Origin of the sequence: Salegentibacter mishustinae (assembly GCF_002900095.1) — a bacterium.
GTDB lineage: Bacteria > Bacteroidota > Bacteroidia > Flavobacteriales > Flavobacteriaceae > Salegentibacter > Salegentibacter mishustinae.
On sequence record NZ_LLKN01000002.1, the window covers coordinates 519,042 to 576,712 of the forward strand.

The window sequence follows — 57,671 nt, forward strand, 5'->3', positions numbered from 1 at the left end:
CAGGATATTGCACCCAGTGTAAAACTGAAAAAGACCTGGTTACCGGCATTAGGAGCAAACCTGGGATTTTTAATAGGAATTATTGGCGATAAACTTATTCATTAATAAATTGAAATAAAGCACCCGCAAACCTATCTTTGTAAATTATCCTGGAGTAAGTTTCCAAGATATTACAGAACATACAAATCTCGATTATCGAGTAAAAAAACAATCTTTTGGGAAGTATCAAATTAAAAAATATCAAGGTTTTTGCCTATCACGGTTGTCTTGATGAAGAAGGAAAAATAGGTAGCGATTATCGTGTAAACCTTAAAGTTAAAGGCGATCTGTCTCACTCTGCCAAAACAGATGCGCTCGCAGATACCATTGATTATGTACATCTAAACAAAATTGTAAAGGAAGAGATGGCTATTAGGTCTAAACTTCTGGAAACTGTGGCCGAACGTATCCTAAAACGGGTTTTAGATGAAATCATCCTGGTACAAAAGGCAAAAGTTGAAGTATCTAAGATTAATCCGCCTATTGGTGGAAACGTGGCTATGGTTAGCGTTATAAGAAGTAAATCGCGCTAATTTTTAAAATCATAAATTGCTGTAAGTCTTTTATTTTTTAAAGCTAAATTTTTTATTACATTTGCCAACCCCAAAATAGGGCATCGTGGCCGAGTGGCTAGGCAGAGGTCTGCAAAACCTTGTACAGCGGTTCGAATCCGCTCGATGCCTCAAAAAGCTCCTTTATTAAGGGGCTTTTTTTATGCGTAAGATTCAGGATATCTCATTTTAGAAATTGAATGATGCCGTAATTTTCCTGAAAGTTTAGGACGCTATATACATTTAATAGTTTGAAATTTTTGCTTAATTATTAATGGTATCGTTTGGAGTAATCGTTTCTATTTGATCTTTGATTCCATTAACCTGGTTGGGAAAGAGTCCCTGGAAAATAAGCATTCCCCCAAAAACAATGAGTAATATGCTAATCCCCTTTTTCATAAGATAGATTCGGTTTGGGGTAAGTTTTCTGTTCAATTTTTTGGCGAGTAGAATTTTAAAAATATCTAAAACCAGGTATGTTCCTAAAACACTTCCGAAGAAAACCATTATTCGATCTTGTTCCATATCCAGTTTTGGCCCGAACACAATAATTAATCCCAGCCAGAAACCCAATACTCCAATATTGATAAAATTTAGTAGAAAACCTTTTACTGCTAAGCCAAAATAATCGCTTTTGCTGAGCTTTCTTATCTCTGGGGTATCATCGTCCTGTCTAAGTACTTTTTTAGTCTGTACGAAGCTCATAACCCCGTATGTAGCTAAAATCATTCCGCCAAAGAGAAACAAAGCGGGATCGTCTTTAATACGGGAAAGTAATTTTGTGGTACTTAAGTAAGCAATAAAAAGAAATATAATATCTGCCAGGATTACTCCAAGATCGAAAGAAAAAGCAGCTCTAAATCCTTTAATAGCAGCGGTTTCCAGTAGTACAAAGAAAACCGGACCTAATAAAAAAGCTAAAAAAAGACCTAAGGGTAAGGCTGCTAATACATCCTGAAACATACAATTGTATTATTTTACAAATGTAACCTTTTAGTTTTTTCTAATCACTTTACCGCCAAATAGGGTATTTTGGTCTAAAGTTTTAGGATTACCATACACATTTACGGTACCCCCGGCTCTAACCTTTGCTTCTACCCTGCCATTAGCAGTAATATCGGCTATTCCGCCTGCTTTTATGCTAATGGTGGTGTTTGTAGATTTTAGATTTTTAGCGAATAATTTTCCGCCGGTATTGATACTTACTTCCTGATCCTCGGTTTTTCCTTCTACTTCTATTTCGGCACCAGTATTAGTATCTACATAAAGATTATCAAGATTTACATCAGCAAAAATATCGGCTCCTTCAGAAGCATTTAAATGCAGAGATTCCTGCTTAAGTTTAGAATCTACCTTAATAGAAGCATTTTGGCGGGCATCAATTTTATCCAATTTTTTAAACTGAATAGTGATTTGAGTATTATCGTTGTCAAGAATTTCATCAATACTCATCCTCACCTTTAAAATTCCATTATCGACCTTAAATTTTACATCGGTTCTATTTTTCCCGGTCACTATGGCTTTATTCTGATTGGCCTCCTTTAAAATAACATCTAAACCATTATAAACCTTAATTTCATTGAATTCACCCAAATCCTGGGTTAATTCCTGAGCGCTAAGCATTCCCGCACTCATTAAAAACAGTGCAAAAAAATATTTTTTCATCTTTATTTGATTTAAAAAGTTCTTATTCTTCCTTTTTACCAATCAAGGTAAAATCTAAGTGTCTTTTCACTAAATCGGCATTTTTTACTTTTACAATTACTTCATCTCCAAGCTGATAAACCATTTTAGTTTTTCTACCTACAATTGCATAGTTATCGGCATCAAAATCATAATGATCGCCTTTAATATCGCGTAGGCGAATCATTCCTTCACATTTATTCTCTACAATTTCCACAAATATTCCGAAATCTGTTACCCCGGAAATCACCCCTATAAATTCTTTATCCTGGTGATCTTGCATAAATTTCACCTGCATGTATTTAATAGAATCCCTTTCGGCATTAGAAGAAAGGTTCTCCATTTCACTACTGTGATGACATTTCTCTTCGTATTCATCTTCTTTAGCAGAAGGCTGACCGTCTAGATAACGCTGCAATAATCTATGCACCATAACATCTGGATATCTTCTAATTGGCGAAGTAAAATGCGAGTAATAATCGAAAGCTAAACCATAATGCCCAATATTTTCGGTGCCATAATAAGCTTTGCTCATCGTTCTAATAGCAAGCGTATCTACTAAATTCTGTTCCTTTTTTCCCTGTACATCCTGCAATAATTGATTTAAAGATGAAGATACAGTTTTCCTGTTTTTAAGATTTAAACCGTGTCCAAACCTGGAAACAAGACTGTTTAAAGAAACCAATTTTTCTTCATCGGGTTCATCGTGACAACGATAAATAAAAGTTTTCTTTTCGTCTCTTTTTCCTATGAATTCAGCCACTTTTCGGTTAGCTAAAAGCATAAACTCTTCAATAAGTTTATTGGCATCTTTGGCTGTTTTAAAGTAAACACCAACCGGTTCATTTTCTTCATCTAACTGAAACTTAACTTCAACTTTATCAAATGAAATCGCACCCTGACGCATCCTGGTAGCACGCATCTTTTTAGCCATCTTATTCATTGTTAAAACAGCTTCAACAATTTCATCTTTTACCGTATAAGCCTTATCCTGAATAGAAATCTCTTCTGGAATATCTCCTTTTTCGGTTTCAATTATTTGTTGTGCTTCTTCATAAGCAAATCTGGCGTCAGAATAAGTAACGGTTCTCCCAAACCACTCGTTCACGACTTTTGTGTTCTTATCGATTTCAAAAACTGCCGAAAAAGTATATTTTTCTTCATTAGGCCTTAAAGAACAGGCGTTGTTAGAAAGTACTTCCGGCAACATGGGCACCACCCGATCTACTAAATAAACAGAAGTTGCTCGTTCGTAAGCCTCGTCGTCCAGCACTGTACCGGGTTGCAAATAATGCGAAACATCGGCAATATGAATCCCTACTTCCACGTTTCCATTTTCCAGTTTTTGAAAACTTAAAGCATCATCAAAATCCTTCGCATCTGCAGGGTCTATGGTAAAAGTCAATACATCGCGCATATCGCGACGTTTTTTAATTTCTTCGGGCTGAATTGAAGTATCTATCTGGTTGGCAAAATCTTCAATTTCCTGCGGAAATTCATGTGGTAAACCGTATTGTGCCAGGATAGAATGAATCTCGGTATGATGCTCACCCGGTGTACCAAGAACCTGTATAATTTTACCAAAAGGAGAATCGGCTTTTTCCGGCCACTCTTCTAATTCAACAACTACTTTATCGCCATCTTTTGCTTCTCCCATTTTGTTCTTCTGAACAAAAATATCGGTATACATTTTTGGATCTCCAATAACCACAAAACCAAAATCTTTCTGCATATCAAGAACCCCTACAAATTCGGTTCTTTTTCTATTTAAAATTTTAGTTACTTCTCCTTCAGATTTTTTATTGCGTTTTCGGTTATAAATATAAATTTCTACTTCGTCTCCATTAAATGCAGTATTTAGATCTCTTGGTGAGATAAAAACATCGTCTTCTAATTCGTCTACCATCGCATAAGCATAACCTTTGGTGGTCATATCTATCACTGCCCGGTAATAATCGTTGCTTTTAACTATTTTAAATTTTCCACGGCCCTCTTCTTCAATTTGCTTTTTTGCAGCTAACTGGGCTAATTTTTTAATAATATTATTTCTACTATTAGCATCATTAACGCCAAGCTTAGCGGCAATTTGCTTATGATTAAAGGTTTTACCGGCGTCCTTTCTAAGGATATCTAAAATACTTTTGGAAAGATTACTCTGGTGTTGGGATTTATTTTTATTCTTTTTACTCATTTCAATATTTAAAGTATAAAATTACGGCTTCTGCATTACATGAAGCCTATTTGCGATTAAAGTTTTGTTAAGCGCCCTGAAAATTATCTGCTTATAAAATATTTTCACATTTACTTAACATAATTTCAATACTGGGTGAAAACCCTTGTTTTTTGTCTCCCAGGAATTAAGAAAACCTCAAATTCTTAATTTTTTCTTAATTTTAATTTAAGGTTTGTCGCAACCTTTATTTCCATCTTTGTAAGACTTAATAATCTGAGTACTATGGATAAGGCCAAAAAAATATCGCTTCTTTTTTTTCTTATTTTCCTTTTTGGATTAATAGGTTTTATCGCATCTATAAACTCTTCTTTAAATAAGAAAAGCCAGGTAAATGTAAAATCTGCACAGCTATATATGGATCATACGCTAAGTTATTCAGAAGAAACCATTTACTATTTAAATTAACTTAAAATACTGGATTTCAGTAAATTATTCTTCTATTTTTTTTATTTAAAGATCTATAATTCCGAATTTATTCATTATCAGAGTTTTAGTTTTTTCAGGATTTCTATTCATATATCTAAACCTCAAAATTCAATTTTAAAAGATATCAGTCAATGTTATTAACACTATATATAATTATCTTTTTTTCTTCTTTTTATAAAAATTAAAACTGATGGTTATTATAGCGTGTTAATTTGTAGAACAATTTTTTTAAGCTTTTCTTGGTTTTTAAGTTAGCCTAGTTTGATAACAACTTATTAACATACTTCTAAAGTTCTAAAAGACTGGAAATCTTACTATTTTAATATTTACTTAACAAAAGTTGATAACCGAATCTTAATATCTAATCGGGATAAATGAAAATGAATTTAGTGTTCACAACCTGTTTTTATATGCTGATAACTTCTCAAAAAATAGCGAACTTATAATTTGATTTATTCGAAGATATTTTGCTATTGAAATTTAAATCGAATACCGCAAATAAGTTTCTCAGTTTCTCATCAATGCTTATCCACAATGCTATGTCAATACTAAAGCCTTGATTTATAAGCTTATTTAAAAAGTAATTAACAATTGAAAATAGCAATGTTACTAAGTGGTTTTTTTACCTTTGCTGCAGCTAAAAACTTAAATATGAAAATTGCAATAGGAAACGATCACGCCGGTACCGGATACAAGAAAAAGGTTGTTGATTACCTGAAAAACAAAGGTATAGAAGTTATTAACTATGGTACTAACAGTGATGATAGTGTAGATTATCCAGATTTTGTGCATCCCGTAGCCGATGATGTTGAAAACCAAAAAGTAGATTTTGGAATTATCATTTGTGGCAGTGGTAATGGTGCAAATATGACCGCTAATAAACACCAGGGTGTACGTTCTGCTTTGTGCTGGACGGGTGAGATCACTAAACTAGCCAGAGAACACAACAATGCTAATGTATTGAGTATTCCTGCTCGTTTTGTTTCAGAACATCAGGCAGTAGATATGGTCAAAATTTTTCTTGAAACTTCTTTTGAAGGTGGAAGACATCAAAAGCGAGTAGATAAGATTCCGGTTGAAAATTAGAGATATTATCAATGTATATAAAAGACTGTTTAAAACATTTTAAACAGTCTTTTCTTTTATTATTTCGGAATAAATATTATTAGAAAAATATGGAGATTCTTATTAAAGATTTCAATGAACTTAGTATTGAAGAGCTTTACCAGGTATTACAACTTCGCTCTGAAGTTTTTGTAGTAGAACAGGACTGTGTTTACCAGGATATAGATGGTAAAGATCAAAATGCATTACACATTTTGGGTGTTAAGGATGGAAAAGTAATTGCCTACACTCGCTGTTTTGATAAAGGATTCTATTTTGATGAAGCCGCTATTGGGCGGGTTGTGGTTAAAGAATCTGAACGTAAAAATGCCTATGGCCATCTTATTCTAAAAGCTTCTGTAGAAGCCATTAAAGAGCGTTTTAAAACCGATAATATCAAACTTTCTGCGCAGCAATATTTAACCAATTTCTACGAAAGCCACGGTTTTATGCAAATGGGCGAAGGCTATCTGGAAGATGGAATACCGCATATTGCAATGATTAAATAATAAAGTACTGAATTTTATTTTCGAAGCATTTAAAATGCAGGATATACTACCTCAAAATTTCTGAATAACGCTGGCTGTTGTTTAAAATGGATTTAGCCTCTAAAATTTCAGGATTGTTTTCAACATAATACTCATACAAGCCTTCTTTATAGAAATAGCGTTTAATAATCTCATCGGTTAAAATGCTTACTATTTCATGTTTCTTTTCGTCTAATTCTTTCTTTTTCTGAGCTTCAATTTCAGTGGAAATACTTTTGTAATGACCTAAAATATCCTGTTCATAACCTTCTTTTGAAGCAATGGCAAGCAGTTCTTCAAGTTCCTGTTCTGTAGCGGTTTTATAGTCGAAATTAGAGGTTTTCAAAAAGGATTTGAAATTGTTGAAATCTGTATCAGTGAACTCAAATGATTCGGGATCTTTCAAGTCATTTTTATAGTAATATTCGGTAGCAAAATTAAAAATAGCATTTTGTGCTAGCAGCGCATTAGTAATGCTGCTGTATTCTGAAGTTTCCAGTTTAACATCGGGAGAAATTCCGCCGCCATCAAAAACGCTACGTCCGTTTCTGGTCTTAAACTCTTTATAATCTTCTACAGCTCTTTTTATAGCTTTCCCGTCTTCATCTCTTTCGGCATAATTTAAAGCCTGTATACACCTTCCGCTTGGCGTATAATAACGGGAAATAGTGATCTTAAGTTGTGTACCGTAAGCGAGCTCTTTTGGTCGTTGTACAAGGCCTTTTCCAAAACTTCTGGCACCTACCACCACTCCTCTATCCAGATCCTGAATAGCACCAGCTACGATCTCGCTGGCCGAAGCACTACGTCCGTTGACTAAAACTACCAGCGGAATTTGCGTATCTATAGGTTCTTTTTGGGTTTGGTAAGCTTTGTTATATTTTTCTATAACCGATTTTGTGGTGGTGATCAATTCGCCTTTTGGCAGGAAAATATTACTCACGTTTATAGCTTCTGTTAATAAACCGCCGGGATTTCCTCTAAGGTCAAGAATAATTTTCTCTGCACCCTGATTTTTTAGATCTTTTAGCGCCCTTATTGTTTCTGAAGAAGCTTTTGCGTTAAATCGGGAAAGCACTATATACCCGGTTTTTTCTTTTAAAAGTTCATAAAATGGAACTGCTTTTAATTGAATAGCACTCCTTGTAAGTTGGGTTGTTTTTATTTCTCCCTGGCGCTTATATTTTAAGTTGATCTGCGAGTCTGGGGAGCCATTTAGTAATTCTCCAACATCATCGGTGTAATCGGCTACTTTTATTCCTTCAATTTCAATAATTTCATCCCCGGCCTTTAATCCGGCTTTATCGGCTGGATAATTTTTATAAGGTTCCATTATAAGTAAGCTATTATCAACAACTTGCACGGTAGCACCAATGCCACTATATTCCCCAGAATTATTGATTCTTGCGGCTTCTACATCCTGTTCGTTCCAGTAATTGGTATAAGGATCTAAATCTGCCAGCATCGCTTTAATAGCGGTATCCATTAAAGCAGCAGGATTGGTTTCTTCAACATAATTCATGTTGATTTCCTTAAAAAGTGTGGTAAAAATTTCAATTTGTTTGGCAATCTCAAAGAAATCAGATTTAAAGCCAAAACTGCTGAATATTAGAGTGGCACCCAGACAAATTACCGCAATTTTTTTGGTGAGTTTCTTTTTCATTTTTCAATATTTTTACTCGATTATCGAGATTAAATCTTCCGAGGTGATTTAAGCCGATTTATAGAAATTCAGCTTATTTATTTTCCGATTCATTAAACTTCTCCATTACCTTTATCATTGCTTTATTTAGGTCTTCCAGGCTAATTTCGTCCCTGGAAATATAAATAAACATCAAGGCATAAGCTTGTGTGAAGTTGCTGGTTACAAGATACTTATTTTTTCTGAAAGCTTCCCGCATCAAACGTTTAATACGGTTGCGGTCCACAGCAGTTTTCACCAGTTTTTTAGGAACAGAAACTCCGGTTTTAAAATGCTTGATTTCAGGATTGGTAATGGGAAGATAGATGAGTTTTAGCGGATATTTTTTAACCGATTTTCCTTCCTGAAATAATATATCTATGAGCTTTTTGCTCTTTAATTTTTCGTCTTTTCCAAAACTTTCATCCATACTTCAAAAGTAAGCATAGTTTTAAGTTCTCTATTAATAATTGAAAATTTAAACAAGAATAAATAGTTCAAAAATCCTTTAATGATTTTGTACTAATTTCAGTTCCTCGCTTTATTTTAAAGAGGAGGTGGCCGCAGGATGGAGGGGTGTTTTTTAAAAATTCTTTTTATTATTAAGTAACTAATATGAGGGAACCACCCCTTTCTTCAGCAGAAGCTGAAGTCATTCCCCTCCTTAAAAAGTAGGGGAACTTTTTGAAAGCTATAAATAAAAAACCTCACAGGTTTTATATACCTGTGAGGTCTAAATATTGAACTTTAAATGTTGAAAAACTACTCCTGTCCTTCTTCTTCTGAAGGTTCTTCGGCAGTATAAAGATTGTTATCTCTTTTTACATCTGCCATGAGTTGAGATTCGTCTATTTCTATACTTTCTATCTCGCTAAGTGGTTTATCTATGTTTAATTCGTAAGTTGGATAGGCCCAGGCCCAATCTTTTGCTACGGTCCAGTTCTCGTGTTCTGCCGGCTTTTCCCAACGCATCATTTGTAATGGAATATAGATCATTTCTTCTTCCCCATTGCTGTAACGCACAGTGATATCTATAGGCATTGGCATTAGGTTGTGGCTCTCTAAAGTTACTTTAGTCGAATTTTCATCTACTTCGGTTACTTCTTTTATTCCGTAATCTATCTTAGCGGTAGTACGTGTCCAATCGTTTAAATACCAGTCTAATTCTGCTCCAGAAACTTTTTCAGCAACTCTAATAAAGTTGTTTGGGGTAGGATGTTTAAATTTCCATTCATCATAATAACGCTTTAATGTTTTATCAAGATTATCTTTCCCGATAATATATCCTAATTGTGCTAAAAATACAGCTCCTTTAGAATAAGCAGCAGCTCCGTAAGCAGCATTTAAATTATAACGATCGGCCTGAGTGGTTTGTGGTTGCTCAACACCAGAGTTTGCCAATTGCATATATCCGCGGTAAGATCCGGTATGAGGGTTTTCAGCATAAGTTTCCATTACCTGGTTCATTGCAGCGCTGGAAATATAGCTGGTAAATCCTTCGTCCATCCACTCGTGTTTACTTTCGTTAGTGGCCATTAGGTGCTGAAACCAGGCGTGAGCTAATTCGTGTGCAGTTACCCCTACCAGGCTTCCAAAATTACGTTCTCCTGTGATTAAAGTTAGCATCGCGTATTCCATACCGCCATCACCACCTTGTGCCACGGTATATTGATCCCATGGATAAGGGCCGATATTTTCGTTGAAAAACAACAATAGTTCTTCGGTTTTTTCCTGGAGATTTTTCCAGTTTTCCTTTATTTCATCATTGTCTTTATAGAAGAAGTGAAGTACTGTTCCGTCTTCAGCAGTTCTTTTATCGTGAATATATTCAGGATCTGCAGCCCAGGTAAAATCGTGCACTTTTGGTGCTACAAAATGCCAGGTATGCGTATCGCCTTCCGCCTGTACTTCTTCAACAGAATAACCATGTCCAATTTCCTCGGGATTTTGAAGATATCCTGAAGCGGCAACGGTATAATCTTTATCAATGGTAAGTTTTACATCAAAATCGCCCCAAACTCCGTGAAATTCACGACCTATATAAGGCGCTGCGTGCCATCCTTCAAAGTCATATTCTGCCATTTTAGGAAACCACTGGCTCATAGAAAGTGCAACACCTTCTGAGCTGTTTCTTCCCGATCGGCGAATTTGTTCCGGCACCTGGCCTTCAAATTCCATATTAAAAGTAGCTTTTTCGCCAGGTAAAATAGGTTCCTCCAGCTCAACTTCCAACACGGTTCCAACTTCTTCATAAGAAAGTTCATTACCGTTTTGGTCCAGGCTGGATACTCTTAAATATCCCTGTTCTTCTTCGGTTAATTTAGAAATATGGTCTCCTACTCTCCTATCTGGGTCTTTTATGGTTAAGGAACGTACGTCCATTTCGCTTCCCGGTTGAAAAGCGTTAAAATACAAATGATAAAAAACACGGTCTAAAGTATCGGGTGAATTGTTGGTATATACCAATTCCTGCGAACCGGTATATTGAAAATTATCAACATTCATATCTACCTCCATCTTATAGTCTACGTGCTGTTGCCAGTAGCTGGTGTTGTTTTGGGCACTGGCCAGGGAGGTTGCAACAAGGGCCAGACTTAATAATAATTTCTTCATTTAATTGTGGTTTTTATGATCAAAATAATACTCAATAATCGAGGTTTAAATGCTTGTTCCCGAAGCATCGCCTCGAAATTAAAATATTTTTTACTAATTATACCTCGTGGCTTACACAGAGGTAGTTTAATTGAATTCTATTTAGTTTGTGAGGCTAAAATAAGCGCATTGTAAAGATTTACCATTTTACCGGAAGTAGATAATTCTTTAAAATCCTGGGTATTGTTCCTGTCGCCGCCTACAATAACATCGGCATTGGTGGTTAAACCACTATCCATAATTACCTGTTTAACCTGCGCGGCGCTTAATTTTGGATAAAAAGAACGAATAATCGCTGCTACTCCTGCAACTGCCGGTGAAGCCATTGAGGTTCCCTGTAGGTATTCATATTCGTTATTTGGCGTAGTAGACCAGATCTTAGTTCCTGGAGCAAAAACATCAACATTTGTTTTTCCGTAGTTAGAGAAATCGGCTACTAATTGCGCACCATAATCATAATTAAGAGCACCAACAGTTAGAAAATTATCAGAAATTTCTTGTGGAGCTTCAGGATTTTGATCGTTTGGATAAACGGTATTTTCATCTAAATTAAGACCTTCATTTCCTCCGGCATTTACGATTAGCACATCGTTCTTTTCAGCATATTTAATAGCTTCTGTAACCCATTCTGGGTTTGGAGAGAAATACTTTCCGAAGCTGGTATTGATCACTTTAGCACCATTATCTACAGCATAACGAATAGCCAGGGCAATATCTTTATCATATTCGTCTCCATCTGGCACAGCGCGTAAAACCATAATTTCAGCGTTATTTGCCACCCCATTTATGCCTATATTATTATTTCTTTCTGCAGCGATAATTCCGGCTACGTGGGTACCGTGTTTTAGATCTTCTTTATCTTCTGAAGGTCCCATTACATTGGCATTTCCGTAATCGGTATCGGTAATATCATAAGGATCGTCACCTACGGGTGCACGGCCATCTAAATCCAGGTTAAAATGGGTTTCCAGCCTGTTTGCATAATATTCTATGCCTTCATCCAGTTCCTCAAGCGCTTCAGGAATATTTTCATTTACATTATTCTGAATTTGCTGTAGCATTCCTTTATATTGAGCCATCTGGCCCGAAGCTTCCATCTTATTAAGCTCTTCTTTGGTATAATCTTCTTTACCAAGTTGTGAAGAAACAGCCTGGTGTGCAGCTACCAGTTGCTTTTTGATCTGCTCATACTGGTTTCTATTTTGAACGGTTTCCTCGTATTCTTTTCCGTACTCTTCTTTTGCTTCCTGGTAATAGATAAATTCAGCACGATCTGCAGTGCTTATAGAACTTGCAGTTTTTCCTTCATATTTAGGTTTTAAGCGCTTATAAATACGGGTATACTCTAAATTCTCTTCTACTGCATCGCCAAGGAAGTTCCAACCGTGCATATCGTCTATATAACCATTGTTATCGTCGTCTTTTCCGTTACCGGGAATTTCATCGGTATTTGTCCAGATAACACCGTCAAGGTCTTCATGTTCAATATCAACGCCGCTATCTATCACGGCAACAATTGTTTTTTGACCTTTATTGTTTTTAATTATTTCTGAATATGCTTTTTCAACGCTCATTCCCGGAATAGTATCGGTCATAAGATCGGCCCCGCCCCAACCTTTTAACTGGGTTTCAGAAAGATCTGTAATTTTAAGCGGAATAGAATCTATGTTGGCTATTGGCGTAGAAACTATTTTTGGAGAGCCACTTCCGCAGGAAGCTAAGATAAGTGCGCTTCCCATAACTAGCGCAGGTTTTAAAAAAGGTATCTTCATTGTTTTTATTAATTACTTTTGAAAAATTATTTACTCGATAATCGAGATTTAATGCCCAGAGGTAGTTTACTTAATTTATTTTTTAATTGAAAAGTTCGTTAAAAGTAAAGGTTTTGTCTAACCTAACCCCTTTTTCGGTGTTTTTTAAGGTGATAATTTCGTTGTGGGCATCGTGCTCCAGGAACAAATAATAACCTTTATCTGCCGCTTTCTTCAAGAATTTTTCTTTTTCAGATAAAGTAAGCAACGGCCTGGTATCAAAACCCATTACATAGGGTAAAGGAATATGGCCGGCGGTTGGCAGTAAATCTGCCATAAACACAAGGGTTTTATCTTTATACTGAATATGCGGAATCATTTGTTTATCGGTATGTCCATCTACAAACAATACGCCAAAATCAAATTCTTTAGCCTGGGTGTAGATTTCGTTCTCCTTACGATCTAAAAAATGAAGTTTCCCGCTTTCTTCCATAGGCAGAATATTTTCGGGAAGAAACGAAGCTTTTTCCCGGGCGTTAGGTTCTGTAGCCCATTTCCAGTGATCTTTATTGCTCCAGAATTTAGCATTTTTAAAAGCCGGTTCATACCCGGTTCTATCTTTATTCCGTTTTATAGCGCCACCCACGTGGTCAAAATGAAGGTGGGTTAGAAAAATATCGGTTATATCATCTCGGTGAAATCCATGTTTTTTAAGCGAATTATCTATAGAATGTTCGCCCCAGGGATAATAAAAACCGAAGAATTTTTCGCTTTGCTTGTCGCCCATTCCGGTGTCTACAAGTGTAAGTTTATCTCCATCTTCAATTAAAAGGCAGCGAGCCGCCATATCTATCATATTGTTAGCATCGGCAGGATTTGTTCTGTTCCAAAGGCTTTTTGGAACCACGCCGAACATTGCGCCGCCATCCAGTTTAAAATTTCCTGATTCTATGGGATATAATTTCATAAGATTCAATTTAGTTTCTGCAAATTACTAAAAGCAAAAAACATGCACTGCTAAAATTCTGTTAGCAGGCATGTTTTAAAACTTAAAGCTTCAATTAATGAAACTTCTATTCCAGATAAATTACTTTTTCACCTTCGGCTATGGTATCGTTGTAGTGGAATGGCCTTATAATTCCTTCAGTATTAATGATAAAAAATGGTAAAATTGAATTTTTATCTCCCTTATGCTCTTTTACCCATTCCCGGGTGGATATCTCTTCTTTAATAGTGAGTGTATTTTCTTTAAAATCTCCATTACTAATTTTAGAGGCCCAGGGTTCTAATTCGGTTTTATTGGCAAAAAGTGAGGTCGCATTAATTTTATCGAGCATATTTACATCTGCCCCGGTTTCACTGGGCGATACCAATACAATTTTGTTAGGTATATAGAAAGCATCTTCGGCAAGTTGGGCAGCCAGAAAGTTTATTTCATTGTTACCGGTAAGCCCGATAAAAGTACCTTTTTCTATGGCTTTTGCATCTTCCATGGTTTCTTCCTTTAAAATATTCCCATACATGCTGTTGAAACCTTGTGTTTTAGCTTCTGCAACCATTTCGCGGTTAGCATCTATTATTACCACCTCATTTTTATCTTGAAGTTTCTTCGCCATATATAAACCAAGCGGATTGGCACCTAAAATAATATAGCCACTCCTGGACTCCTGGTGTACCAATTCGTTTCTTTTTCTTAGCCAGTTTGTAGTCCAGGTTAAAAATAAAGGAACCGTTAATGTGGTGAAAATGGCCATAAAAACCAGGATAGAAAAGATCTCATTATTGATTATGCCCATTTGAAGACCAATACCCGCAATAATAATTTCTACCGCGCCCCGACCGTTCATTCCGGTTCCTACGGCAATACCTTCGCGCCATCCATAACCACTGGGAAGATAGAACAAGGCCGTACCAAAAATTTTCCCTATCATCGCCACCAGGGTAACCACGATAAGCATCACCAAATCTGTTTGAAATACCTCCAGGGTTACATTAAATCCTGCAGAAACAAAGAAAATAGGCGCTAAAAACCCAATAGAAATATCGTGGAATATATTGTTGATATCTTTAGAAATTTGACGATTAAAAACGCCATCCCTAATAAATAGTCCTGCCATAAAAGCTCCTAAAATACTATGCAAACCGGCTACTTCGGCTAATTCTGAAAATCCCAGAACGATTATGAGAATTAAAGTGAAATGAAGCGTACGGCTGTTAATTTTAGATTTCATTAAAAATCTACCTAGCAGCGGCAAAAGATAAATCCCTGCAAGGGCTGTAAAAACAAAAAATAAGATGGCTTTTCCGGCAACCCAGGCTAAACCAAGAGTATCTATACTTCCGGCATCTACATAACTTATAATTCCCGCAAAAATGACCAGGGCAAGGGTATCCGAAATGAGGGCACCGGCCATAAGCACATAAGCAATTCTTGTATTGAGTAACTTTAGGTCTACTAAAATCCTGCTTTTGGTGGCGAGGGAAGTTACGGCTACGGCTATAGCTACAAAAATAGCGGCCATTTGTGTTCCTCCAAAATAAATTATCGTGTAATAGCCGAGAGCAAAAGGAACTATAAAACCACCAATAGCGGCTAAAAGTCCCGGCCAGGAAGCTTTCCCAAGATCTCGAAAGTTGATCTCCATCCCTATATAAACCATAAGAAGGATGATGCCTACTTCGGCCAGCACGTTAATCATTTCTGAGGTTTCTAACAACCCAAGCAAGGCAGGCCCGAGTAAAATTCCTATGATTAATTCTCCCAAAATGGCTGGATAGCCCATTCTTTTGGCAGCCGATCCTCCTAACCAGGCACTGGTTAAGATGATTAACAAATTAAGGATATTTAATTCTTCCATAATTAATATTTTGGCTAATTAAACTACAAAATATTACTAATTTCAGAATATATATGGAAATAGATAAAAGAAATGTAGATTTATATAAAAATTTCTTTTTTTAATTCAAAATATTCGAATTCCTTCTTTACTTGCGGTTAAATCAAGGTATTTTTGTAAATAGCAATTTATAGCTAAAATGATGAACGCATGTTAGAACTGGCAAGTTTGATAATATTGGGGATCCTGGCCCAATGGGTGGCCTGGAAAATTAAAACTCCGGCAATTTTACCGCTTATATTAATAGGGCTTTTAGTTGGTCCTATTTCAACATTAATTAGTGAAGATGGAACCAAATGGGTAGAACCAATTTGGAATGGCTCTGAAGGTTTATTTCCAGGCGAAAGTCTTTTCTACTTCGTGTCGCTAGCCATTTCTATAATTCTTTTTGAAGGTGGTTTAACCCTTAGAAAAGGGGAGGTTGGTAATATAGGTCCTGTAATTTTAAAATTAATAAGTGTTGGTACTATCGTTACTTTTCTGGGAGCCGGTCTAGCAGCGCACTATATTTTTGACCTTACCTGGCAGATTTCCTTTTTATTTTCGGCATTAATTATTGTAACCGGGCCCACGGTTATTACACCTATTCTTCGGAATATTCCTTTAAAGACTCACGTGTCGTCAATTCTTAAATGGGAAGGAATCCTTATAGATCCTATTGGAGCGCTTATTTCAGTTTTAATGTTTGAATTTATTAGGGTAGAAGGCGGCCAGGATTTTACGCAAACCGCACTAATTGAGTTCGGTAAGATCTTACTTTTTGGATTTACCTTCGGCTTTACGTTCGCTCATTTATTAGCATTTTTGATTAAAAAACAAATAATTCCTCATTACTTACTCAATGTTTTCACTCTTGCCACCGTACTTGGTGTTTTTGTGATGGCCGACACATTTGCACACGAAAGTGGACTTTTAGCCGTGGTTATTATGGGAATGGTAATGGGAAATAAAGATCTGCCTAACATTAAAGAATTACTGTATTTTAAAGAGTCGCTTAGTGTTTTATTAATTTCCATCCTGTTTATTTTACTGGCGGCAAATATTGAAGTTGAGGAACTTTTACTGGTATTTAACTGGAATTCACTTATTCTGTTTGGAATAGTGGTTTTACTGGTAAGACCAATTGGGGTAATTTTAAGTTCGCTTGGTTCCGGTTTAAAGGTTAAAGAAGTAGCTTTTATTAGCTGGGTTGGTCCTCGAGGTATTGTTGCTGCGGGTATTGCTTCTCTATTTGGACTTCGGTTGGCCCGGGAAGGTATTGAAGGTGCCGAATATATTACGCCGCTTGTTTTTATGATCGTGCTTTGTTCGGTTTTGCTAAATGCCGCTACTGCCAGGGTTTTTGCCCGACTGGTAGGTGTATTTATTAAAGATTCTCAGGGAATTTTGATCATTGGAGCTTCTTCAATTTCAAGATTAATTGGAAAATACTTACACGATAATAAGCGTCATGTGGTGCTTTTAGATAACAATTCAGATAATGTAAAAAAGGCCCGAAAACTGGGAATTGATGCCATTGAAGGAAGTGTTTATGCAGATGATTTAATGAATAATATTGAACTGAATGATATTGGTTACCTAATGGCGATGACCGGAAATAGCGACATCAACAAAACTGCTATTTCAAAGTTTAAAAAGCAATTTGGTGAAAATGGTTCATTCAGGGTTATTACTGCAGATGAAATGAACAATCCTGAGAAAAACCCAACCGAAGGCTTATTCTCGCATACCGATGATTATATAAAACTTACAGATGTTTCCAGAAAGTATCCTAAAATCCACGAGATTACGCTTAATAGTAAAGAGCATTACGAAGGTCTTATAGAGATTTCAAAAACCGATACTGATATTATTCCTCTTTTTGTAAAAACAACAGATGGCGATCTTACTATTATTCCTTCGCATAGCTCTGAGGTAGAAATTGAAGAAGATTATCAACTCGTTTATTTAGGAAAGAAAATTCAACGAGAAGAAAAAGCCGAAGAAGATTACGATGAAACCATAGATAAAGAGGAAGCAGAACAGGATATAAATGAGAAAAAAGAGCAGGAGCAGGAAGACAGTTAATCTTCGTGCTCCATTTCAGCTACCAACTCATCGGTGATTTCCATATTGTGATAAACATTCTGAACATCATCGTCGTCCTCAAATTTATCTACCAGGTTTAGTATTTTTTTGGCATCTTCTACCGGTAATTCTACGGTATTTAATGGAATACGTTGAACTTCAGAAGATTTAACTTCAATTTCCAGGTCTTCTAATTTTGAAGACATTAGTCCAAAATCAGTAAATTCCGTATAGATAATTATAAAGTCTTTTTCTTTTTCAATTTTTGAGGCTCCACCTTCAATAAGTTCTAATTCAAACTCTTCGAGATCCATTTCTATCTTTTCTCTTTCTATGGTAAAAACTCCTTTTTTATCAAAAAGAAATTCCAGGGAACCATTGGTACCTAAATTTCCGCCATTTTTAGATAATGTAGATCTAACTGATGCTACAGTTCTATTTGTGTTATCGGTGGTACATTCAATAAAGAAAGCAATTCCGTTGGGTCCATAACCTTCAAAAGTTACCAGTTCATAATTATCGGCATCCGCTCCGCTGGCCTTCTTTATAGCACGTTCTATGGTGTCTTTGGGCATATTTACACCCTTAGCATTAGAAATTGCATTACGTAAGCCAGGATTGGATTCTGGATCTGGCCCGCCACCGTCTTTTACCGCAACGCTAATTTCTTTGATTACTCGGGTAAACTGCTTTGCACGTTTTTTATCCTGCGCACCTTTTCGGTGTTTTATATTCGCCCATTTACTATGTCCGGCCATTTTTTTATTTTTTTAATGGTAGACTTACAAAATTAAGAAAATGTAGAAAATCAAAAAACCTCACAGTAAGATGTGAGGTTTTATATGAATTTTAATAAGTTAAAATCTTAGTCATTCAACTTTAGAACCGCCATAAATGCTTCCTGTGGAATTTCAACATTTCCTACCTGGCGCATACGCTTTTTACCTTTTTTCTGTTTTTCCAGCAGTTTTCTTTTACGCGAAATATCACCACCATAACATTTGGCGGTAACATCTTTTCTTAGCGCTTTTACGGTTTCACGGGCAATAATTTTGGCACCAATAGCCGCTTGTATTGGAATATCAAATTGTTGCCTTGGAATTAATTCCTTCAGCTTTTCACACATTTTCTTTCCAATATCGTAAGCGTTGTCTACGTGGAGTAGGGCAGAAAGCGCATCTACAATATTTCCGTTAAGTAAAACATCTACTTTAACCAGTTTAGACTCGCGCATTCCTATAGGTGAATAATCGAAAGATGCATAACCTCTGGAAACGGTTTTTAATCTGTCGTAAAAGTCGAAAACAATTTCAGCCAAAGGCATATCAAAACTTAGCTCAACCCTTTCTGGAGTTAAATATACCTGGTTGGTGATTTCACCTCTTTTTTCTATACAAAGAGACATTACATTCCCAACATAATCGGCTTTGGTAATGATGGTAGCTTTAATAAAAGGTTCTTCTACCCGGTTTAACGAAGAAGGTTCCGGTAAATCTGATGGGTTATTAACCAAAATCAGATCATTTGGATTTTTATTGGTGTAGGCATGGTAAGATACGTTAGGTACGGTAGTAATTACCGTCATATCAAATTCACGTTCCAATCGTTCCTGAATAATTTCCAGGTGAAGCATTCCTAAAAATCCACAACGGAAACCAAAACCTAATGCTGCAGAGCTTTCCGGTAAAAATACCAGAGAGGCATCATTAAGCTGAAGTTTCTCCATAGAACTTCTTAGTTCTTCATAATCTTCTGTATCTACTGGATAAATACCGGCAAAAACCATAGGTTTTACATCCTCAAAACCGGCTACAGCTTCAGTAGTTGGGTTTTTAGCATCAGTAATGGTATCCCCAACTTTTACTTCGCGAGCATCTTTAATTCCTGTAATAAGGTAACCTACATCGCCCGTTTTTATTTCCTTACGCGGGAATTGCTTTAAACGCAAAGTTCCTACTTCATCGGCGAAATATGTTTTTTGTGTAGCCACAAATTTAATATTCTGGCCTTTTTTAATCGATCCGTTTATAACTCTAAAATAGGTTTCTACACCTCTAAAAGGATTGTAAACCGAATCAAAAATAAGCGCTCTTAAAGGAGCATCTACTTTTCCGCTTGGTGCTGGAACACGGGTTATGATCGCTTTCAGGATTTCTTCTATTCCCAGTCCTGTTTTTGCACTTGCAGGAATAATATCTTCATATTCACAACCCAAAAGATCTACGATATCATCGCTTACAACTTCTGGATTAGCACTTGGTAAATCTACCTTGTTAAGCACCGGAATTATCTCAAGGTCGTTTTCCAGAGCTAAATAAAGGTTAGAAATGGTTTGTGCCTGGATACTTTGAGCGGCATCCACTACCAATAAAGCACCTTCACAAGCCGCAATAGAACGGGAAACTTCGTAAGAAAAATCTACGTGTCCCGGTGTGTCAATTAGGTTTAAAACATACTTTTCACCTTCATATTCATAATCCATCTGTATGGCGTGACTTTTAATGGTAATGCCACGTTCACGTTCCAAATCCATACTATCCAGGAGTTGTTCCTGTTTCTCACGATCGGTTACCGAACCCGTAAAATCCAGTAAACGGTCTGCCAGGGTACTTTTTCCGTGGTCAATATGGGCGATTATACAGAAGTTTCTTATATGTTTCATTAGGTAATTTTAATTATTGAATTCCATCAAAACACCTCGGGGGCAAGCCCGAGAAATATGAATTGGAAGTCTCTTTTTCAAATCGAGGCAAGCCTCGGCGTATTTAATCTCGATTATCGAGTAAAAGGTAATCAACAAATTTAAGTTTACAAATATAGTTTATTTCATAGTCCTAAAAAGAAAGATAGAATATAAGAATTGGAAGAAATTTCAATCTCTAAGTATTAATCTTAAAAAATCATTTAAATAAAAAAATGACTTATCTTTTGGTTATTTATAAAAAAACTTACCTAAGTATACGTTGGTTATAAAAAAGTTTCCTTTTTTTGTAAGGAACATTTTTGTTATAATTTTCTAAAAAGGCATTAAGTTTAACCAAAATTAAATATTAACTATACTTAAGATATACATTTATGGCTGCTGAAACCGCAACTAATCAGAACAACACCAGTAGATCTATTGTTATTATAGGCGTGTTATTTTTCATCTTCGGCTTTGTAACCTGGTTAAATTCTGTACTTATTCCATTCTTAAAAACTGCCAGCCAGTTAAATAACTTTGAATCTTATTTAGTAGCCTTTGCTTCTTATATTTCATATTTCGTAATGGCTATCCCTTCTGCCTGGGTACTAAAAAGAACCGGTTTTAAAAACGGTATGTCCCTTGGCCTTGTTGTGATGGCAGTTGGTGCTTTAATTTTTATACCTGCTGCGATGTCCAGAACTTATGCGATGTTCTTATTCGGTTTGTTTGTTCAAGGAACCGGTTTGGCTTTACTACAATCGGCAGCTAATCCTTATATCACTATTCTAGGACCCATTGAAAGTGCGGCAAAACGAATTAGTATAATGGGTATTTGTAATAAGGTAGCCGGTGCTTTAGCTCCTATTATTTTTGGTGCCATTTTGCTGAAAAATATGGATGCGATTGAAGCCAGACTGGAAGGCATGGGGGCTGCCGCAAAGGCAGCCGAGTTAGATGAACTTGCTTCCCTTGTAATTACTCCATACATTATCATGGCTGTTATTTTAGTAGGTCTTTCAGTGCTTATTTATTATTCTGCCTTACCCGAAATTGAAACCGATGGTGAAAATGAGACACTTGCTGCAGCTAATAAAAGTAAAACCAGCGTACTGCAGTTTCCAAATTTACTGCTGGGAACCCTGGCTATGTTTTTATATGTTGGAGTAGAGGTAATTGCAGGAGATACAGTAATTAGTTACGCGCGAGACGGGCAGGATATTGCTACAGATGTTGCCAAATATTTTACCACATATACCCTTATTGCCATGATTGTGGGATATTTAATTGGTACGGTAACTATTCCAAAATATATCAGTCAGCAAAAGGCTTTGCAGATTTCAGGTATTTTAGGAATTATACTGGGTCTTTGTGCAATTTTTACCGATGGTTATGTTTCAGTACTTTGTATATCGCTCTTAGGTTTAGCAAATGCTTTAGTATTTCCTGCGATTTGGCCTTTAGCGCTTAATGGCTTGGGTAGATTTACTAAAATAGGTTCGTCATTTTTAATTATGGCACTGGCCGGTGGAGCTATTTTACCACTTATCTACGGATATTTAGCCGATACTTTCGATCCTCAATCGGCTTACTGGATAGTAATTCCAAGTTATTTGTATATCTGGTTTTTCGCAGCAAAAGGGCACAAGATAAAATAAAGATTTTAGGATGAGTAGTTTAAGTTTCAAGTTAGGTTTAGTTTTAGTGTTTTTTCAGCTGGGTTTATCCGCACAAGAACCCGAAGTTGAAAAACCGGCAATCATACCGCAGCCAGCAGAAATTGAGTGGAAAGACAACTTCTTTACACTACAGGAAAGAACAGTGGTTTGTTTTAGTTCCGGTGCAGGAGCATCGGCTGCCTGGCTGCAGCGATTGCTGAGTAATACTTATACACAAAGCTATGAGATGCGGGGAGAAAATTGTAACGGTTTTAACCTTAATATTAATCCAGAACTGGAAGAAACTCTTGGTAAAGAAGGTTACAATTTAGAGATTACTGCCAGTACCGTCAGTTTAGAAGCAGCAACAGAAGCCGGATTGTTTTATGCTATCCAAACCTTGCGACAAATGTTTCCAGCGGAAATAGAAAATGAAAAAATTTCGGAAGAAATAAAACTTCCCCAGGTGTCTATAACCGATACTCCAAGATTTGAATGGCGTGGGTCCATGCTTGATATTGCCCGTAGTTTCTTTGGAACAGATTATATTAAAAAGCATTTAGACCGAATGGCTTTTTACAAATTAAACAGACTTCACTTACACCTAACCGATGATCAGGGATGGCGTATAGAAATAAAACAAAAACCTAAATTAACCGAATTAGGAAGTAAAGGTGCTGTTAAAGGCGGTAGATCTGGTTATTTAACCCAGGAAGAATATAAAGAAATCCAGGAATATGCAGCGGCGAGAAATATTGTAATTGTTCCTGAAATTGATATGCCGGGACATATCTATTCGGCCTTAATGGCTTACCCAGAATTAAATTGTGAGGATTTCAGCAATATAGAACCTAGAATGGCGACTCCACCAGAATTATTCCACGAATACAAAGTAGGATGGAGTAAACTATGTCTCGATAAACCTGAAATTTATGATTTCGTGGCCACAGTTTTGGGTGAAATGGCTGAAATTACTACCGGAGATTATTTACACATCGGGGGAGATGAGATTGAAGATGAACGCTACAAGGAATTTGTGGTGAAAGCAGATTCTATTGTTCAGGGCCTTGGTAAAACAACTGTAGGCTGGGAAGAAGTTACCCAGGCAGCAGTAGACAGTTCTTTTATTAGTCAGCGTTGGAATGGGAAAACCAAGAGTGTAGTAAAAACGCCCGTAATAGAATCTATTTGTTCTAGTTTTTATTATGATCACGCTAACGTGCCGGGACAGGAAATGACTAATAACTGGTGTAAAGAAGATGGAGTTTCTTTAAAGGACGCATACACATTTAAGGTAGAAAATCCGAATACAATAGGGGTAGAGGCTCCGGTTTGGACCGAGATGGTACTTTCTAACGAAGCTGCAGACGATAGGTTTTGGCCAAGAACAATTGCCATGGCAGAAGTTGGATGGACTAAAGAGAAGAAAAAAGATTATAAGAACTTCCTAGAACGCCTGGGAGATCAAGGCTTAAGACTTGATCTTATGGATGTAAATTATTTTAGAAGCCCAGAAGTAGATTGGAATAGCGACCCTAAAAAAGGGATTTTTTCAGAATTTATGCCTAAATCTAAATTTTAAATTATTTTAGATATTTTATTTAAAACATTTCTCCTCGAGTTATAGATCGAGGTATATTATAATTAAACCTAAAAATGGAGAATAATAATCCCGATACCGAAAAAACTTCCAAGTATAACGATTTAGAGAAAATGAGTACTTCAACTCTACTTCACAATATAAACAAAGAAGATAAAACAGTTCCAGAAAGTGTTGAAAAAGAACTTCCAGCAATTGAAAAATTGGTGGATGCCATAGTACCTAAAATGGAATCCGGTGGGAGATTATTTTATATTGGAGCTGGAACAAGTGGAAGACTGGGGGTTTTAGATGCTTCTGAGTGTCCTCCTACTTTTGGGGTATCAGATGAATTAGTTATAGGCTTAATTGCCGGTGGTGATATTGCGTTAAGAAATGCAGTTGAAAATGCCGAAGATGACACCAACCAGGCCTGGAAAGATCTTCAAAAATTTCAAGTTTCAGAAAAGGACGTGGTAGTAGGGATTGCTGCATCAGGGACTACTCCATACGTTATTGGCGGAATTAAAGATGCCAGAGCAAAAGGAATAGTTACCGGTTGCGTAACCTGCAGTTCAGGCAGTCCTTTGGCCGCAGCAAGCGAGTTCCCAATAGAAGTAGTTACCGGCCCAGAATTTGTAACCGGGAGTACACGAATGAAAGCAGGTACTGCGCAAAAGCTGGTATTGAATATGATCTCAACCAGTGTAATGATAAAACTAGGCAGGGTAAAAGGCAATAAAATGGTAGATATGCAACTTTCCAATAAAAAATTGGTTGGTCGTGGTACCAGGATGATTATGGAAGAGCTAAATGTAGATGAAGCTGAAGCCGCACGATTGCTTGAAACATACAAAAGTGTAAGAAATGTACTGGCAAAATATGAAAGTTAATATTCTGCCGAATATTGCTTGTAACCTTTCTAAAGTAGCATTACTTAATTTTTAGTGATTAATTGTTGTAAATAATTCTATAATAAGTCCAGGCCTATACTTCTATATTTTTGTAGTTCCGGTGAGTTAGGTTCTAACTCCGTAATAAGGGTATCTACAGCAATTGTGTCACAAACTTTAAAACGATTATAGGTGTTGAGCTTTTTAGAAATGGTAAGTGAAACCAATTTTTTGGAAGATTTAACCATGGCTTTCTTCATTTGCGCAACCTCCCAATCTAATTCAGTAACACCTTTTGCAATATCCATATAGCCCGTACCTAAAAAGCAGATATCGGCCGTGATTTCAGATAAAAGATTAATAGCGCTTCCACCTGCGGCAAGTTGCGATCCTCTTGATAATTTCCCCCCTATAAGATGTACCTCATCATGTTTAGAAGCGTTGTTTAACAATTCTACAGCCATTGGGAGGCTGGGAGTAAAGAAGGTTAAATTCATTTTTCTGGGAAGTAATTTTGCAAGCTCTAAATTAGTAGAACCTCCGCTAATTAGCACCACATCGCCATGGTTTATAAGTTCTACTCCTTTTTTTGCAATAATAGATTTGTTTTCATATTCATATACCTCCCGGGTATTATCGGAATGAATATTAAATCCATTTGAAACCGCTCCCCCGTGAACTTTTTTAAGGCGTTTTAATTTATCCAATTCCATGAGATCCCTTCGCACAGTATCCATAGATACGTTAAGAGTTCGGGTTAAGTCACTTAGTAACACCCTGTTATGTAGATGTACTTCGTCAAGAATAATTTGATGGCGCTCAGTTTTTTTCATATTAAATTTTTGGAACTGGTTTTTGGGTTAAAGACAGTATATAACAAAATTAACTCGAATCAAATTAATATGTTAAAATTTTTGAATTGTGATTTTTAAAGTAAGGCTACTGTTTTTTTATTAAAATTCGATATATGCAATTAAAAATAGCAAAAAATAGGTTAGTAGCGCAAAAAAACCGCAAAAAAGGTAAATTATTGCAATTTTTTATTGCTATTAATTAATTTATATGATATGTTTGTTTCATAATCAATTGTTAATGTATTATTATGGGAAAACGTTTTCGTAAGTCTATTTTAGTGTTGCTCTGCCTATTTTCAATTCAGGTGTGGGCACAGGAGAGAGAAGTTTCGGGAGAAATCTTTGATACGGATGGAATGCCACTACCAGGGGTGAACGTATTTATAGAGAATACATCCAAAGGAACTGTAAGTAATTTTGATGGGGAATTTTCTCTAAGTATTCCAGATGAAAACAGTACAGTGCTGGTTTTTTCATCTTTAGGATTCCAGGAACAGAAGATTACTGTTGGGAATCGAAACAATTTCACTATTACTATGCAAACCGATACTGAAGGTTTGGACGAAGTAGTGGTAGTTGGGTATGGTAGTCAAAAACGGAGTAATGTAACCAGTTCAATCTCTACGATAGATACAGAAGTTTTGGATTCAAGACCAATTACCGATGTTGCACGTGGTTTGCAAGGTGCAAGTCCCGGGATAACGATTACAACTCCTACCGGGCAGATTGGTCAGGACCCAACTATAAGACTGCGTGGTAATATAGGAACTTTAAGCCCTGGAGGCGGCGGTGCTCAACCCTTAATTTTGGTCGACAACGTTGAGGTTTCCAGCCTGCAATCTATAAACCCACAGGATATTGAAGATATTTCAGTATTAAAAGATGCAGCATCTACTTCTATTTATGGAGCCAGAGCTGCCTGGGGTGTGATTTTGGTGACTACTAAAAATGGTAGACGAAGCCAGGCACCAACCGTTAACTACTCGAATAACATTTCATGGTCTACTCCAACTAATACTCCTACAGTGGCACCTGCGGCAGATGGAGCCGAGATGGCTTTTGCGGCTGTGAGAAGAAGAATTCCTTCTTTAGATGCATTTGGATTGGTGAATATGTATTTAGATGATACCGCGATTGAAAGAATGCGAGAGTGGGAAGAACTATATGGAGACCAGAATTTAAGTGATGAAATGGTTCTTGGCCGTGATTTTGAAATAAGAGATGGAAGATTGTTTTTCTATCGTCCGTGGAATCCCGAAGATAAGTTCGTTAAAGAATGGGCGCCACAGCAAAAACACGATCTTTCTGTTTCAGGAGGAAGTGAAAAAACCAACTACTATGTTGGTCTTGGTTACCTGGAACAAGGTGGAGTTTATAAAGCAAACCCAGATGAATTTGAAAGATATAACCTTAACTTAAGTGTTAATACTTCTATTACAGACTGGATGGATGTTAGAGCCAAAGTATTATATACCAATACAAAAACAACAGAACCTTTTGCTTTTGGATCTGCTACCTATGATGCCTGGTATTATACCACCAGATGGCCGGCATATTATCCTTACGGAACTTATGAAGGAAATCCTTTTAGAAGTCACGTAAACGAAGTAGCACAGGCAAAGATGAACCAAAATGATAGGGCTCTAACCAGAATTAATTTAGGTACCACTATCAATCCTATTGAAAATCTAGATATTAATTTTGATTATACTTTTGATGGTGTAGATAGACACGAACACCAGGTTGGTGGATCGGTTTCGGCTTACAATTTCTGGGCTACCGGGCCAGATCTAGTTTACGAGCCATATACCAGTCCAGCGTATGACAGGGTTGTTTACAATTCTTCCTGGAGTAGAAGAAACACGGCAAAAGCTTTTGCTACTTACGATCTTAATATAGCTGATGATCATCAATTTGAAGTTACTGTTGGTGGTGATGCCGAAGAGTTTGAATTATGGGCACAATCTTCTCAAAGAAGAGATTTATTAAATCCAGATCAGGGAGAGTTAGACCTGGCTACAGGAGATCAGTTCGTTGGAGGTGATAGAGAAAATTGGACCACTTTAGGTGCTTTTGCTCGAATTAACTATTCATATAAAGAAAAGTATCTACTTAACGTAAATGGTAGATATGATGGTTCTTCCAGACTTTCAGCAGATGAGAAGTGGGCATTTTTCCCATCTATGTCGGCTGGTTGGATAGTTACCAAAGAAGATTTTATGGATGCTGTAAAACCAACTTTGTCTTTCCTAAAGTTAAGAGGTTCTTATGGATCTGTAGGAAATCAAAATGCGCTAATCTCAAACATTTATAGAACAATGTCGTCTTACAATACCGGATGGTTAATAGACGGCGAAAACCAGTTAACTACAGGAACTCCTGGTGCTTTACCGGCAGATCTTACCTGGGAAACTGTAACTACTTTAGATTTAGGTTTCGATGCTCGTTTCTTTAAGGATAAATTAGGAGCTAGTTTTAGCTGGTACGAGAGAACAATTAGCGATATGCATAGTGCGGGGGTAACTTTGCCTAATTCTTTTGGTACTTCAGCTCCAATTAGAAATTTTGGTGAGATTCAAACCAAAGGTTGGGAGCTTGAACTTGATTTTAGCCATACTTTTGATAACGGACTTAGCATAAATACTAAAGGTAACTTAAGTGACTTTAAAGAGAGAGTAACGAAATTTGCAAATACTACCGAGGGAATAAATTCCTATTATGAAGGGAAACAATTGGGAGAAATTTGGGGATATGAAACAGATAGATTTTTTACTGAAGCAGATTTTGATTCCGACGGTAACTTAGTAGAAGGCATTCCTTCTCAGGAAATCTTCGAAACCAATGGTTGGTTCCAGTACGGTCCCGGAGATATAAAATACAAAGATTTAAATGGTGATGGTGTTGTAGATTTTGGATCTAGAACAGTAGGTGATTCTGGAGATATGAAAAGAATTGGTAACTCCACACCTCGTTATCAATATGGATTGCAAATAGGAGCAAACTGGAAAGGTTTTGATTTTAATATGTTTATGCAGGGTGTTGGAAAACGTGATTTCTGGGCAAACGGGCCGGTATTTATTCCTGGGTATCGTTATGGAGAAGCCTGGTATGAGCACCAGTTAGACTACTGGACACCAGAAAATCCAAATGCATATTATCCAAGACCTAACGACCAGCAACAATCTAATAATGCGATGAACTTTTTACCGCAGTCAAAATATTTATTAGATATGTCTTATTTGAGAATGAAGAACATCACCTTAGGATATACTATTCCAACTTCTCTAACAGAAAAATTTCAGGTAGAAAGGTTTAGAATTTATGCCAGTGGTGAGAACCTTTTCGAATTCACAGGTGCACAGGTTCCTGTAGATCCTGAAGTAGACTATACCTCAGCTGGTCTAAATGACACCTCAACCTTTGGACGTGTTTACCCATTTAGAAGATCATTTTCTCTAGGAGTTCAGGTAACACTATAATTTTAAAAAACTTAGTTATTATGAAAGTAACAAACAAAATATTTATTCTTTTCTTTCTTGCCTTAGGTGTTGCAAGTTGTGAAAAAGATTTCCTGGACACTCCACCACAGGATGTCCTGGTAGATGAAACGTATTGGTCTAGCGAAGTAAACGTAAAAACCTTTGCTTACGGTTTTTACACCGCATATTTTTCGGGATATGGCTCAGGGTATACCTGGGGGAAATATTTCTCTGGACAAAGCTTAAACGATGATTTTGCACCTACAAACCCACCTAGGTTCACGCTACAGGTTCCGACTTCAGGTGGTGGATGGAGCTTTTCCTGGGTGCGTAAAGCAAATATCTTTATAGACCGGGTGCAGGGGGTAGATATGGAAGAAGAAGCCATAAACCACTGGACAGGTATTGGAAGGTTTTTTAGAGCTTTAGAATATCATGATTTGGTAAAAGCTTTTGGTGACGTTCCTTATTACGACCAGGAACTTGCCGAAAATGATCAGGAAATGCTGTATAAAAAGCGCGATGATAGAACTTTTGTAATGGATCGTGTTCTGGAAGATTTTCGCTTTGCGGCAGAAAATGTTAGAGACAATGTTGAAAACGAAGGCTTAGAAGTAGATAGAAGCGTAGTTCTTGGTTTTATGTCTAGAGTTTTCCTATACGAAGGTACCTGGCAAAAATATCACGAAAATAATAATGAGAAAGCAGCCGAATACCTTGAGGCAGCAAAATGGGCGGCTCAGGAAGTAATTGAATCAGGTAATTTTTCATTAGCAAATTATAGAGAAGTATTTAATTCCCTGGACCTATCTGGAAACCCTGAAGTATTACTGTATCGTGAGTATGAAGAAGGAATGGTTACCCACTCCCTTAACAGTTATAACAATAAAGAACCTCAAACAGGGGTGTCTAAAGACGGGATCGAGTCTTATTTGGCTGAAGATGGTCTGCCTATTGGAATTTCAGACCTGTACCAGGGAGATAAAGGAATTGAGAATTTAATGGCCAACCGCGATCCTAGAATCTATGAAACTTTCGTTTCAGATGAATTAAGAATTAACGGTGTAGATCCTAACTATTCAACCACAGGAATTGCTACACATAAATTTTTAAATGAAGAAATTGCCGATGAGCCAAGAGGAAATTCTAACTTAAACCCTACAGATGCGCCGGTAATTAGGTACGGCGAAATTTTGGTTAACTATGCAGAGGCGGCTTATGAATTATCTACAGTAGGTGGTCCCGCTTTTACACAGGAAGATCTTGATAAATCTATTAATGTATTAAGAGACAGGCCGGGTATTAACCTTCCGCACCTGGAAGTTTCTGGGGACCAACCTGCAGTTAACGGGCAAACCTATGATGATCCTCAAAGAGATCCAGATGTAGCCCCAATCCTATGGGAAATTCGTCGTGAGAGAAGAGTTGAATTAATGTTTGAAGGATTTAGATTAGACGATTTAAAACGTTGGAAAAAACTGGAGTATACAGATATGGTTCAGTATCCAGATATTAACAGAGGTGCATGGATAGATAAATCAAATTATCCAGATGCTAATTTGGAAAATCTTGCTGTTACCGGTGGAGGAAACGAAGGTTACTTAATTCCGGCATCTGCCGAAGAATCGTTAAGAACCTTTGATGATCCGAGAGTTTACCTTCAACCCATTCCTTTAGATCAAATTACATTGTATAGAGATCAGGGAGTAGAGTTGGAACAAAATCCAGGTTGGTAATTATATTTATATTTACAGGTGAGTTAGCTAAAAGTCCTTCAGAATTTTTCTGAAGGACTTTTCTTTAATTTACTCCTAAAATCTTCAAACTATGAAAAAAACAATTCTTTCCCTATTTGCTGTACTCTTGTTTTTTTATTCCTGTAAAACTACTCAGGAAGTACAGGAAAAAACAGAAACACCGGTTACCCCAGAACCTGAAGAAGTAGTTGAAGAAATCCCTACAGAGATTGATGTTCCTGAAAAAACTCCAAAAGAAGAAGTAGTATGGGATCCAAATACTCCAAAAAATATTGAAGAATTCCGTGCGGCCTGGATTGCAACAGTTGCCAATATCAACTGGCCCAGTAAACCCGGTCTTTCAACTTCAGCACAGCAGCAAGAAGCACTGGAATTGCTCGATTTTTTAGAAGAACATAATTTTAATGCAGTAGTATTCCAGGTACGTCCGCAGGCTGATGCTCTTTACAATAGTGAAATAGAGCCATGGTCTTATTATCTTACCGGAGAACAGGGAAAAGCTCCCGATCCTTATTACGATCCGCTTAAATTTTGGATAAATGCTGCTCACCAGCGCGGACTCGAATTGCATGTTTGGTTAAATCCTTATCGCGCTCATCATACCACAGGAAAAGAAATCAGCGAGAAATCGGTTATCAAAACTAATCCAGATCTGGTGGTAGAATTAGAAAATGGGATGTGGTGGATGGATCCTGCCCAAAAAGGAACTCAAGATCGTTCTTCGGCAGTAGTAATGGATATTGTAAAACGCTATGATGTTGATGGTATTCATTTTGACGATTATTTTTATCCTTACGATTCTTATAATAATGGTAAAGACTTTCCAGACGATTTAAGTTGGAAGGCCTACCAGGCTGCCGGCGGACAACTTTCCCGTGGCGATTGGCGTAGGGAAAGCGTAAACGTTTTTATCAAAAGAATCTATGAAGAAATTAAAGCAGAAAAGCCACATGTAAAATTCGGCTTAAGTCCTTTTGGAATTTGGCGCCCGGGTTATCCAGAATCTGTTCAGGGTTATGACCAGTATGATAAATTATACGCCGATGCTAAACTATGGCTTAACGAAGGTTGGATAGACTACTACACCCCGCAATTGTACTGGAAAATAAGTCAGTTAGGGCAGAGTTTCCCGGAATTATTAGGCTGGTGGCAAAGTGAAAACACCAAACAACGCCATTTATGGCCGGGAATGAATGTTGGTGGGGAAGGTGACGAAATGCATATTACCGAAGTGATCAATCAAATTATGATTACACGAGGAATGCTTCCGCAGAGTAAAGGAGCAGTGCATTGGAGCATTGGACCGCTTATAAAAAATCCAGAACTTGCAAAAGCATTAAAAGAAGGGCCTTATAGAAAGAAAACCCTGGTTCCGCCAAGTCCCTGGTTAGATAACACCCCACCAGAAATTCCAAACGTCACGGTAAATGAAAATCTTGATAAGATGGAAATTACCTGGGGAGTTGAAAATGAAGAAGATATTGACAAGTGGGTGCTATACTTTAAATACGAAACCGGAAACTGGGATTATAAAATTTTAAATTCCGAAAAAAGAAGTCAGGATTTACAGAAAGAAGTGGGAGAGAAGAAAACTAAACTTCAAAAAATTGGAATTACTTCGGTAGATCGTACCGGTAATCAAAGTGAATTTATAGAAATTAAAGTAAATTAATTCGGGGCGAGCCCACGATGTAAAAAATGAAAAGTATTTTAGATTTCGAGCCATGCCTCGGAACAATAAATCTCGATTATCGAGTAAATTAATTATATATGAGCCCTATTCTCGTTTTTGGCGTAATAGCCGGTTATTTTCTTTTATTACTGGCTATTAGTCATTTTACTTCCAAGCAAGCCGATAACAATACCTTTTTTACCGCAAACAGGCAATCGCCCTGGTTTCTGGTAGCTTATGGGATGGTTGGCGCAACCCTATCTGGTGTTACATTTATTTCGGTTCCCGGAGAAGTTGGTAACTCCAACTGGACCTATTTGCAATTTGTGATGGGGAATATGGTGGGATACGCGGTAATTGCGCTTGTTTTAATTCCGTTGTTCTATAAATTGAAATTAATTTCTATTTATGAGTATTTAAAAGATCGCTTCGGGCAAAATTCTTATTATGCAGGCGCATCTTTTTTCCTTATTTCCCAAACAGTAGGTGCTTCTTTTCGATTATTTTTAGCGGCTTTAGTCTTGCAAATCGCCTTTTTTGATGCTTTTGGAATTCCGTTTTGGGTTACGGTAATGATCACCATTGCTCTAATATGGTTATATACATTCCGCGGAGGAATTAAAACCATTGTTTGGACAGATACGCTGCAAACAAGCTTTTTACTACTGGCGGTAGTAATAAGTATTTGGATGATCACAGATCATATGGAGCTTAGTATGGCCGATGTTTTTGCAACAATTGGTAAAAGTGAAAAGTCTACAATTTTTGATTGGGACTGGCGCTCTAATAATGCATTTTACAAGAGTTTTCTGGCGGGAATTTTTATTACTATCGCCATGAACGGGCTTGACCAAAACGTAATGCAGAAAAATCTAACTTGTAAAAGTAAAGGTGAAGCACAAAAGAATATTTTTTGGTTTTCTATCGTGTTTTTCTTCTCAACGGTGTTGTTTTTAGCTTTGGGAGTTTTACTTTACAAATATGCGATGGACCAGGGAATTGCGATTCCTGAAAGAACAGACGATCTTTATCCATTGCTCGCATTAAACCACTTTGGAATTCTTGCCGGTGTTGTTTTTTTATTAGGAATTACCGCCGCCGCATTTTCCAGTGCAGATTCAGCATTAACTGCGCTCACTACTTCTTTTTGCGTAGATATTTTAGATATTCAGAAAAAAGAAAAAAATCAAAAAAAGACCAGGTTATTGGTTCATATTGGCTTTACCATTTTAATGTTTCTGGTAATTATAGTCTTTAATTCGCTAAACGATAGCAGCGTGGTAAGCGCTGTATTTAAAGTAGCCGGATTTACCTATGGCCCGCTTTTAGGCTTATTTGCTTATGGTTTATTGTGTAAAAATCCGGTTAGAGATAAATGGGTACCCGTGGTATGTATTTTATCACCGGTAATTTCAGTAATTTTAGATTTCAATTCTGAAGCCTGGTTAAACGGTTATCAGTTTGGTTTCGAAATTTTGTTGGTTAATGCCGCAATAACCATGTTAGGCCTTTTCGCCCTTTATAGACCTAAGACCGATGAGGTTTCTATTGACTAAATTTTTAAGAAAATGGAACTAAAATTTCATCCATACAACCTGGAATTAAAAAACACCTTTACCATAAGTCACGGTTCCCGGGATGTTCAGCCAACTTTAATCGTTTCCTTAAGCGACCGCGGATTTACCGGTTATGGAGAAGCTACGGCAACTTCTTATTACGGAGTTACGATTGAAAAAATGCAGGCCGATATTCTTAATATTGAAGACTTAATTGCTGAAAATATTCTCCTGGAACCTGAGGAACTATGGGAGTTAACTTATCCGCATTTAAAAGAAAATCCATTTGCGCTATGTGCATTGGATATGGCCATGCATGACCTCCACGGAAAAAGAAATCGCCAACCGCTTTATCAATTATGGGGGCTGGATTTAGAAAATATTCCGCTTACCAATTATACTATCGGGATAGATTCCGTAGAAAAGATGGTTCAGAAAATTAAAGAATTTCCCTGGCCGCTTTATAAAATCAAACTCGGAACCGAAGATGATGTGGCTATTGTTAGTGAACTGCGAAAACATACAAATTCTGTATTTCGGGTAGATGCCAACGCCACCTGGACGGTAGATCAGGCTATAGAGAATGCTAAAGCTCTAAAAGAATTAAATGTTGAATTTTTAGAGCAGCCTTTAAAAGCCAACGATTGGGAAGGAATGGAAAAACTTTATAAAGAATCGGTTTTGCCACTTATTGCCGATGAAAGTTGTATTGAAGAAAGCGATGTTGAAAAATGTGCCGGTTATTTCCACGGAATAAACATTAAACTCACAAAATGCGGAGGATTAACCCCAGGGAAACGAATGATTTTAAAAGGAAGATCTCTCGGTCTAAAAGTAATGGTGGGTTGTATGACCGAATCTACTGTGGGGATTTCAGCCATTGCACAATTATTGCCGCTCCTGGATTATGTAGATATGGACGGTGGACTTTTAATTAAAAATGATATCGCTGATGGTGTAAAAGTCTATGACGAAAAAGTACATTTCCCAGAAAGAAACGGCACTGGGGTTGAATTATATGAGAAATAGAAATACGCCATTCTGTCCCGAAGTTTCGGGATCGTTTCAGAATCTAAGCTTTTAAAAAAATAAAAATCATTCGTGAATTTGTGGCGAAAACAACAAACTAAAACTGGAATAATGAATTTAATAAAACCTTATTTAACCTTTTTACTAACGCTTTTCTTATTTGCCTCCTGCGAGGAGAAAGAAGAAAAAAAAGAGGAGAATCCGCTTCAAACCCAAATAGCAGCAGTAGAAAAAACCTACGCGCCAGATGGCCGGGTAGCCCTTTTTGAAGTTACAGCTGTAAAAAACGGAGAAACTTATATTCTTAAAGGAGAATCTAATGATCCTGAAGCCGTAGATTCATTAAAAGAAAAGCTGAAATCAGAAAATATCAAGTTTACCGATAGTATTCAGGTACTTCCAGATACTGAAGCTTTGGAAGATAAAATTCGTGGTGTCGTAAAAATTTCAGTGGCAAATTTAAGGGATGAGCCAAAACATTCGGCGCAATTGGTTACTCAGGCAACCCTGGGAATGCCGCTTAAAGTTTATAAAAAAGAAGGAAGTTGGTATTATGTTCAAACGCCGGAGGGTTATTTAGCCTGGGTAGATTACGGTGGAATAGAAAATATGACGGAAGAAGAATTTTCTGCCTGGAAATCTCAGGATAAATTAATTTTTACCGAGCCAACGGGTAATTCTTATACCGAAGCCAATTCAGATTCTCAGACAGTTTCAGATCTGGTGGCGGGGAATATTTTAGAGCTTCTAAGCGAGGAAAATAACTTTTATAAGGTAGAATATCCAAATGGTAAAAAAGCTTTTGTAGAGAAAGCCTATACGCAGCCATATAAAGAATGGGTTTCTTCGCTGGAACAAAACAAAGAAGACCTGGTAGCCACGGCGCATAGATTGATGGGATTACCTTATTTATGGGGTGGTACTTCTCCTAAAGGAGTAGATTGCAGCGGTTACACCAAAACCGTTTACTTTTTAAACGGAATGGTAATTCCGCGGGATGCTTCCCAGCAAATTCATACCGGGGATGTGGTTGATACCGATAAGAACTTTGAAAATCTTGAAAAAGGCGACCTGCTTTTCTTCGGAAAACCGGCAACCGATTCTACTTCAGAGCGCGTAATTCACGTAGGAATGTGGATTGGTGATAACAAGTTTATTCATTCTATGGGCGAGGTACATATTAGTAATTTTGATACCGAAGCCGAAGATTTTGATGAATATAATTACAATCGCTACTTACGAACCAAGCGAATTTTAAACAAAGAAGATAAAGGCTTAATTTACCTAAAAAACACCGATCTTTTTACTACTTCAGAAACTGAAGAAGTAAAGATGTAAATTTTTTGATTTATAATGGAAAAGCTCCAGTTATGGAAAACTGGAGCTTTTTTTGTGCTATTCTTCAAGCTTTTCGAATAAGTAATAACCGCCACCTTTATCCCAGCTGCAGAAAATTATAGTATTCTCATTTTTTGAAACTCCTATGCCACGAGGTTCGGCACCATTAACTTCAGGTATTTCTAAAGTCCACATTTGCTGTTTTTCTTCATTTCTGTAATGAATACTCGAAGGCGAAATTCCGCTGGAACGTACAGCGGCATAAATGGCATTATCTATAACTTGTATCGCACTAGAACCGGCAGAAATGCTGGTAATATCCTTTTGCCTGGTATAATCTCTGCCATTTTCACTGCTATAAATCTGGATCTTTGGGCTACCAGGATCGGGGAAAAGAAGTGTTTTTCCATCCTGAGTCATATCGAAAGTTCGCGCTAGATTTCTATCTTTTAGCTTAAGAGTTCTTAGCAGTTTAAAAGTTTCTCCCTGCTGTTTTAATACGTAGTTAGGGTCTTCCCCAAACAGTGACATCGCATATATTTCTCCGTTTTTAGCTGCGCGCGGTGCAGTAATTGCTCTTGCGCCTTTAGGTGCTTCCCAAACAGCAAGTCCTTTCCCGGTTTGGGCATCAATTTTAATCAATCTGCGATTAATTCCCGCTAGAATATTTCCGTCTACATCTACTCCAATGCCGTTTACAGGATTTAAATTATAGACCTCGCCGTTTATTTCTACTGAAGTTAGAGGCGAAAAATCTATTTCTTTATTGCTAGAATCTTTAATTATTAATCCATTATTATAATCGGCGAGCCATAATTTCCCTTCGTTATCCCATTCGGCGCCATAGCCAGCACCAGATGCAGCTAATTTTCCTTTAAAGGTATATTTTGGAGCTGGAACTTGTGCAAGATCGTCCAGGGCTTCATCTGTTTTCATCAAATTTAAAGCGGTTGGAGCAGCGTAGGAAAAATTGCTGCCATCTGTTGCCAGGATTCTATGGTAAAAGCTTTTCGGTTCACCAATTTCAGAATTTCCAAGAAGATCAAACCATTGTTTTTCTGTCATTTTTAAGCTTGTTTCTCTACCGGTTTTTTTCTGAAGAATTATTTCTGAAAAATCCTTTTTAGGTGAAAGTTGATAGATATAACTTACAAAATCGCCGTCTTTATCTATCGCCTGACTCCATTTTATTTCGTAGAGTGCCTCAATATCGCGTACTGCATAAGTGTTCTTCGGGTAATGAGAAGTGATTTTAGCAGGTTCTGGTGCTTTATTTTGAGTTGGTAATAATTGAGCTCTTAAATTTCCTTTTTTGGTATTTATTTGAATATAGATACCACCAAAATTAAGATAGCTCTTAATTTCTTTAGTAAGTTCTAGTTGAGAAGAAAAGGTACCACTTCCTGGCGAAGATGCTTTGAATTTCACTTCTTTCAGCAATTCGCCTTCTTCGGTATGTCTTTCCTTATAGATACCTATAGGGTTTTTATCAGAAAAATTTGAAGTTATATTGAAATAGCTTCCTGAAAGTTTAAGCTTATCTTCTTCAATTTTAGCCTCAACCTGGGCGATGCCGGCAATATCTTGTTCTTTAGTGTTTAAGGAAGAAAGGAATGCTTTAAATTTTTGACTTTCGGGGATATCCCTGCGCAACATATAACCGTTTACTCCTATCATTGCAGATGGTAAAGTCTTTTCTTCAAATAAACTCATTTCTGCGGCTTTGTCTTTCTTTATATCATAAGTACTATAAACAATAGAATCTTTTGAATTAAAAATATCCATAATCGTTATAGTATTTACAGGCTTTTGGCTTTGTGTTAACCACGAACGAGGTCCGGAACCTGCAGCACCCGTATTTAGGAATTCCAGTTTTCCCCTTTTCCCAGGGTAATAGGCGTGCTGGTGCCCGCTTATATAGGTCTTTACCTTATATTTTTCAAGAAGATGCTGGAGTTCTTTAGCATTTTCCAGTACATTACCTTTTGAATCTCTCTCCTGGGCTACGCTATAAAGTGGCATATGGCCAATAACAAATCTATGGGTAGCTTTTTTAGCTTCTGGAGTTTGAAATTGTTTCTCCAGCCATTCCAGGTTTTCTTCGGTGATCTTGGAAGAAGAAGCCTCCCAGGAAACAAAAAAGTTATTTTTCGCTATAAACGAATAGTAGTTCGGGAAATTAGTATAGTCTATAAAATGCAGGCCTGTTTTGTTAATATTTTCTTTCCAGAAGTTTTTAGCAAATTTATGTTCTACGGGGTAGCTTCTTGGGCCATCGTGATTGCCCAGGGTAAAAGCAAAGGGAATTTTTTCTTTATGAAGGGGTTCTATAATATGTTTTTTAAAGCCATTCCACATTTTTTGTAGTTGGGCTGTTTCAGAAACTCCCATTCCTGCTACCATATCGCCACCACAAATCACTAAATCTGGTTGCCAAATCTTCGGAATTCTATTTATTATGCTATCTACCTGCCATTCGTAATTAGCAGCACCCAATCCAGAATTTAAGTCTGAAATTACAGCGATACGTAAATCTCCGCGTTTGGGTAGTACTGGAGAGCCTTTTTTAGCGACTAATCTTATAGCATCTGCAATAAATTTTCCTTTAGTAGCTCCAATAATCTCCAGGGTATCTCTGGGGCCAATTTCAAAATTGCCCAATACATTCCATTTTCCTAAATTATCGAGAGATTTTTGATTTATGAAAAGGGTATCACTTTTGCCTTCGCTATGTAGAATGTAATTTACACGTTCAGAATTATTTTGAGTGTTTACGGTGAACCAGGAGGCTAGTTGGTAATTATTTCGCTCAATACCTTCAAAAGTATAAAATGCCTTATTTATTTTGTTTGAAGTGGCTACCCGGGAGGCGCTCTCGCCATAATAATTAACCTGGTTCGAGCTGTTCCAAATTCCTGTTTCAGAATAATTCCTGTCTTCGGTATCAAAGATGATTGGTTTTGGACGTTGCGGTACCTGGGTTTCAGCGATTACTAAAGCTCCCGCATTCTTCCTTAAACTATTCCGATTTCCGCCGGTGATATCTGCAGGAATATTTACCACCTCGTTGGCAGCAACCATAGCCGAAGATCCGCCACCATCTAGATTTACTGCATTTTTAGCACCAACATCTAACATTAATTGTGCTAATTCGCCTAAACTTACTCCCGCACTGGCTTCCTGCCGCCCATCTACCACCATCATAATTAGGGTATTTTTGTCTTTGTAACCAATAGCACTTCGCGGATGGCGGGCTAAATGACTTCCCTTAAACCCTTCTTCTTTATCAGTTAAATTTATTTTTCCGTTTTTTAGTAAAATCGGTCCGCCACCAACTGCCTGGTTTACATCCCAATTTTCTGAAGCTGAATGAATATCTGGTGAGGCCAATTTCTTTGGAATATCATTTTCCCTGGAATTCACCCAGGCGATTTCCGGCACTCCGTTTTTCATTCCAAATGCACCCCTGGAAATTTCATTGCTGGGTCCCGGAGCAATAACCTCTCCGTCCTGGATAATAGCGCTTACCGAAGAGTTTGAAGCAAAATATCCGCCGTTTATAGCCAAAATCCCATTTCCTCTGTTATAAGTTTCTTTAGTAGTTTCCCTAATGGTATTACTGCCAATAGAACGTAATTTTAGATTTTCGTCACTTAAGTCTATGAGAGCATACATTGCTCTTACGGGCTTATTATCTGGTAAAGTTCCATAAGCGTTATAAATCTTTATGGATGCCGGTAGATTAATGTTTAGATCTTTTCTTGGCTGCCAGTTAAGGTTTATTTCCTGGGCTTGCAGGGGTAAGAAAAGTAAAAGACCTAAAATGCTAATGATTAATTTAGGTGCTTTCATAACAATAAAATTTAGGAGGTTATCTTAATTGAGGTAATTTTTGATATAGGTTGCTACCGGGACAACTGGTATCGGCCTGGTCTCTATGGCCGCTAATTGTGTTACGGGAAATACGGTACTCACCGGAAATATAAGAGATAAGTTCTTTTAACTTTCCCATTGTTGAGGTAATACTTTTTCCTTATTAAAATCCCCTTCTACTACAATTAGTACATGGCCGTCAAGGTTGTAATTAGTATTAGAATCGCCCTGGAATTTTATCTCCCTTCCTTCAGCAATTTCACCATTGGTTGCAATATAAAAATGATAAGGAACATCTGCCCAGGCTTTTTTTATGCTACCATCGGCCATTGGGGAATCTTTAAGGGAGAAATTTTGCAATGCCTGCAGTTTCTTTTCTATAGAAAGTTCCGGTTTTTGAGGCATCCCTGTATGGTGAATGGTAATAAATTTCGGTTTATGCACTTTCATTTCCATGATCGGTTCTTGGGCATTCCAGTCTTCTCTTTGAACAATAGCTAATTCATTTTTAGAATTTTGCTGAGCAAAAAGTGAAATACTACTAAAAAACAACACCAGCAAACTAAACTTACCTATATGACTCATAAGATTGCCTTATTTATTTTAAATCGTTTTTTCTGAAAAAAGATGCTTACAAATACTTCTTATGTAGCTGGTAAAGCACTTTTAGATCGTGTATACCGAAAGGCTTGTCTAAATCTTCCTGGATAAAATGAAGTTTAAATGCGCTTTTAGCTGCCTCTAAATCTGAAGTATCAAATCCTATAATTTTAAGGGCATTTTCAACATTAAAATCTGCCGGAATTACTTCAGGGAAAACCAATTTATCTATAAATGGAATTCTGGTATTAAGTGGGCTGTTGAGGTGAATCGCTAAAGGATTAGGTTTAAAAAATTCGGCTTCCAGTTTTAAATTTTCTACTTCAGCTTCGTCATACCATAGCCCAAAACCTTCTTCGGCCAATCGTTTCCAGGGGAAGTTTGCATTTGGATCTACTTTTCTAGATGGTGCAATATCAGAATGACCAATAAAATTCTCGGCAGGGATTTTATATTTTTCTTTAATTTCGCTTAGCAATTCAACCAGGCTAGTAATCTGTAATTCGGTAAATTCTTCTTTACCATCATTATCAATTTCGATCCCCAGAGAAGAAGAATTTAAATCGGTATTATTGCCCCATTTGCCAATACCGCCGTGCCAGGCCCTAAGGTAATCGTTAAGCATATGGTAGATTTCGCCATTTTTGGCGATCACGTAATGCGAACTTACCTGTGTTCTAGGCAGGGTAAAAGTATTTAAGGTTTGCCCTACAGAATCTTGCGCAGTGTGATGTATAACCACATAATTTGGCTTGCGCATATTAAAATTAGTAGTTCCTACCCAGTATTCACCATAATTGAGTGCGGATTCGTTTTGGTTTTCCCGGGTAGGGAACTGCTGTAACTGTTTGCTATAATTTTTTACCTGCTTTTTATAGACCCTATTGGTTTTAGCATAAGGGTTAGAACTACAGGAGGTAATTAAACTTCCTATTAATAGCATTATATAAAGCGGGTAAAAACTTCTCATTTTTAATCAAATTTCCATTTTACGAAAGCTTCCATAGCTTCATAATTTGCTAGACCAAGGGAGTGGTAGCTCTCTGCGGTTTCACGGTTTCTTTCTTCTGCACGTACCCAAAATTCCCGTTCATCATCTCCCGGAAAAACCGGTCTGTCTTTTTGTGACTGGTGCTGATAAATAGCGTGTCTTTTACGCTGAACCTCCATAGGGGAAAGCGGCACGGCCATTTCTATTTCATGAACATCAAATTCCTGCCATGCGCCGCGGTACATCCATAACCAGCAGTCTTTAGTCCAGGATTCGGTTTTTCTAAGTCGCTTCATAGCTTCCAGGATTATTCGGAAACATACGATATGGGTTCCATGAGGATCGGCAAAATCACCTGCGGCAAAAACCTGGTGAGGTTTTACCTCTTTTAAAAGTTCCATTGTAAGCTCTACATCCTTCTCGGTTACCGGGCTTTTTACGCGCTTTCCGGTTTCGTAGAATGGCAAAGCCATAAAGTGAATATTCTTATCTTTTAATCCGGCGTAACGAGCTCCTGCAATAGCTTCAGACTTTCTAATAAAGGCTTTTACGTCTCTTATTTCATCCAGATCTATATCGTTTGGCTCTTTCTTTTCGATAAAAGCCCGCATTTTCTCATAAGTGGCTTCAAGGCTTTCGGTATCTTCTCCGGTACTTTTCTTAAAATCTATGGCAAATTCTACATATCTAAGAACATCTGTATCCCAAACAGCCGTGTTTCCCGAGGTTTGGTAAGCTACGTGAACATCGTGTCCCTGGTCTACCAGCCTAATAAAGGTTCCTCCCATAGAGATCACATCATCGTCTGGGTGTGGGGAGAAAATAATAGAACGTTTTTTTGCAGGGCTTTTGCGCTCGGGGCGTTGAGAATCGTCGGCATTGGGTTTTCCTCCCGGCCAACCGGTTATACTGTGCTGTAATTGGTTAAAAACATCTATATTAATATCGTAGGCAGGACCTTGCTCGGTGGCAAGTTGGGCCATTCCGTTATTGTTATAGTCTTCATCGGTAAGCTTAAGGATAGATTTTCCTACTTCGGAAGAAAGCCAGATTACCGCTTTTTTAATCAGCGCTTTATCCCAGGTGCAATCCTTTACTAACCAGGGTGTATCAAATCTTGTTAATTCTGAAGCAGCATCTTCATCTAAAATAAATTCAACATTATCTGAAAGTTGAAGATAAGTAGCCGGTACATTACCAGACATTTCTCCTTCTACGGCTTTTTTAATGATAGGAGCTTTTTTCTTACTCCAGGCCATCAAAATAATTTCGCGGGCTTTAAATATAGTACCAATTCCCATGGTGATGGCTTTGGTAGGCACGTTTTCTTTACCACCAAAGTCTCTGGATGCATCACGACGGGTTAGGTCGTCTAAAGTAACCAGTCGTGTTCCAGAATTCGGAGCAGAACCCGGTTCGTTAAAACCAATATGACCGGTTCTACCAATTCCAAGTAACTGCAGGTCTAATCCACCAACAGCGCCAATTTTATTTTCGTAAGCAAGGCAATAATCAGTAATTTCTTCCTTGGCAAGGGTTCCGTCTGGAATATGAATATTATCTCTTTTTATATCTATATGATTAAAAAGATTTTCATCCATAAACTTCACATAACTCTGCTTGGCGTCTGGTAGCATTGGGTAATATTCATCCAGGTTAAAAGTGATCACGTTTTTAAAACTCAATCCTTCTTCCTTATGCAATCTAATGAGTTCTTCATATACTTCTACAGGAGTTGCTCCCGTAGCAAGCCCAAGCACCGCATTTTCGTGATTATCCTGCTTGCGGCGAATTAGATCTGCAATTCGTTTAGCTACCTTTTTGGAAGCAATATGTTCATCTTCATAAACTTTTACCGGTAGTTTTTCAAAACGTGTTTCTTCTAAAAGATTTAATCTTGCCATAATTTTAGCTGATTATTGATTTTATTATTTAGCTGATATGTGATTTTACCAGGCTCACCTGGTCTTTAAAAATATCGTCCATTACTGCAATAGTGCCGCCGTATAAGCTGGAATTCGCTCCAAGGGTAGAAAGTTCTATTTGGGTGCGTTCCTTAAGTTGCATCATGCAATAGGTATTCATAGATTGCTGAATTGGGGTGGTCATAAACTGTTTTGCTTCAGCTATTTTTCCTTCTAAAATCACCAATTCAGGATTAAATATTTGAATTAGGATGGCGATGCCTTTTCCGAGTTTAATTCCTATTTCAGAAAGTACATTTATCGCAAATTGATCTCCGCGATTGGCGGCATCTATAATTGTTTCTGGTTCCAGTTTTTCTAATTCTTCTTTTTTAAGATTATTTAAAACCGAAGTTTGGCCGGCCTTTAAGCCTTCTTTGGTTTTTCTAACCAGGGCAAGTCCCGAAGCTTCTGTTTCCAGGCAACCACGTTTTCCGCAGTGGCAAAGCAATCCATCTTCGGTCATAGGAATATGCCCGAATTCGCCGGCAAAACCAGATTCTCCCGAGTGCATTCTTCCACCCATAATAATGCCCAGGCCAATACCCCAATCCATAGAGATCACCAAAACGTTGTTTTTATTTTTGGCAGTACCAAATCGGAATTCGGCTAAACAGGCACTCTTGGCATCATTTAAAATGGCCACTGGTTTTTTAAATTTTTTCTCGAACTTTAATTTTAGCGATTCTGGTTCCTGTTCACTTAAATAATAGGTGAAGTTTTTACCAGCTTCAGCAGAAACCAGTCCAGGCATGCTTATACCAACACCCATTACCTGGTCCAGTTTCACTTTAGCTTCTTTTAATAATTCCTGGGTCCATTCAAATAAGAGATCTACGATATTAGAATCTGAAGAAATCTCTGAGGGCCACGATTTTTCGTGAAGTATGGTGTGATTATTATCAATAATTGCCAGCTTAATCCTAAAGCGCTCTATATGAATGCTCACCACGAAAAATGAATTTTCAATCAATCCGTAGAGATCGGGTTTCCTGCCTCCTTCAGATTTTCCCCTGCCCTTTTTTATAACTATGCCTTCTTCGATAAGTTGATTTAAAAGCGCCATGGAAGTGGGGAGGCTTACATTAAAACGTTGGCAAACTTCAGCGTTTGAAGTTTCTCCATTCAAAAATAGATGCTTGATGATCTTTAATTTCTGAAGGAATTTTTTGCGCTCTACATTATTGATTTTAGAGAGTTTCTTTTCATCTATAAAAAAATCATGTAGATCTGTAGGCATAGTGTGAGTTGTCATAATTTAAAATAAAAGCATTAACAGTTAAATTTAAGCTTTTAAAAAAATGAATTTATTTTGAATTTAAAAGTATATAAAAAAATTATTTTCAGAAATACTTTTTCTATTTTTTTATAAAAGATTGATTATTTAATCGAAATTTATATTTTTATGCAATAATTAAGAAGTCGAATTTTAATATCTAGCTACCTAAATTTAGGATTGCTCTAAACTAAGATGACTGAAGCCACCAAATTATTTAAGGAATCAAAATCGGTAAAAAATCAGCGATATCTTGCGTTGGATGTTTTGCGCGGACTTACCGTAGCCTTAATGATATTGGTGAATACACCTGGAAGTTGGTCGCATATTTACGCACCCTTTAAACACGCTCCCTGGCATGGTTTTACCCCAACCGACTGGGTTTTTCCTTCTTTTTTGTTTGTAATTGGCAACGCTATGAGCTTTAGCCTACGCAAATATGAAAGCATTTCGGAAAGCGCTTTTTTAGGAAAGGTATTTAAACGGGCAGCACTTATTTTTCTTATCGGGTTGTTTTTAAGCGCGTTTCCGTTTGTTTATAGACAGGAAGGGGAACTGATTTTTAAGAATTTAGTCAATATGAGAATTATGGGAGTTTTGCAGCGCATTGCCCTATGCTATCTTTTTGCCTCCCTAATTCTACATTATTTGAAGCTGAAAAAATCTATCATTTTTGGAAGCCTAATTTTACTTGGCTACTGGGTAATTATGTGGTTTTTTGGCGATCAGCCCAATCCGCTTTCTTTAGAGCATAATGCCGCGCTGAAGTTTGATCAACTAATATTTAACGATGCCAATCTTTATAAAGGTTATGGTCTCCCGTTTGATCCGGAAGGTTTATTAAGTACGCTTCCCGCAATTGTAAATGTAATTGCAGGCTATGTGGCTGGTGTTTTTATTCAAAAATCAGGGAATAATATTTCTACGGTAATTAAGTTAAGTATCTATGGAGTACTACTATTAATTGTAGCGCAAATTTGGGATATTTGGTTTCCTATAAATAAACCTATTTGGAGCAGCTCTTACGTATTATATAGTACAGGCTGGACGCTTTTAGTGCTTTCAGCATTAATTTTGATTATAGAAATTTTCAATTTTAAGAAGTGGACGACTTTCTTCGAGGCTTTCGGGAAAAATCCTTTGTTTGTTTTTGTAATGTCTGGTCTTGTAGTAATGCTTATGAACATAATTTATGTTAACGGGCAGGCCTTAAAACCCTGGCTTTATGAAAACTTATATCTTAGCTGGCTAAACAATTATAACGCCTCGCTACTGTTTGCCATTTCTTATATGCTGCTTATGTGGCTGCTTGGTTACTGGTTACACAAAAAACGTATCTATATTAAAGTATAAATTCAATTGCTGAATAATGAGAAATAAAATATCACGCTTGTTCATTCTTTCTATGGCCCTTTTTGGCTTAACACTTCAGGCCCAGGAAAGCACTAAAAAATCACCGGAATTTCTTCAATACACTAATAGTAAATGGGTAGACTCTATAATGAAAGAGCTTACACCAAAAGAGCGAATTGCCCAACTTATTATGGTAGCGGCTTATTCTAACCGGGATAATGAACATAAAGAGGAAATCCTAAAACTGATTAACGAACAAAAAATTGGCGGATTAATATTTTTCCAGGGCGATCCTGAAACACAATTAAAGTTGATGAACGATTACCAATCGGCTTCTAAAGTTCCATTGTTAGGAGCGATAGATGCGGAATGGGGATTGGGAATGCGATTGGATAATACCATTAGCTACCCTTATCAAATGGCGTTGGGTGCAATTCGGGACGATAGTTTGGTTTATGACCTCGGGCAGGAAGTGGCCCGCCAAATAAAGCGTACGGGGCTTCATCTTAATTTCGCACCCGTAGTAGATGTAAATAATAATCCGAACAACCCGGTGATTAATTATCGCTCTTTTGGGGAAAATAAAGAAAATGTTTCCGCAAAAGGAATCGCCTATATGCGTGGGATGCAGGATGCGAATTTGCTAACCACAGCAAAACATTTTCCCGGCCACGGGGATACCGATACCGATTCTCATTACGCGCTTCCGCAGATAAATCATCCTTTTGAAAGGTTGGATTCTTTAGAAATGTACCCGTTTAAAGAGCTTATAGACGCCGGAATTGGTGGCGTGATGGTAGCGCATTTAAATATTCCCGCACTGGATTCTACCGGAGTGCCTTCCACCTTATCAAAATCTATAATCACCGGAATTCTAAAAGATAGCCTTGGTTTTGAAGGTTTAATCGTGACCGATGCGATGAATATGAAAGGAGTTACCAAAGGAAACGAACCCGGTATTGTTGATAAAGACGCTATTTTAGCGGGTAACGATCTCTTAGAGTTCACAGAAGATGTTCCAAAAACTATTGAGGAAGTAAGCAAAGCCATTAAGCAGGGATTAATTTCTCAAAAACAGTTAGATGAACGAGTAAGAAAGATCCTGGCGGTAAAACAATGGGTTGGTTTAAATCAATTTAAAGCGCAAAGTCCCAAAAATATATTGAAAGAGATCAATACTGCTGATGCGAAATTCTTAAACAGGAAACTGGTAGAAGCCTCACTTACCGTACTAAAAAATGAAAATAGCATTTTACCAATAAGGAAGCTGGATACTTTAAAGATCGCTTCAATTTCTTTTGGAGCTTCTAAACAAACCGAATTTCAGAAAACCTTAAACCTATATACCGAAGTAAAAAACTTCCAGTTAAAAGCTGATGCCAAAGCTTCAGACATAGAGAAGATCAAAGAAAAACTTTCAGCATACAATCTTGTAATTGGCGGGATTCACGATGATAGCCGTTTCCCGAGAAATACCATGAAATTCTCTCAACCTGTACAGGATTTTATAGCAGAACTTACCGAAAAAGAGAATAATATTTTCAGCTATTTTAAAAACCCGTATTCGTTAAATAAACTGGATAAGATTGAAAACACTGCAGGTTTAATCTTAACCTACCAGGATAACGAAACTACGCAAGACCTTGCCGCACAACTTATTTTTGGTGGAGTAGGAGCAAACGGAAGACTTCCGGTGAGTATTGGTAAGAAATTCAAGTCGGGAGACGGGATGGACGTAAAAGGAAAAATTAGATTTAAATACACCCTGCCTGAAGATGCCGGTATGAATTCTGAAAAACTTTTTGGCGGTGTAGATTCCTTAATGCAGGAAGCTATTAAAAAAAAAGCGACGCCGGGAGGGCAAATTCTAGTCGCTAAAGATGGGAAAATCGTTTTGCATAAAGCTTACGGTTACCACGAATACAGCGATACCATAAAAGTTAAGAAAACCGATTTGTATGATCTGGCTTCGGTAACAAAAATTTCTTCAGCTTTACCGGCTTTAATGAAGTTGCACGACGAAGGTAAGTTTAAGCTTGATGCCGGGATAGACGACTACTTACCTTATTTCAAAAACTCGAATAAAGCGGGAGTTCCTTTTCGGCAAATTCTAACACACCAGGCAAGATTTAAACCCTGGATTCCATATTGGAAAAATACACTTCGCAAAAACGGAAGCTATAAATGGTTTACCTTTAAAAAAGATTCTTCCAGTCGCTTTCCTGTTAAAGTAAGTGGAGATCTATGGTTACATCGTAATTACCAAAAGAAGATGTTTAAAGCCATCAAGAAATCTGAGCTGGAAGACGAGGCAAAATATAAATATTCTGGTCTGGTTTTTTACTTGTTACCTTCTATAGTAGAAGAGATTTCCGGGGAAGATTTCAGAAAATATATCAATGAAAATTTTTACGATAAACTTGGCGCTACAACTCTAGGTTATAATCCGCTGGAGCGCTTTGAAAAAAGCCGAATTGTACCTACAGAACATGATTATTTATTCCGAAGAAAACCTATTCATGGGATGGTGCACGATGAAGGAGCGATTATGATGGGTGGAGTATCGGCCAACGCCGGGCTTTTTTCTAATGCTAACGACCTTGCAAAACTGATGCAAATGTACCTGAATATGGGAGAATACGCCGGCGAGCGCTATATAGAAGAAGAAACCTTAAAAGAATGGAGTACCGCGCAGTTTCCCGACAATGACAATCGCAGGGGAATAGGATTTGATAAACCCTCTTTAGAGTATGAAGGTGAAAGCAGTAATACGGCCAAAGACGCGAGCAAGGCTAGTTTTGGCCATACCGGTTTTACCGGAATTTACGCCTGGGTAGATCCCGAAGAAGACTTGCTTTACCTATTTCTTTCTAACCGCGTTTTACCTTCACGGGAAAATACAAGGCTATATCAATTAAATGCAAGAACTAAGATTCAACAAGTTTTGTATGATGCTATAGAATAATATAAGATAGATTTTCGGCAGTTTTATTAATTATTATTCTGAATAAGCGAATAGATTCCCTAAAAATTTTAAAGCTTATATTGGAAAGTATATATTTGTTTGATTTTTCCATAAAAACCATTCAAAATATATGACCAGAAATTACCCCCCGATTCTTATTACCCTACTATTACTATTTACTAATTCTTTGTTTGCACAACATACTATAAAAGGAAAATTGGTTACTGAAACCAATAATCCAGTGGCATTTGCCAATGTTATTTTATTAGATGCACAGGATTCCACTTCAGTTTATAAGGGTACAATTTCAGAGGATAACGGTGAGTTTTTGCTGGAAGAAATTGCCTCTAACGATTATCTTTTAAAAGTGAGTTTTGTAGGATACGAGGAATATCTTCAGCAAATATCAGTCAATTCAGATAAAAAAATAAGAAAGATCACCTTAAAGGAAGGTGCTTCAAATTTAGATGAAGTAACCATTAATGCCCGTAAGCCAAAAATTACCCGTAGTATAGACCGCATTACCTTCGATATAGAAAACTCTACGCTTTCCAGAGGAAACAGTTGGGATATTTTACGGCAAACGCCCGGCGTAATTATGAGCCAGGGGCAACTGCAGGTGCGAAATTCTAATGTTACGGTTTATATTAACGATCGTAAAGTGCAGCTTACCGAGAGTGAACTGCAAACCCTTTTACAAAGTTATTCGGCCGAAAATATTAAATCTATTGAAGTCATCACCAATCCGCCGGCACGTTACGAAGCCGAAGGTGGCGCCATTTTAAATATTAATACCACTTCAGCCATTTCTCCCGGCTACAAAGGAAGTGTAGAAGGAAATTATACACAGGGGATTGTTCCAAAATATCAATTAGGAACAAGCCATTACTGGAAAGGCGATAAGCTTAATGTTTTTGCTAATTATACTTTTAGTCCGCGGAAAGAGATAAAAAGAGATGATAGTTATATAAATTTTAGTCCAAATGAAGAGTTTGGTCAAAGATGGCAAACCGATTTTGATCGGGTTACCCGCTCACAAGCACATAATGCGAATGTGATTTTGGATTATGATTTTGATGAAAATAACAAGCTAAGTTTTTCTTCGAATCTCTTGTTCTCACCCGATAAAACTTTTGATAATTCGGTGCGAACCGATATTGAATCATCGGGAAATACGCCTTTTTCAAATTTTATGACCGATAGTGAAGTTGTTACCGATGAACATAACATTGCTTTAGATCTAACTTATACCCATAATCTTGAAAATGGCGGCAGTTTTTCGGCTGCTACGCACTATACCAGGTTCACTCAAGACAGGGATCAAATGGTCGCGACCAATTATTTTGATTCAGCAGGTGGGAATGTTCAAAATATCAATTTCAATACTTCCTCGGGACAAAATATAGAGATTTTTACCGGGCAATTGGATTTTAATAGTTCAATAGGGGAGATGAGTTTTGACGCCGGGGCAAAGGTTTCAAATATAAATTCTAACAGTGGGATCAACTTTTCTAATGCTGAAAGCCTGGACGATCTGTATGATAATCTTTCCGACGATTTTTATTATGACGAAACAGTTTCTGCGGCTTATATTAGTATCTCCAGAGATTGGGAAAAATGGAGTGCAAAAGCTGGTTTGCGGGGAGAGTATACCGATCTTTTGGGAGTGTCTTTATCAACCAATCAGCGAAACCGTCAGGAATATTTTGAATTGTTTCCTACCGCTTATTTGCAATATCGCGCTTCAGATAATCATAGTTTTACGCTGGATTATAGCCGAAGAATTGAACGCCCACGTTATGAAAGCTTGAATCCGTTTAGATATTTTCTGAATGAAAACGATTTTAATGCCGGAAACCCGAATTTACGTGCGGCAATTAGCAATAATATCAATCTGAATTATACGCTTTTAGGGCAGTATTTTTTCGATGTTTATTATCGCGATAATGGAAGATCACCAGCGAGCCTGGCCTTCCAGGATAATCAAAATCTAACCATAAGAAGAATGCAGGCTAATTTACTGGAAAGTAAAAGCTACGGACTTGACATTTTGCACGGTCGATCAATTACCGGCTGGTGGTATGCTCAATTATATGCTTCACTTTTTCATGAAGAGAATACCTTTTTAGCGGTTGAAAGCAATAATGCTGAGGTTACCAATGAAATAGATGCTGTTTTTGGGCAGCTTTATAACGCCTTTACGCTATCAAAAGACGGAACTTTTTCAGGAAATTTAAGTTTTACCTACGTTTCAGATTATATTGCTGGTTCTTATAATTTTGACCCGTTTTCAACTTTAAGCCTTGGTTTTAGAAAAACTTTATGGAACAATCGCGCAGAATTAAGCTTGAACATCAACGATATCTTTAACGATACAAATACACGATTAACATCGCGATATCTAAACCAGGATAATTCATTTTTCGCGCAGGAAGAAATGCGTTATGTGCAGGTAGGATTTAAATATAACTTCGGAAACTTTAGACTGGAAGACAACCAACGTAGTATAGACGCTGCCGAGAGGGATAGGTTATAAGATTCAGCATTCAAAATTTCGAATTCAAAATTGTTTCTTAATTTTGCACTCCAAAATAAACCGAAGTGGCAAAAATAGGAAATATAGATGTAGGAGACTTCCCGTTGCTTTTAGCACCGATGGAAGATGTGAGTGACCCGCCATTCCGTGCGCTTTGCAAAGAGCATGGCGCAGATGTAGTATATACCGAATTTATCTCTTCAGAAGGGCTTATTCGCGATGCGGCGAAAAGCACCATGAAACTTGATATTTACGAGAAAGAACGCCCGGTAGGCATCCAGATTTTTGGAGCCAACCTGGACTCTATGCTACAATCGGTAGAAATTGTAGAGAAATCTGGCCCCGATATTATTGATATTAATTTTGGATGCCCCGTTAAAAAAGTGGTTTCTAAAGGTGCCGGTGCCGGTATTCTAAAGGATATAGATCTCATGGTTTCGCTTACCGAAGCCATGGTAAAGCATACCAATTTACCCGTAACCGTAAAAACCCGTTTGGGTTGGGATAACGATTCTATTAAAATCGTTGAGGTTGCCGAAAGACTTCAGGATGTAGGCTGTAAGGCCATTTCTATTCACGGGAGAACCCGTGTTCAAATGTATAAAGGCGAAGCGAATTGGGCGCCCATTGCCGAGGTAAAGAACAATTCACGAATGCATATTCCGGTTTTTGGAAACGGCGATGTTGATACTCCCGAAAGAGCGGTGGAAATGCGTGATAAATTCGGACTTGACGGTGCGATGATTGGCCGGGCCAGTATTGGTTATCCCTGGTTTTTTAGGGAAGTAAAACATTACTTTGAAACCGGTGAGCATTTACCTCCTCCAACAATGATGGAGCGTTTAGATGCCGCAAGACGCCACCTGCAAATGGCGATTGACTGGAAAGGGGAGAAGCTGGGTGTTTTTGAAACCCGAAGACATTATACCAATTATTTTAAAGGAATTCCTCACTTCAAAGAATACCGAATGAAAATGGTAACCAGCGACGATGCTGTAGATGTTTTCGCCGCATTTGATGAAGTAGAACGAGATTTTTCAGATTTTCAGTTTGCTTAATTAAGTTAAGCCACGAATTCACAAATATTCATCATTCTGAACTGGTTTCAGAATCTAATCTCTTATAAGATTTTTATGCTTTTTAAGCTCCTCCCCTTATTTTCAAGGGGAGGTGGCCGATAGGACGGAGTGGGTTTCATCTTGAAAAGTTCTTCCGTATTTAATTTGTTGGTTTACAACCACCTCTTTCTTCAGCTACGCTGAATTCATTCCCCTCCTTACAAAGTAGGGGAGCGTTTAGATAAAAAAATCGTGAATTTGTGGCGAGAAATATTAAACTGCTTTTAAAGCTTTTCTACTACTTCCAGCGGCGATAAAAGAAGCGATAAGCCCAAGAATTCCAATGGTAAATATTACAATCAGGATATTTTCTAAAGTGATAGCTACTGGATAGGGCAGGCTAGGCGTGATCATTACCAGGTCAAATTGCAGTTGTAAGTAAACTAATAGGATCGCTGCCGATAGTCCTATGGCGCCGCCAATAATCGTCATTAACATTCCCTGGGTAAAGAAAATTCGTTTGATCTGGCTTTCAGAAGCACCAAGGTTAAATAGCGTTTTGATATTCTCTCGTTTATCCAGGATCACCATAATTATAGATCCGGCTACGTTAAAAAGAGCGATGATAAGCACCAGGGTGAAAATAAGATAAACCGCTAGATTTTCGGTATTGAGCATTTTGTAAAGCATCTCGTTAAGTTGCGCGCGGTTTTTTACAATAATTTCATCACCAAAAAGCGCTTTAATTTCCTCAGTTACAACATCGGCATCAGCTTCTGGAGTTATCTTAATTTCTACGCCAGAAAAAGTATCTTCATCTAATTCCAGAAGATTACGAGCAAAGTTAAGGTTAGAGAACACATATTTATCGTCCAGTTCTTCATTTACGCTGTAAATTCCGCTAACAATTACTTTTTCCTGGTTAAAAGCCTGTCCAGGATTTAGGCCGGTGATCTGGCCTTTTCCGGGCCGCGGCACCATTACATTTAGTAAATTCTGGTAATTAAAAATACTCAGTCCCAATTTCCTGGAAATGGTATTACCAACCACCACCTGCGCTTCGCTACTGGTTAACCAGGAACCGGCAATTGCACTGTCTATTTGAGTTACCTGCTGGTAATTTTTATCTACACCCTTTATAAACGCCGTATGATTCTTATTGCGATAATCCAGGAAAATACGTTCTTCAATAATTCGGCTAAAACTTGAAATTCCTTCAATTTCAGCTAATTCTTCGGCTTTATTTTCTGGAAACTGGAAAGTTTTTCCGCTTGACGGCAATATTTTTAAATCGGGATCAAATTTATTGGAAAACGAAAGGCTAAAATCCTTGAGGCCGGCGAACCCTGAGAGTACAATAAATAAAGAAAAAGCCCCTGCAAAAACACCAATGGCCGCAATAATGGTAATGATATTAATGGCATTATTGCTGCTCTTGCTAAAAAGATAGCGCCTGGCGATGTAGAAGGGGAATTTCAAATTAAGATTTTTTCCGCCGCTCCAGTAAGTCGGGATCGGTTATTGGATTTTCTTCTCCTTTAATAGATTTTTCTATACCTTCTATATAATCGAGAGAATCGTCCAAATAATAATTGATTTCCGGCATTTTTCGCAACTGGTTTTTAGTGCGCTGCGCCATTTCGTGTTTTATCTTAGACTTCCCAAGGTTTATTTCCTCTATAACTTCCTGCGCGTGTTTCTGCGGAAAAATACTGATATAAGCTTTCGCGATAGAAAGATCTGTAGTTACTTTTACTTTAGAGACCGAAATGATCACTCCTGTTCTCCCGGCATCTTTAAGGTTCTTTTGCAGGATATCGGCTAAATCGCGCTGCAAAACTCCTCCTATTTTCTTTTGTCTGTTTGTCTCTTCCATAAGGCAAAAATACTATAATAAATTGGTATACTCCTAAATGTAAAAAACTATGCGTACAAGTCTTAATTTTAGCTTGTTCATTTTTTCCATCGATAAAAAGCGAACCAAAAAATCTAGGCTTGCGAATCTTTATCTAAATTTTACGCTCGTCCCCCTAAATTTTCGATAAAAGTGATCTTATTCAAAAGACAACCGGAATATTGCCGAGAGTAAAGTTGTTGGGGTTTCTTTTTAATTTGATAGAAGTTTATCGATTTTGAATATCTGAAATTAGAAGTTTAACTTGCTGCATCTACTTAAAAATAGAAAAATGAAAAAAATTGAACATATTGGGATTGCCGTAAAAGATCTTGAAGCTGCAAATGCTACCTATAATGCGGTTTTGGGAAGTGAAAATTATAAAACCGAAACGGTAGAGAGTGAAGGTGTGAGTACGTCTTTCTTTAAAATTGGAGAGAGTAAAATTGAATTGCTTGCCGCTACAAATCCTGAAAGTCCTATCGCAAAGTTTATTGAAAAACGCGGCGAGGGCATTCATCATATAGCTTTTGCGGTAGATGATATTAAAGCTGAAATCGCCCGCCTGGAAAAAGAAGGTTTTAAGCTTATAAATACCGAACCTAAAGATGGCGCCGATAATAAGCTGGTAGCTTTTATGCACCCTAAAAGTTTCCACGGGGTTTTAGTAGAATTATGCCAGGAAAAAAGCCCCTCCCCAGCCCTCCCCAAAGGAGAGGGAGCGAGAAATTAAGAAATTGCACTTCACCTTGCAGGAGTTAAAAATATATCATAATATTGCACTCCTAAAATTCGGGTATTGTTGAAATACTTGAATTGGTCCTATAGCTCAGCTGGTTAGAGCACTTGACTCATAATCAAGGGGTCCCTGGTTCGAGCCCAGGTGGGACCACCAACAAAATCAAGCCTTACAGAGATGTAAGGCTTTTTTGTTTCTTCTTGGGTACAACATATGTACAACATTTAGGAAGCCTCTTATTTTTATCAGTAATGTAACTATCTCATGTAAAATTTAATGATGACAATAAGTATTCATACCGGATAGGCTTTTCGATATTAGTTTTTCAGATGGAATCTAGGTTTTGCACCTGATTTCCGTTTTAAGCTAAATTTTATAATATATTAGATACCTTAGCTTCAAGTTAAAAAGGTTTGTGATTGCAAATCAGTGTTATGTATTAACTTGAGAAAGGTGATATGAAACTTCCAGAACTAAGAATACAATACGTCTCAGACCTACATTTAGAGTTTTCGGAAAATGAAAAATTTTTAAATAAATCTCCACTAAAGCCGGAAGGGGAAGTACTCATCTTGGCTGGTGATATTATACCTCTGGTTAGATTAGAAGATTTTGATTATTTCTTTGATCAACTTTCAAACGATTTTGAAATGGTATTTTGGATTCCTGGTAATCATGAATACTATCATTATGACGTGGGTTTGAAATGTGGCAGCTTCAAAGAGAAAATCCGGAATAATATATGGTTTCTAAATAATCAAGAAGTTGTTTTAGGAAAGTACAGATTGATATTTTCAACCCTTTGGGCAAATATATCTGTTCAAAATTCTTTTATAATACAGCAAGATTTAAATGATTTTCAGATGATAGAGTTCAATGGTAAACCTTTTACTCCAGAATTATTCAACACCCTTTTTGAAGAAAATCATAAGTTTATTAATAATAGATTACAGCAAAAAACAGAATTAACGACGGTGGTCGTAACTCACCACGTGCCTACATTATTCAATTACCCTAAAAAATACCGGAACAGCCAGATTAATGAAGCTTTTGCCGTAGAACTCTATAATTTGATTGAAAATGAGCAGCCAAGTTATTGGATTTATGGACATCACCATAGTAATACACCTGATTTTAAAATAGGAAATACGTGGTTGTTAACAAATCAACTGGGTTATGTAGCGTATCATGAGTATGAAAAATTTCAATTAGACAAAATTATTGATAGTGAAGAAAATTATTAATCAGCAAGTTATTGGTTGTGCCCTGGAGGGGGAGCTTAGGAAGACAAGCCATTTAAGAAATTGAATGACTTTTTTAGTATTAACTTTTTACTTAAACTATTCCTTAATCTGCAAATTGAGCTTTGTTTCTCTATATATTTCAGAAAATCCCCATTAAGACTTGTTGCTAAGGACTTAGCTTTTCTCAAATTTTATAATCTCATTTATTCGAAACAGGTTTAATATTTCACAATTTTCAAGTTTATCACGAAGGTTTATTAAAAGTCAGTTTTAGATATCTGTCAATTATTTCAACTTTTTATAAAGGATATTTCAAAGTTTTTATTGTTTTACAGTTAAATTATTCTTCTGATAAGATTTGATTTCTTTTTCTCATTTAGTTTGTTTTCTAAATCAATTTTTAATCAAAATGGAAGAAAACAAAAAAATTGAGGATCTCTTAATTGATATTAAAGGCCTCCTTGGAACCACCAAAAAAGTAATGAACGTGGAAGACCTGGCACAATACACCGGGCTCTCCAAAAGTAAGATCTATAAGCTTACGCATTTGCGGCTTATACCAATGGGGAACAATCCCAACATTCGCCAAAAGTTTTTCGACAAGGAAAAGATCGATGCCTGGCTCCTAGGAGAACCGGACCTGTCTGATGCCTTTCTTGAAGATCAGTTCAATAAGGGCCTGATAAAAAACCGGAAATAGGCTCTTGCCTTTTACTCATCCTTTAAAAATTTTAAGATGAAAAAGCTAACCTATATCCGGGTGGGTACTTGCTACTATAAATTAGTTCAGCTGCCCACTATTTCCGGGGACTTTAATGAAGTTTTAGTTCCCTGGAGTCTGGAGACCCTGCGCAATGACCACGGCAAAGCTTATGTGGGCAAGATCAGAAAATATGATGGCTTTACCTGTATTCCTAGCCACCTGGATTTTAAGCAAGAGGTCTTTGGGTTTTATAACACCTATGCTCCTTTGCCTCACACGCCGACAAATGGTTCCATCGACTATTCATTGCGATTTGTCAATCATATTTTCGGAAACCAGTTTGAATTAGGACTGGATTATTTGCAG

Annotated in this window: 43 protein-coding genes and 2 tRNA genes (2 of these 45 cut by a window edge); 25 read left to right on the forward strand and 20 right to left on the reverse strand. The window is 37.3% G+C overall.

Translation table 11 applies throughout. The annotated features are described in order from the left end of the window. From APB85_RS05315 to APB85_RS05325, 3 genes are all read left to right on the forward strand, one after another. Positions 1-105, forward strand: the final stretch of a protein-coding gene (locus APB85_RS05315; RefSeq protein WP_057480917.1) for a ZIP family metal transporter. It extends 612 nt beyond the left edge of the window; the window shows 105 of its 717 coding nt (coding positions 613-717); its start codon lies off the left edge, out of view; the stop codon is at positions 103-105. 110 nt (positions 106-215) lie between these two features. Continuing rightward, a complete protein-coding gene (folB, locus tag APB85_RS05320) occupies positions 216-572 on the forward strand; it encodes a dihydroneopterin aldolase (protein WP_057480916.1) in 357 nt (118 codons plus the stop codon). A 79-nt stretch (positions 573-651) separates the two neighbouring features. Further along, positions 652-722 (forward strand) — tRNA-Cys (locus tag APB85_RS05325). A gap of 132 nt (positions 723-854) precedes the next feature. Here the strand turns inward: APB85_RS05325 and APB85_RS05330 are convergent. From APB85_RS05330 to rnr, 3 genes are read right to left on the reverse strand one after another with little or no spacing between them, the layout of a single operon-like run. Next, complete coding sequence (locus APB85_RS05330; protein WP_057480915.1) at positions 855-1,553, reverse strand: LysE family translocator; 699 nt, start codon at positions 1,551-1,553, stop codon at positions 855-857. 30 nt (positions 1,554-1,583) lie between these two features. Next, a complete protein-coding gene (locus APB85_RS05335; RefSeq protein ID WP_063870571.1) occupies positions 1,584-2,255 on the reverse strand; it encodes a head GIN domain-containing protein in 672 nt (223 codons plus the stop codon). A 22-nt stretch (positions 2,256-2,277) separates the two neighbouring features. After that, positions 2,278-4,464: a ribonuclease R gene (gene rnr / locus APB85_RS05340; RefSeq protein WP_057480913.1), complete on the reverse strand. Its 2,187-nt coding sequence runs from the start codon at positions 4,462-4,464 to the stop codon at positions 2,278-2,280. Between the two features lie 264 nt (positions 4,465-4,728). Here rnr and APB85_RS05345 point away from each other — a divergent pair, with 264 nt between their 5' ends. The 3 genes from APB85_RS05345 to APB85_RS05355 all read left to right on the forward strand — a co-directional run bounded on the left by APB85_RS05345 (position 4,729) and on the right by APB85_RS05355 (position 6,545). After that, the gene (locus tag APB85_RS05345) at positions 4,729-4,911 is read left to right on the forward strand and encodes a hypothetical protein (protein ID WP_057480912.1); all 183 of its coding nucleotides are present in this window, start codon (positions 4,729-4,731) and stop codon (positions 4,909-4,911) included. Positions 4,912-5,583: 672 nt separating this feature from the next. Beyond that, entirely contained in the window at positions 5,584-6,018 is a 435-nt protein-coding gene (rpiB, locus tag APB85_RS05350) for a ribose 5-phosphate isomerase B (RefSeq protein WP_057481062.1), read from the forward strand. A gap of 89 nt (positions 6,019-6,107) precedes the next feature. Next, positions 6,108-6,545: a GNAT family N-acetyltransferase gene (locus APB85_RS05355; RefSeq protein ID WP_057480911.1), complete on the forward strand. Its 438-nt coding sequence runs from the start codon at positions 6,108-6,110 to the stop codon at positions 6,543-6,545. A 46-nt stretch (positions 6,546-6,591) separates the two neighbouring features. On the opposite strand, the gene APB85_RS05360 is transcribed toward APB85_RS05355, so the two are convergent. The 6 genes from APB85_RS05360 to APB85_RS05385 all read right to left on the reverse strand — a co-directional run bounded on the left by APB85_RS05360 (position 6,592) and on the right by APB85_RS05385 (position 15,505). Beyond that, a complete protein-coding gene (locus tag APB85_RS05360; protein ID WP_057480910.1) occupies positions 6,592-8,226 on the reverse strand; it encodes a S41 family peptidase in 1,635 nt (544 codons plus the stop codon). A gap of 73 nt (positions 8,227-8,299) precedes the next feature. Then, positions 8,300-8,674: a ribonuclease P protein component gene (gene rnpA, locus APB85_RS05365; protein ID WP_057480909.1), complete on the reverse strand. Its 375-nt coding sequence runs from the start codon at positions 8,672-8,674 to the stop codon at positions 8,300-8,302. A gap of 332 nt (positions 8,675-9,006) precedes the next feature. Further along, the gene (locus APB85_RS05370; RefSeq protein ID WP_057480908.1) at positions 9,007-10,857 is read right to left on the reverse strand and encodes a M1 family metallopeptidase; all 1,851 of its coding nucleotides are present in this window, start codon (positions 10,855-10,857) and stop codon (positions 9,007-9,009) included. 137 nt (positions 10,858-10,994) lie between these two features. Beyond that, entirely contained in the window at positions 10,995-12,668 is a 1,674-nt protein-coding gene (locus tag APB85_RS05375; protein ID WP_057480907.1) for a S8 family peptidase, read from the reverse strand. Between the two features lie 82 nt (positions 12,669-12,750). Further along, complete coding sequence (locus tag APB85_RS05380) at positions 12,751-13,614, reverse strand: MBL fold metallo-hydrolase (protein ID WP_057480906.1); 864 nt, start codon at positions 13,612-13,614, stop codon at positions 12,751-12,753. Between the two features lie 106 nt (positions 13,615-13,720). Next, entirely contained in the window at positions 13,721-15,505 is a 1,785-nt protein-coding gene (locus tag APB85_RS05385) for a cation:proton antiporter (protein WP_057480905.1), read from the reverse strand. A 189-nt stretch (positions 15,506-15,694) separates the two neighbouring features. Here APB85_RS05385 and APB85_RS05390 point away from each other — a divergent pair, with 189 nt between their 5' ends. Then, the gene (locus APB85_RS05390; protein ID WP_057480904.1) at positions 15,695-17,611 is read left to right on the forward strand and encodes a cation:proton antiporter; all 1,917 of its coding nucleotides are present in this window, start codon (positions 15,695-15,697) and stop codon (positions 17,609-17,611) included. On the opposite strand, the gene APB85_RS05395 is transcribed toward APB85_RS05390, so the two are convergent. Beyond that, positions 17,608-18,369, reverse strand: a complete 762-nt coding sequence (locus APB85_RS05395; protein WP_057480903.1) for a YebC/PmpR family DNA-binding transcriptional regulator — start codon at positions 18,367-18,369, stop codon at positions 17,608-17,610. The two genes, APB85_RS05390 and APB85_RS05395, sit on opposite strands and share 4 nt — an antisense overlap. 107 nt (positions 18,370-18,476) lie before the next feature. After that, the gene (gene lepA, locus APB85_RS05400; protein ID WP_057480902.1) at positions 18,477-20,273 is read right to left on the reverse strand and encodes a translation elongation factor 4; all 1,797 of its coding nucleotides are present in this window, start codon (positions 20,271-20,273) and stop codon (positions 18,477-18,479) included. A 413-nt stretch (positions 20,274-20,686) separates the two neighbouring features. Between lepA and APB85_RS05405 the strand changes: the two genes are divergently transcribed. The 3 genes from APB85_RS05405 (at position 20,687) to murQ (ending at position 24,424) form a co-directional block, all read left to right on the forward strand. Then, positions 20,687-21,952: a sugar MFS transporter gene (locus tag APB85_RS05405; RefSeq protein ID WP_057480901.1), complete on the forward strand. Its 1,266-nt coding sequence runs from the start codon at positions 20,687-20,689 to the stop codon at positions 21,950-21,952. Between the two features lie 10 nt (positions 21,953-21,962). Then, entirely contained in the window at positions 21,963-23,534 is a 1,572-nt protein-coding gene (locus APB85_RS05410; RefSeq protein ID WP_057480900.1) for a beta-N-acetylhexosaminidase, read from the forward strand. 74 nt (positions 23,535-23,608) lie between these two features. Continuing rightward, on the forward strand, positions 23,609-24,424 hold the full coding sequence (gene murQ / locus APB85_RS05415) for an N-acetylmuramic acid 6-phosphate etherase (RefSeq protein WP_057480899.1): 816 nt from the start codon (positions 23,609-23,611) through the stop codon (positions 24,422-24,424). 77 nt (positions 24,425-24,501) lie between these two features. Here the strand turns inward: murQ and APB85_RS05420 are convergent, their stop codons facing one another. Continuing rightward, complete coding sequence (locus tag APB85_RS05420) at positions 24,502-25,257, reverse strand: DeoR/GlpR family DNA-binding transcription regulator (protein WP_057480898.1); 756 nt, start codon at positions 25,255-25,257, stop codon at positions 24,502-24,504. 269 nt (positions 25,258-25,526) lie between these two features. Between APB85_RS05420 and APB85_RS05425 the strand changes: the two genes are divergently transcribed. From APB85_RS05425 to APB85_RS05450, 6 genes are all read left to right on the forward strand, one after another. After that, a complete protein-coding gene (locus APB85_RS05425) occupies positions 25,527-28,757 on the forward strand; it encodes a SusC/RagA family TonB-linked outer membrane protein (protein ID WP_057480897.1) in 3,231 nt (1,076 codons plus the stop codon). A 20-nt stretch (positions 28,758-28,777) separates the two neighbouring features. After that, entirely contained in the window at positions 28,778-30,493 is a 1,716-nt protein-coding gene (locus APB85_RS05430) for a RagB/SusD family nutrient uptake outer membrane protein (protein WP_057480896.1), read from the forward strand. Between the two features lie 91 nt (positions 30,494-30,584). Then, the gene (locus APB85_RS05435; protein WP_057480895.1) at positions 30,585-32,186 is read left to right on the forward strand and encodes a glycoside hydrolase family 10 protein; all 1,602 of its coding nucleotides are present in this window, start codon (positions 30,585-30,587) and stop codon (positions 32,184-32,186) included. A gap of 98 nt (positions 32,187-32,284) precedes the next feature. After that, positions 32,285-33,742 (forward strand): sodium:solute symporter, encoded by a 1,458-nt coding sequence (locus tag APB85_RS05440; protein ID WP_057480894.1) that lies wholly within the window; start codon positions 32,285-32,287, stop codon positions 33,740-33,742. A gap of 12 nt (positions 33,743-33,754) precedes the next feature. Then, positions 33,755-34,771 carry a dipeptide epimerase gene (locus APB85_RS05445; RefSeq protein WP_057480893.1) on the forward strand — a complete coding sequence of 339 codons (1,017 nt, stop codon included), beginning with the start codon at positions 33,755-33,757 and terminating at the stop codon, positions 34,769-34,771. A gap of 111 nt (positions 34,772-34,882) precedes the next feature. Continuing rightward, on the forward strand, positions 34,883-36,109 hold the full coding sequence (locus APB85_RS05450) for a C40 family peptidase (protein WP_057480892.1): 1,227 nt from the start codon (positions 34,883-34,885) through the stop codon (positions 36,107-36,109). Between the two features lie 57 nt (positions 36,110-36,166). Here APB85_RS05450 and APB85_RS05455 read toward each other — a convergent pair whose 3' ends face one another. Genes APB85_RS05455 through APB85_RS05475 form a run of 6 tightly spaced genes read right to left on the reverse strand, consistent with a single transcriptional unit; the run spans position 36,167 to position 44,792 of the window. Beyond that, positions 36,167-39,961 carry a phosphodiester glycosidase family protein gene (locus tag APB85_RS05455; protein ID WP_057480891.1) on the reverse strand — a complete coding sequence of 1,265 codons (3,795 nt, stop codon included), beginning with the start codon at positions 39,959-39,961 and terminating at the stop codon, positions 36,167-36,169. Positions 39,962-39,980: 19 nt separating this feature from the next. Further along, positions 39,981-40,121 (reverse strand): peptidoglycan recognition protein family protein, encoded by a 141-nt coding sequence (locus APB85_RS17275; RefSeq protein ID WP_160319232.1) that lies wholly within the window; start codon positions 40,119-40,121, stop codon positions 39,981-39,983. Then, positions 40,109-40,567, reverse strand: coding sequence for a peptidoglycan recognition protein family protein (locus APB85_RS05460; protein ID WP_057480890.1), 459 nt, complete (start codon positions 40,565-40,567; stop codon positions 40,109-40,111). The genes APB85_RS17275 and APB85_RS05460 overlap by 13 nt, the downstream gene beginning before the upstream one ends. Before the next feature lie 46 nt (positions 40,568-40,613). Continuing rightward, positions 40,614-41,552, reverse strand: a complete 939-nt coding sequence (locus tag APB85_RS05465) for an N-acetylmuramoyl-L-alanine amidase (RefSeq protein ID WP_057480889.1) — start codon at positions 41,550-41,552, stop codon at positions 40,614-40,616. Positions 41,553-41,554: 2 nt separating this feature from the next. After that, entirely contained in the window at positions 41,555-43,477 is a 1,923-nt protein-coding gene (nagB, locus tag APB85_RS05470; protein WP_057480888.1) for a glucosamine-6-phosphate deaminase, read from the reverse strand. Between the two features lie 28 nt (positions 43,478-43,505). After that, a complete protein-coding gene (locus APB85_RS05475) occupies positions 43,506-44,792 on the reverse strand; it encodes an ROK family transcriptional regulator (protein WP_229792224.1) in 1,287 nt (428 codons plus the stop codon). A 216-nt stretch (positions 44,793-45,008) separates the two neighbouring features. Between APB85_RS05475 and APB85_RS05480 the strand changes: the two genes are divergently transcribed. From APB85_RS05480 to dusB, 4 genes are all read left to right on the forward strand, one after another. Further along, positions 45,009-46,166, forward strand: coding sequence for an acyltransferase family protein (locus APB85_RS05480; protein WP_057480886.1), 1,158 nt, complete (start codon positions 45,009-45,011; stop codon positions 46,164-46,166). A gap of 16 nt (positions 46,167-46,182) precedes the next feature. Next, a complete protein-coding gene (locus tag APB85_RS05485; protein WP_057480885.1) occupies positions 46,183-49,131 on the forward strand; it encodes a glycoside hydrolase family 3 N-terminal domain-containing protein in 2,949 nt (982 codons plus the stop codon). 130 nt (positions 49,132-49,261) lie between these two features. After that, the gene (locus APB85_RS05490; protein ID WP_057480884.1) at positions 49,262-51,667 is read left to right on the forward strand and encodes an outer membrane beta-barrel family protein; all 2,406 of its coding nucleotides are present in this window, start codon (positions 49,262-49,264) and stop codon (positions 51,665-51,667) included. 65 nt (positions 51,668-51,732) lie between these two features. Continuing rightward, positions 51,733-52,725, forward strand: a complete 993-nt coding sequence (dusB, locus tag APB85_RS05495) for a tRNA dihydrouridine synthase DusB (RefSeq protein ID WP_057480883.1) — start codon at positions 51,733-51,735, stop codon at positions 52,723-52,725. 273 nt (positions 52,726-52,998) lie between these two features. On the opposite strand, the gene APB85_RS05500 is transcribed toward dusB, so the two are convergent. Beyond that, a complete protein-coding gene (locus APB85_RS05500) occupies positions 52,999-54,204 on the reverse strand; it encodes an ABC transporter permease (RefSeq protein WP_057480882.1) in 1,206 nt (401 codons plus the stop codon). Position 54,205: 1 nt separating this feature from the next. After that, positions 54,206-54,601, reverse strand: coding sequence for a 30S ribosome-binding factor RbfA (gene rbfA / locus APB85_RS05505; protein ID WP_037318333.1), 396 nt, complete (start codon positions 54,599-54,601; stop codon positions 54,206-54,208). A gap of 310 nt (positions 54,602-54,911) precedes the next feature. On the opposite strand from rbfA, the gene mce reads away from it, so the two are divergent. The 5 genes from mce to APB85_RS05530 all read left to right on the forward strand — a co-directional run. After that, on the forward strand, positions 54,912-55,352 hold the full coding sequence (gene mce / locus APB85_RS05510) for a methylmalonyl-CoA epimerase (protein WP_057480881.1): 441 nt from the start codon (positions 54,912-54,914) through the stop codon (positions 55,350-55,352). Between the two features lie 85 nt (positions 55,353-55,437). Continuing rightward, positions 55,438-55,514, forward strand: a tRNA-Ile gene (locus APB85_RS05515). 302 nt (positions 55,515-55,816) lie between these two features. Next, positions 55,817-56,602: a metallophosphoesterase gene (locus APB85_RS05520; protein ID WP_057480880.1), complete on the forward strand. Its 786-nt coding sequence runs from the start codon at positions 55,817-55,819 to the stop codon at positions 56,600-56,602. Between the two features lie 409 nt (positions 56,603-57,011). Beyond that, the gene (locus APB85_RS05525) at positions 57,012-57,302 is read left to right on the forward strand and encodes a helix-turn-helix transcriptional regulator (protein WP_057480879.1); all 291 of its coding nucleotides are present in this window, start codon (positions 57,012-57,014) and stop codon (positions 57,300-57,302) included. Positions 57,303-57,338: 36 nt separating this feature from the next. After that, positions 57,339-57,671 carry the 5' portion of a primase-helicase family protein gene (locus tag APB85_RS05530; RefSeq protein WP_057480878.1) on the forward strand. 885 nt of this gene lie beyond the right edge of the window, so 333 of the gene's 1,218 nt are visible here — the first part of the coding sequence; it begins with the start codon at positions 57,339-57,341; its stop codon lies off the right edge, out of view.

Excerpts from the sequence above, each read along its gene's own strand:
- APB85_RS05330 (WP_057480915.1), bottom strand. The coding sequence starts at position 1,553 with ATGTTTCAGGATGTATTAGCAGCCTTACCCTTAGGTCTTTTTTTAGCT.
- APB85_RS05335 (WP_063870571.1), bottom strand. The coding sequence starts at position 2,255 with ATGAAAAAATATTTTTTTGCACTGTTTTTAATGAGTGCGGGAATGCTT.
- rnr (WP_057480913.1), bottom strand. The coding sequence starts at position 4,464 with ATGAGTAAAAAGAATAAAAATAAATCCCAACACCAGAGTAATCTTTCC.
- APB85_RS05345 (WP_057480912.1), top strand. The coding sequence starts at position 4,729 with ATGGATAAGGCCAAAAAAATATCGCTTCTTTTTTTTCTTATTTTCCTT.
- rpiB (WP_057481062.1), top strand. The coding sequence starts at position 5,584 with ATGAAAATTGCAATAGGAAACGATCACGCCGGTACCGGATACAAGAAA.
- APB85_RS05355 (WP_057480911.1), top strand. The coding sequence starts at position 6,108 with ATGGAGATTCTTATTAAAGATTTCAATGAACTTAGTATTGAAGAGCTT.
- APB85_RS05360 (WP_057480910.1), bottom strand. The coding sequence starts at position 8,226 with ATGAAAAAGAAACTCACCAAAAAAATTGCGGTAATTTGTCTGGGTGCC.
- rnpA (WP_057480909.1), bottom strand. The coding sequence starts at position 8,674 with ATGGATGAAAGTTTTGGAAAAGACGAAAAATTAAAGAGCAAAAAGCTC.
- APB85_RS05370 (WP_057480908.1), bottom strand. The coding sequence starts at position 10,857 with ATGAAGAAATTATTATTAAGTCTGGCCCTTGTTGCAACCTCCCTGGCC.
- APB85_RS05375 (WP_057480907.1), bottom strand. The coding sequence starts at position 12,668 with ATGAAGATACCTTTTTTAAAACCTGCGCTAGTTATGGGAAGCGCACTT.
- APB85_RS05380 (WP_057480906.1), bottom strand. The coding sequence starts at position 13,614 with ATGAAATTATATCCCATAGAATCAGGAAATTTTAAACTGGATGGCGGC.
- APB85_RS05385 (WP_057480905.1), bottom strand. The coding sequence starts at position 15,505 with ATGGAAGAATTAAATATCCTTAATTTGTTAATCATCTTAACCAGTGCC.
- APB85_RS05390 (WP_057480904.1), top strand. The coding sequence starts at position 15,695 with ATGTTAGAACTGGCAAGTTTGATAATATTGGGGATCCTGGCCCAATGG.
- APB85_RS05395 (WP_057480903.1), bottom strand. The coding sequence starts at position 18,369 with ATGGCCGGACATAGTAAATGGGCGAATATAAAACACCGAAAAGGTGCG.
- lepA (WP_057480902.1), bottom strand. The coding sequence starts at position 20,273 with ATGAAACATATAAGAAACTTCTGTATAATCGCCCATATTGACCACGGA.
- APB85_RS05405 (WP_057480901.1), top strand. The coding sequence starts at position 20,687 with ATGGCTGCTGAAACCGCAACTAATCAGAACAACACCAGTAGATCTATT.
- APB85_RS05410 (WP_057480900.1), top strand. The coding sequence starts at position 21,963 with ATGAGTAGTTTAAGTTTCAAGTTAGGTTTAGTTTTAGTGTTTTTTCAG.
- murQ (WP_057480899.1), top strand. The coding sequence starts at position 23,609 with ATGGAGAATAATAATCCCGATACCGAAAAAACTTCCAAGTATAACGAT.
- APB85_RS05420 (WP_057480898.1), bottom strand. The coding sequence starts at position 25,257 with ATGAAAAAAACTGAGCGCCATCAAATTATTCTTGACGAAGTACATCTA.
- APB85_RS05425 (WP_057480897.1), top strand. The coding sequence starts at position 25,527 with ATGGGAAAACGTTTTCGTAAGTCTATTTTAGTGTTGCTCTGCCTATTT.
- APB85_RS05430 (WP_057480896.1), top strand. The coding sequence starts at position 28,778 with ATGAAAGTAACAAACAAAATATTTATTCTTTTCTTTCTTGCCTTAGGT.
- APB85_RS05435 (WP_057480895.1), top strand. The coding sequence starts at position 30,585 with ATGAAAAAAACAATTCTTTCCCTATTTGCTGTACTCTTGTTTTTTTAT.
- APB85_RS05440 (WP_057480894.1), top strand. The coding sequence starts at position 32,285 with ATGAGCCCTATTCTCGTTTTTGGCGTAATAGCCGGTTATTTTCTTTTA.
- APB85_RS05445 (WP_057480893.1), top strand. The coding sequence starts at position 33,755 with ATGGAACTAAAATTTCATCCATACAACCTGGAATTAAAAAACACCTTT.
- APB85_RS05450 (WP_057480892.1), top strand. The coding sequence starts at position 34,883 with ATGAATTTAATAAAACCTTATTTAACCTTTTTACTAACGCTTTTCTTA.
- APB85_RS05455 (WP_057480891.1), bottom strand. The coding sequence starts at position 39,961 with ATGAAAGCACCTAAATTAATCATTAGCATTTTAGGTCTTTTACTTTTC.
- APB85_RS17275 (WP_160319232.1), bottom strand. The coding sequence starts at position 40,121 with ATGGGAAAGTTAAAAGAACTTATCTCTTATATTTCCGGTGAGTACCGT.
- APB85_RS05460 (WP_057480890.1), bottom strand. The coding sequence starts at position 40,567 with ATGAGTCATATAGGTAAGTTTAGTTTGCTGGTGTTGTTTTTTAGTAGT.
- APB85_RS05465 (WP_057480889.1), bottom strand. The coding sequence starts at position 41,552 with ATGAGAAGTTTTTACCCGCTTTATATAATGCTATTAATAGGAAGTTTA.
- nagB (WP_057480888.1), bottom strand. The coding sequence starts at position 43,477 with ATGGCAAGATTAAATCTTTTAGAAGAAACACGTTTTGAAAAACTACCG.
- APB85_RS05475 (WP_229792224.1), bottom strand. The coding sequence starts at position 44,792 with ATGACAACTCACACTATGCCTACAGATCTACATGATTTTTTTATAGAT.
- APB85_RS05480 (WP_057480886.1), top strand. The coding sequence starts at position 45,009 with ATGACTGAAGCCACCAAATTATTTAAGGAATCAAAATCGGTAAAAAAT.
- APB85_RS05485 (WP_057480885.1), top strand. The coding sequence starts at position 46,183 with ATGAGAAATAAAATATCACGCTTGTTCATTCTTTCTATGGCCCTTTTT.
- APB85_RS05490 (WP_057480884.1), top strand. The coding sequence starts at position 49,262 with ATGACCAGAAATTACCCCCCGATTCTTATTACCCTACTATTACTATTT.
- rbfA (WP_037318333.1), bottom strand. The coding sequence starts at position 54,601 with ATGGAAGAGACAAACAGACAAAAGAAAATAGGAGGAGTTTTGCAGCGC.
- mce (WP_057480881.1), top strand. The coding sequence starts at position 54,912 with ATGAAAAAAATTGAACATATTGGGATTGCCGTAAAAGATCTTGAAGCT.
- APB85_RS05520 (WP_057480880.1), top strand. The coding sequence starts at position 55,817 with ATGAAACTTCCAGAACTAAGAATACAATACGTCTCAGACCTACATTTA.
- APB85_RS05525 (WP_057480879.1), top strand. The coding sequence starts at position 57,012 with ATGGAAGAAAACAAAAAAATTGAGGATCTCTTAATTGATATTAAAGGC.